Below are 57,671 nucleotides of genomic sequence, written 5' to 3'. Positions count from 1 at the left end.
GGCTTTACCGCCATGTTTTCCATTGCTGCGGGGATTTTTGCCATCAGCCTGACGCTGATTGCCCTGACGCTACCGTCGGTCGCGAGGGTCGAGCAGCCTGCCGATGCGGTACAGAACCAGATTAGCGGCTGGAAAGACAGCAACGTGCGAATGCTGTTTATCGCCTCCACGCTGATGTGGACCTGCAACACCATGTATATCATTGATATGCCGCTGTGGATCAGCAGCGATCTCGGCCTGCCGGATAGCCTGGCGGGGATCCTGATGGGAACGGCGGCGGGGCTGGAAATTCCGGCGATGATCCTCGCGGGTTACTACGTGAAGCGCTTCGGTAAGCGGCAGATGATGGTAACCGCGGTGGCCGCCGGGGTGTTGTTCTACGTCGGCCTGATCTTCTTCCATAGCCACACGTCGTTGCTGGTGCTTCAGCTGTTTAATGCGGTGTTTATCGGTATTGTCGCCGGGATTGGCATGCTGTGGTTCCAGGATCTGATGCCGGGTCGTGCGGGAGCGGCGACCACGCTGTTTACCAACAGCATTTCAACCGGGGTGATTCTGGCGGGGATTATTCAGGGGGCGTTGGCCCAGAGCTTTGGCCACTTCTCGGTGTACTGGGTAATAGCTGGGATTTCGGTGGTAACGCTGGTGATGACCGGACGGGTGAAGGACGTTTAGTCTGGTGCAGTCCCGGCGTCGCTGCGCTCGGCCGGGCTACTAACAGCGGTAGCCCGGACAAGGCGCGAACGCGCCGCCTCCGGGGAGGCAGCGGCGTTACGGATTACTGCATAAACGCCGGCTGCTTGTTTTCGTAAGCAGAAATCGCATCTTCATGCTGCAGCGTCAGGCCGATGCTATCCAGCCCGTTCAGCATGCAGTGGCGACGGAAGTCGTCAATTTTAAAGCTGTAGGATTTCTCACCCGCCTTCACCACCTGCGCTTCCAGATCCACTTCAAACGTAATGCCCGGGTTGGCTTTCACCAATTCAAACATTTCGTCGACCTGCGCGTCGCTCAGAGTGACCGGCAGCAGCTGGTTGTTAAAGCTATTGCCGTAGAAGATATCGGCAAAGCTTGGGGCAATCACCACTTTAAAACCGTAGTCGGTCAGCGCCCACGGTGCGTGTTCGCGTGACGAACCGCAGCCGAAGTTTTCGCGCGCCAACAGAATGGAAGCGCCTTTAAACTCCGGGAAGTTCAGTACGAACTCGGGGTTCGGCTGCTCGCCTTTGTCGTCCAGGAAGCGCCAGTCGTTAAACAGGTGTGCGCCAAAGCCGGTGCGGGTCACTTTCTGCAAAAACTGCTTTGGAATGATGGCATCGGTATCGACGTTCGCGGCATCCAGCGGCACCACCAGTCCCGTATGTTGGGTAAATTTCTCAGCCATGATGGTGTTTCCTTATTTCAAGCTACGAATGTCGGCGAAATGACCGGTTACCGCGGCCGCTGCGGCCATAGCCGGGCTGACCAAATGGGTACGGCCACCGCGGCCCTGACGGCCTTCAAAGTTACGGTTGCTGGTAGAGGCGCAGCGTTCGCCTGGGTTCAGACGATCGTTGTTCATGGCCAGGCACATGGAGCAGCCCGGCAGACGCCATTCAAAGCCCGCTTCGATAAAGATCTTATCCAGACCTTCTGCTTCCGCCTGCGCTTTCACCGGGCCGGAGCCAGGCACAACCAGCGCCTGTACGCCTGGAGCCACTTTACGGCCTTTGGCGATTTCTGCCGCCGCGCGTAAGTCTTCGATACGCGAGTTGGTGCAGGAGCCAATAAATACTTTATCAATCGCGACGTCGGTCAGCGGAATGCCTGGCTTCAGGCCCATATAGGCCAGCGCTTTCTCGGCACTGGCGCGTTCAACTGGATCGTTAAAGGAGGCAGGGTCCGGAATATTGTCATTCACGGATATCACCTGGCCTGGGTTGGTGCCCCAGGTCACCTGCGGCGCAATTTCTTCAGCCTGCAGGGTAACTACGCTGTCGAAGGTGGCACCATCGTCGGTTTTCAGGGTCTGCCAATAGGCGACCGCGTCGTCAAAATCTTTGCCTTTCGGCGCATGCAGACGGCCTTCCACGTAGTTGAAGGTGGTCTGATCCGGTGCCACCAGGCCCGCTTTCGCGCCCAGTTCGATCGCCATGTTGCACAGCGTCATACGGCCTTCCATGCTCAGGTCACGGATGGCCTGACCGCAGAACTCAACCACGTGGCCGGTGCCGCCTGCGCTGCCGGTTTTACCGATAATCGCCAGCACGATGTCTTTGGCAGTGATGCCCGGCGCCGCTTTGCCGTTCACTTCAATCTTCATGGTTTTGGCGCGACCCTGTTTCAGGGTCTGGGTTGCCAGCACATGTTCCACTTCGGAGGTGCCGATACCAAACGCCAGTGCGCCAAATGCGCCGTGCGTCGCGGTATGGGAGTCGCCGCAGACGATGGTCATGCCTGGCAGGGTCACGCCCTGTTCTGGCCCCATCACGTGCACGATACCCTGATACGGGTGGTTCAGGTCATACAGCTCAACGCCAAACTCGTTGCAGTTCTTAATCAACTCCTGCATCTGGATGCGAGCCATCTCGCCGGAGGCATTGATGTCTTTGGTCTGGGTAGAGACGTTGTGATCCATGGTGGCGAAGGTTTTACCCGGCTGGCGCACCGGACGGTTGTGCGCACGCAGGCCGTCAAACGCCTGCGGTGAAGTCACTTCATGCACCAGGTGGCGGTCGATGTACAACAGCGGCGTTTCGCTTGGCGCTTCATAAACCACGTGAGCATCAAACAACTTTTCGTATAAGGTCTTCGCCATGATTACACCCCTTCGGCAACATAGCGGGCGATGATGTCGCCCATTTCATCGGTACTGACTGCCGCGGCGCCGCGAGCTAAATCACTGGTCCGTACGCCTTCTTCCAGCGCACGGTTAATGGCATTTTCAATGGCAGTGGCCGCGTCGTTGGCGTCCAGGCTGTAGCGCAACAGCAGCGCCAGAGAGAGGATTTGCGCAATCGGGTTGGCGATGTTTTTGCCCGCGATATCCGGCGCGGAGCCACCGGCAGGTTCGTACAGGCCAAAACCTTCTTCATTCAGGCTGGCAGACGGCAGCATGCCCATCGAGCCGGTGATCATCGCGCACTCGTCGGAGAGAATGTCGCCGAACAGGTTGGAGCACAGCACCACGTCGAACTGCGACGGATCTTTAATCAGTTGCATGGTGGCGTTGTCGATGTACATGTGTGCCAGCTCAACGTCGGCATACTCTTTGCTGATTTCGCTGACAATTTCGCGCCACAAAATGGAGGACTGCAGCACGTTGGATTTATCGATAGAGGTCACTTTGTGACGGCGTTTGCGTGCAGATTCAAACGCAATACGGGCAATACGTTCAATCTCAAAACGGTGATACACCTCGGTATCAAACGCTTTTTCGTGCTGGCCGCTGCCTTCGCGCCCCTTCGGCTGGCCGAAGTAGATACCGCCGGTCAGTTCACGGACGCACAGAATGTCGAAGCCGTTAGCGGCGATATCGGCGCGCAGCGGGCAGAACTCTTCCAGCCCCTGATACAGCTTTGCCGGACGCAGGTTGCTGAACAGCTTGAAGTGCTTACGCAGCGGCAGCAGCGCGCCGCGCTCTGGCTGCTGGTTCGGCGGCAGGTTTTCCCATTTTGGGCCACCCACAGAGCCAAACAGAATCGCGTCTGCCTGGTCGCAACCGTCAACGGTCGCCTTCGGCAGCGGTTCGCCATGACGATCGATGGCGATACCGCCTACGTCGTAATGGCTAGTGGTGATGCGCATATCAAAACGTTGACGCACGGCTTCCAGTACTTTCAATGCCTGTGTCATGACTTCCGGGCCAATACCGTCACCTGGTAACACAGCAATATGGTAATTCTTCGACATTACACGGTTTCCTTGTTGTTCTCGTTATTCTTAATTTTGCGTTGCAACTCTTTTTCGACTTCTGCGGCGCGCCAGATGTTGTTCAGCACGTGAACCATCGCTTTGGCGGAGGATTCAACGATATCCGTTGCCAGACCGACGCCGTGGAAGCGACGACCGTTATAGTTAACGACGATATCCACCTGACCCAGCGCGTCTTTGCCCTGGCCTTTGGCGTTCAGGTCGTATTTCACCAACTCAATGTCGTAGCCGGTAATACGGTTAATCGCCTGATAAATCGCATCAACAGGGCCATTACCGTTAGCGGCTTCAGCTTTGGTTTCTTCACCGCAGGCCAGCTTCACGGATGCGGTGGCGATGTCGCTGGATCCTGACTGCACGCTGAAGTAATCCAGACGGAAATGCTCTGGCTCTTCCTGCTGTTTGTTGATGAACGCCAGCGCTTCCAGATCGTAATCGAAGACCTGGCCTTTTTTGTCCGCCAGCTTCAGGAAGGCGTCGTACAGGTGGTCCATGTTGTAGTCGGTATCTTTGTAGCCCATCTCTTCCATGCGGTGTTTCACGGCGGCACGGCCAGAGCGGGAGGTCAGGTTCAACTGCACCTGGTTCAGACCGATGGACTCAGGGGTCATGATTTCGTAGTTTTCGCGGTTTTTCAGCACGCCGTCCTGGTGGATACCGGAGGAGTGGGCGAATGCGCCGGTACCGACGATAGCTTTGTTGGCCGGGATCGGCATGTTGCAGATCTGGCTAACGGTCTGGCTGGTACGCCAGATTTCGTTATGGTTGATGGCGGTGTGCACGTTCATAATGTCTTTGCGCACTTTAATCGCCATGATCACTTCTTCCAGCGAGCAGTTACCCGCGCGCTCACCGATGCCATTCATCGCGCCTTCAACCTGACGAGCGCCCGCGTGGACCGCAGCCAGAGAGTTACCGACCGCCATGCCCAAGTCGTCATGGGTGTGAACGGAGATAATCGCTTTATCGATGTTTGGAACGCGTTCGTACAGGCCGGTAATAATGTTGGAGAATTCAAACGGCAGGGTGTAGCCGACGGTGTCTGGAATGTTGATGGTGGTTGCACCCGCGTTAATCGCGGCTTCTACTACGCGCGCCAACTGGTCAATTGGGGTACGACCGGCATCTTCGCAGGAGAATTCGACGTCGTCAGTGTAATTACGTGCCCGCTTAATCATATAGATTGCGCGCTCGATGACTTCGTCCAGCGTGCTGCGCAGCTTGGTGGCGATATGCATCGGCGAGGTGGCAATAAAAGTATGAATACGGAACGCTTCGGCCACTTTTAATGACTCGGCGGCAACGTCAATATCCGCCTCTACGCAGCGAGCCAGCGCACAGACGCGGCTGTTTTTAATGTTGCGCGCGATGGTCTGTACCGATTCAAAATCGCCCGGAGAAGAGACCGGAAACCCGACTTCCATCACGTCAACGCCCATACGCTCGAGGGCAAAGGCAATCTGCAGTTTCTCTTTCACGCTCAGGCTTGCCTGTAATGCCTGTTCACCATCACGTAAGGTCGTATCAAAAATAATGACTTGCTGGCTCATGGTTTAGGTCCTTGGTTAACTTGGGGCGCCTTGCTACGAGCATAAAAAAACCCGCGCAGCGGCGCGGGTTTTTCGTTTAACTGATGATGACTTAACGTTGAACGTCGCACACCAGCCTACCGCGCACAGAAGAGGCGTTTAGTAGTAGTAGGCCGTTGAAGCGAGTGGTACGGAACATGTCATCATTCTCCAGATGAATTCGATATGCTTTTAGTGGTACTGGATATGGTTTCCGATGTCAACCCTGACGTACAAAATGAAGGGGATTTCGATATGGAAACGAAACGGATGAATTAGCTAATTGTGCTGAAAAATACCGTTATCCATAGATGATAGTTTCTTTTGTTAATTCACGAATTACATACTTTGTCGCATCTGAACACGATTCATCGTAAATGCTCATGAGTTTGACATTTCTTAAGTTTGAATCTATCTGCATGATAAATATATGGTTATCTAAAATTGGCTCTTGTTTTGTAAATCGATAAAAGCCATTTTTGATATAAAATGTTAATTTTAAAATCGAGAAAAATAAAACACTTTAATAAAACTTAATTTATTGTTCCGATTTTGGATCGTTGTCTATTCGTACGATCTATGGGTAAACTACATGTCATTCGCTTGGTGATATAGATGAGGTCGATTTTTACTCATCAATAATATCGCTTTGCCTCTTTATATATTCCTATTTTTTATTGAATTCTCTTCTTTGGATCTTATATGCATGGTAAATCATATAGCCTCAATATATTTTTGCTATTTTGCAAAGGGAGTTTTGTATGACATTGGAGTCTGATAGCGTAATTAATGCGCCGGAGCAGCAACGCACATCAACTAATGAAGGAAATAAACCTCAGCTCCGGATGGTTGATTTAAATTTGCTGACCGTATTTGATGCGGTGATGCAGGAACAAAACATTACGCGCGCAGCCCACATGCTAGGCATGTCGCAGCCTGCGGTCAGTAATGCTGTCGCTCGCCTGAAAGTCATGTTCAATGATGAATTATTTGTGCGCTATGGGCGCGGTATTCAGCCGACGGCGCGCGCATTCCAGTTGTTTGGCTCTGTTCGTCAAGCATTGCAGCTGGTGCAAAATGAATTACCCGGCTCAGGTTTTGAACCATTGAGCAGCGAACGCGTATTTAATCTTTGTGTGTGCAGCCCTCTCGATAATTATCTGACTTCCGTCATTCTCAATAAAGTGAATGAAGTTGCGCCGCATATTCATATGGTTTTTAAATCATCATTAAATCAAAACACCGAACATCAGTTGCGTTATCAGGAAATTGAGTTTGTGCTGGGTTATGAAGAGTTCCGCCGCCCGGAGTTTGCCTGCATTCCACTCTTTAACGATGAAATGGTTCTGGTGGCGAGCAACAAGCACCCGCGAGTGCATGGTCCGGTAACGGAAACCGATATTTATAACGAAGAGCATGCCGTTGTGTCTCTCGATCGCTATGCGTCGTTTAGCCAGCCGTGGTATGACACCATTGATAAGCAAAGCCGTGTAGCCTATCAAGGTATGGCGCTGATTAGCGTACTGAATGTGGTTTCCCAGACCCAGATGGTCGCCGTGGCGCCACGTCGGCTGGCCGAAGAGTTTGCTGAACAGCTCCACCTGCAGATTTTACCGCTGCCAATGAAGCTAAACAGCCGTACTTGCTATCTTTCCTGGCATGAAGCGGCCGGTCGCGATAAAGGCCATCAATGGATGGAAGAGTTGCTGATTAACGCCTGCCGTCAGCAGTAATCGACTTCGAAGGCAAACAGGGTGCATTTGCATTCTGTTTGTTTTGTCTATTTGTGACAAATAAGAATTTTATGCTGTTATTGCCGGTTGGTCGTCGGGGCAATAAAGTGAAAAATGCAGGTTTTGCTGTAATGGCTCCATTCGCCCGAGCATCTACGCTATTCTTTTCCTCGCATTGAAGTAATCCTCCATCATTTTCCCTTTTCCCTTTATTTTTCCTCTTTTTAGTACCGCATCTACGTCAGACGTGTGAATTGCCTGCCTTGTGGCGAGCGGTTATGTTAGGTCGTTACCGATAATTTAGTGCCGGTGGACGTACCGCGTACCGCTGGCATATGGCCGTAGAGAAATGAATTCTCGGGCCATTAAGCACAGAAGCCGGGAGGCAAACCATGGAGATGTTGTCTGGAGCCGAGATGGTCGTCCGATCGTTAATCGATCAGGGCGTAAAGCAGGTATTTGGCTACCCTGGAGGCGCCGTCCTCGATATTTATGACGCGCTGCATACGGTAGGGGGGATTGACCATGTGCTGGTGCGCCATGAGCAGGCAGCGGTGCATATGGCCGATGGCCTGGCGCGTGCGACCGGGGAAGTGGGCGTGGTGCTGGTCACCTCCGGCCCTGGGGCGACAAACGCTATCACTGGTATTGCCACGGCTTATATGGACTCGATTCCACTGGTCGTGCTCTCCGGTCAGGTAGCGACGTCGCTGATTGGTTATGACGCCTTCCAGGAGTGCGACATGGTCGGGATCTCGCGCCCGGTGGTGAAGCACAGCTTCCTGGTGAAGCAGACCGAAGATATTCCCGGCGTGCTCAAGAAGGCATTCTGGCTGGCAGCCAGCGGCCGCCCTGGCCCGGTGGTGGTTGACCTGCCAAAAGATATTATGAACCCGGCTAAGAAGCTCCCGTACGTCTGGCCCGATGCGGTCAGCATGCGTTCTTACAACCCAACCACGACCGGCCATAAAGGCCAGATCAAACGTGCGCTGCAGACGCTTATCGCGGCGAAAAAACCGGTGGTATATGTGGGCGGCGGCGTGGTGAACGCCGAATGCCACACGCAACTGCGTACGCTGATTGAAAAACTGAATCTGCCGGTGGCCTCTTCGCTGATGGGGCTCGGCGGTTTCCCGGCAACGCATCGTCAGTCGCTGGGGATGCTGGGCATGCACGGCACCTATGAAGCCAATATGGTGATGCACCACTCCGACGTGATTTTCGCCGTCGGGGTGCGTTTTGACGATCGCACCACCAACAACCTGGCGAAGTACTGTCCGGATGCCACGGTGCTGCATATCGATATCGATCCAACGTCGATCTCTAAAACGGTACCGGCGGATATTCCGATCGTCGGCGATGCGGGGCAGGTGTTGGATCAAATGCTGGAGCTGCTGGATCAGGAAAGCGCCGCGCAGCCGCTGGATGAGATCCGCGACTGGTGGCAGCAAATCGAGCAATGGCGTGCACGTCAGTGCCTGAAATATGACACTCAAAGCGGGCAGATTAAACCGCAGGCGGTAGTGGAAACTATCTGGAAGCTGACCAACGGTGAAGCGTACGTCACCTCAGATGTAGGTCAGCACCAGATGTTCGCCGCGCTGTATTACCCGTTTGATAAACCGCGTCGTTGGATCAACTCCGGCGGCCTCGGCACCATGGGCTTCGGCCTGCCGGCGGCGCTTGGCGTGAAGATGGCGCTGCCGGAAGAGACCGTGGTCTGCGTGACCGGCGACGGCAGCATTCAGATGAACATTCAGGAGCTCTCAACCGCGCTGCAGTACGAGCTGCCGGTGCTGGTGCTAAACCTGAACAACGGTTATCTGGGCATGGTGAAGCAGTGGCAGGATATGATCTATTCTGGCCGTCACTCCCAGTCCTATATGCAGTCGCTGCCGGACTTTGTTCGCCTGGCGGAAGCCTACGGTCATGTTGGTATTCGTATCACCGAGCCCGCTGAGCTTGAGAGCAAGCTTGCACAGGCGCTGGAGCAGGTGCGCAATAACCGCCTGGTATTTGTCGACGTCTGCGTCGATGGCAGCGAGCACGTCTACCCGATGCAGATTCGCGGCGGGGCAATGGACGAGATGTGGCTGAGCAAAACGGAGAGAACCTGATTATGCGCCGGATATTATCTGTATTACTGGAAAACGAGTCCGGCGCGCTGTCGCGCGTGATTGGCCTCTTTTCGCAGCGTGGGTACAACATTGAAAGTCTGACCGTCGCGCCTACCGACGATCCGACGCTATCCCGCATGACTATCCAGACGGTCGGCGATGAAAAGACCATCGAGCAGATCGAAAAGCAGCTGCACAAGCTGGTGGACGTACTGCGAGTGAACGAGCTGGGGCAGGGCGCTCACGTGGAACGTGAAATCATGCTGGTGAAGGTCCAGGCCAGCGGCTATGGCCGTGACGAAGTGAAGCGCAACACGGAAATCTTCCGCGGACAGATCATCGACGTTACGCCATCGCTCTATACCGTGCAGCTGGCGGGGACAAGTGACAAGCTGGATGCATTCCTCGCTTCGCTGCGCGATGTCGCCAGAATTGTTGAAGTGGCGCGCTCCGGCGTGGTTGGTTTGTCGCGCGGCGACAAGATTATGCGCTAATCACCTCTCATCGCTTTATCGTAGCCCGGCCTGGAGTCGGGCTTTTTTTTGCGAAATCAGCAATAAGTGCGAAGAAAAGCTATTGCCGATGAGATCAATCTGCGTTTAGATGTTACGGATTATACTTATAAAGCAAGGGGCAATTGTGAAACTGGATGAAATCGCCCGGCTTGCCGGTGTTTCCCGAACCACCGCCAGCTATGTGATTAACGGCAAAGCTAAGCAGTACCGCGTCAGCGACAAGACTGTCGAAAAAGTGATGGCCGTTGTGCGTGAGCATAACTACCACCCTAACGCGGTAGCCGCCGGTCTGCGTGCAGGACGCACTCGTTCTATTGGGCTGGTGATTCCCGATCTGGAAAACACCAGCTACACGCGCATCGCAAACTATCTTGAGCGTCAGGCCCGCCAGCGCGGCTACCAGTTACTGATTGCCTGCTCGGAAGATCAGCCGGACAACGAAATGCGCTGTATCGAGCACCTGCTGCAACGCCAGGTTGATGCGATTATCGTGTCAACATCGCTGCCGCCGGAGCACCCTTTCTACCAGCGTTGGGCGAACGATTCGTTCCCGATTGTCGCGCTTGACCGTGCGCTCGATCGCGAACACTTCACCAGCGTCGTGGGCGCCGATCAGGACGACGCGGAAATGCTTGCTGCAGAACTGCGTACCTTCCCGGCAGAAACCGTTCTTTATCTTGGCGCGTTGCCGGAGCTGTCGGTAAGTTTCCTGCGCGAACAGGGCTTCCGTACCGCCTGGAAAGATGACCCGCGCGACGTGCACTTCCTGTATGCCAATAGCTACGAACGTGAAGCTGCGGCGCAGCTGTTTGAAAAATGGCTGGAAACGCACCCGATGCCGCAGGCGCTGTTCACCACCTCATTTGCGCTGCTGCAAGGGGTAATGGACGTGACGCTGCGTCGTGAAGGCAAGCTGCCGACCGATCTGGCGATTGCGACCTTTGGTGATAACGAACTGCTCGACTTCCTGCAATGTCCGGTCCTTGCGGTAGCCCAGCGTCACCGTGATGTTGCCGAACGCGTGCTGGAGATTGTGCTGGCAAGCCTCGATGAACCGCGCAAGCCGAAGCCTGGCTTGAGCCGTATTCGTCGTAATCTTTACCGTCGCGGTAGTCTGAGCCGTCGATAAGCTCTCTTAATGAAGGCTACGATCGGTGGCCTTCATTGAACAAAAAAATCATTCAATTCTTAATTCAGATAATTCTTCATTTTGGTTAGCCCTCTATTTAATTCCCCCGCTAAGATCGCGGAATAGTGCTTAATAATGTGAACGCAAAGTAAAATTAAATTATTTGTGTATTATTTTGTTACATTCTCGCGGCGGATTGCCGAAATAACAAACACTTCTCAGCTTACCTACCAGAATGGGCAATCTCTCTACTCCGAATTCCTCGCAGGGGCGCGCCAGAGGGACTGTTAACGAGCATCAGAATGTCCTAAAATGCCGCTCGCGTCGCAAACTGACACTTTATATATTCTTTCGATGATATTAAGTCGCGTTAACGGCTTGTGAATCCGCCTCTATTTTTCTTGCGGGTATTCATGGCGTTAATTTGCCTCGTCTGTTGGATAATTATTAATCAGGGCTATTGTCGGCCGCAAATAGTGGTTTTTTGGACTCTGTTGGCATTCATGCTGGCTTGACAAGCTTTTCCTCTGCTCCGTAAACTCCTTAAAGTGGGAATTTGTGGGGTAAAGTGGTAATCGGGGGTGAAGCTGGCATGTTCCGAGGGGCAACGTTAGTCAATCTCGACAGCAAAGGGCGCTTAGCCGTCCCTGTCCGATATCGGGACCAGCTAGTCGAGAGCGCTACCGGTCAAATGGTTTGTACCATTGACATCCATCACCCCTGCCTGCTGCTTTATCCTCTGCCTGAATGGGAAATTATCGAGCAAAAACTCTCGCGTTTGTCGAGCATGAACCCCGTTGAGCGTCGCGTACAGCGACTGCTGTTAGGGCATGCTAGCGAATGCCAGATGGATAATGCCGGGCGATTATTGATTGCGCCGGTTTTACGGCAACACGCCGGATTGACCAAAGAAGTGATGCTGGTCGGGCAGTTCAACAAATTTGAACTGTGGGATGAAACGGCCTGGTATCAACAGGTCAAGGAAGATATCGACGCTGAACAATCTGCTTCAGGGGCGCTGTCGGAGCGATTGCAGGATTTGTCCTTATAAATATGATGGAAAATTTTAAACACACCACGGTACTGCTGGATGAGGCCGTTAACGGCCTGAATATTCGTCCTGACGGTATCTATATTGATGGTACCTTTGGTCGCGGTGGTCACTCGCGCCTTATCCTGTCGCAGCTTGGCGAGCAGGGGCGTTTGATTGCGATCGACCGCGATCCAGAAGCGATCGCGGTGGCGAAGACCATCGATGACCCACGCTTTTCCATCGTGCACGGCCCTTTCTCTGCGCTGGCGGACTACGTTGCCGAGCGCGATCTTGTCGGCAAGATTGACGGTATCCTTCTCGATCTTGGCGTTTCTTCACCGCAGCTTGATGACGCTGAACGTGGTTTCTCCTTTATGCGCGATGGCCCGCTGGACATGCGCATGGACCCAACCCGCGGTCAGTCAGCAGCAGAATGGCTGCAAACGGCAGAAGAAGCGGACATTGCCTGGGTGATTAAAACCTTCGGCGAAGAACGCTTTGGTAAACGTATCGCTCGCGCCATCGTTGAGCGTAATCGCGAGCAGCCGATGACCCGTACCAAAGAGCTGGCGGAAGTTATCGCGGCTGCCATGCCGGTGAAAGACAAATTCAAACACCCCGCAACCCGTACCTTCCAGGCGGTGCGCATTTGGGTGAATAGTGAGCTGGAGGAGATAGAGCAAGCGCTAAAAAGCTCGCTTGGCGTGCTGGCCCCGGGTGGGCGGCTGTCGATCATCAGCTTCCATTCGCTGGAAGACCGCATCGTGAAACGCTTTATGCGTGAACAGAGCCGTGGTCCACAAGTTCCAGCGGGGATCCCGATGACCGAAGAGCAACTCAGGAAGCTGGGTGGCCGTCATTTACGAGCGCTAGGCAAGTTGATGCCGGGCGAAGATGAAGTGGCAGAGAATCCGCGTGCCCGTAGTTCAGTACTGCGTATTGCAGAAAGGACGAACGCATGATCGGCAGAGTGACAGAAGCCCTAAGCAAAGTAACCGGGTCGTTAGGAAACGGCGAGCGCCATGCCTTGCCTGGCGTTATTCGCGACGACCTTTTGCAATTCGGGAAGCTGCCACTCTGTCTGTTCATTTGCATCATTGTCACGGCGGTAACGGTGGTGACGACCGCCCACCATACCCGCCTGTTAACGGCCCAACGAGAACAGTTGGTGCTGGAGCGCGACGCGTTAGACATTGAGTGGCGAAATCTGATCCTCGAAGAGAATGCTCTTGGCGATCATAGCCGCGTCGAACGTATCGCTACCGAAAAGTTGCAGATGCAACATGTTGATCCATCAAAAGAAAATATTGTTGTGCAGAAATAAGGATTATTGCAACGCATGAAACCAGCGGCAAAAACGCTTAAGCCAAAACGTCAGGAAGAACAGGCCAACTTTATCGGTTGGCGTTTTGCGTTGCTTTGCGGCTGTATTTTTCTGGCGCTTGCGTTCCTGTTGGGACGCGCGGCCTGGCTACAAATTATTGCCCCGGATAAGCTGGTGCGTGAAGGTGACATGCGTTCCCTGCGCGTTCAGCAGGTTTCCACCTCTCGCGGTATGATAACCGACCGCTCAGGCCGCCCGCTGGCGGTGAGCGTGCCGGTAAAAGCGATTTGGGCCGACCCGAAAGAACTGCATGAAGCGGGCGGCGTGATGCTGAACAACCGCTGGAAAGCGCTGGCGGATGCGCTGAACATCCCGCTGGACCAGTTGGCAAACCGCATCAACACCAACCCGCGCATGCGCTTTATCTATCTGGCGCGTCAGGTGAACCCTGACATGGCTGACTACATCAAAAAGCTCAAGTTGCCGGGGATTTATCTGCGCGAAGAGTCGCGCCGTTACTATCCATCCGGAGAAGTAACCGCTCACCTCATCGGCTTCACCAACGTTGACAGCCAGGGGATTGAAGGGGTTGAGAAGAGCTTCGACAAGTGGCTCACCGGCCAACCGGGCGAGCGCATCGTGCGTAAAGACCGCTATGGCCGGGTGATTGAAGATATCTCCTCAACCGACAGCCAGGCCGCGCACAACCTGGCGTTGAGCATTGATGAGCGCCTGCAGGCGCTGGTGTACCGCGAACTGAACAACGCCGTGGCGTTTAACAAAGCGGAATCCGGCAGCGCCGTGCTGGTCGACGTGAGCACGGGTGAAGTGCTGGCGATGGCCAACAGCCCGTCCTATAACCCGAACAACTTTACCGGCACCGCCAAAGACACCATGCGTAACCGGGCCATCACCGACGTGTTTGAACCGGGCTCTACGGTGAAACCGATGGTGGTGATGACCGCGCTACAGCGCGGCGTGGTGCGCGAAAACACCGTGCTGAACACTATTCCTTACCGTATTAACGGCCACGAAATCAAAGACGTGGCGCGCTACAGCGAATTGACCCTGACCGGGGTTCTACAGAAGTCGAGTAACGTCGGTGTTTCCAAGCTGGCGTTAGCGATGCCGTCCTCAGCGTTAGTAGATACTTACTCACGTTTTGGGCTGGGAAAAGCGACCAATTTGGGGTTGGTCGGAGAACGCAGTGGCTTATATCCTCAAAAACAACGGTGGTCTGACATAGAGAGGGCCACCTTCTCTTTCGGCTACGGGCTAATGGTAACGCCGTTACAGTTAGCGCGTGTCTACGCAACGATTGGCAGCTACGGGATCTACCGTCCGCTGTCGATAACCAAAGTTGACCCGCCGGTTCCCGGCGAGCGTATCTTCCCGGAATCTATTGTCCGCACCGTCGTTCATATGATGGAAAGCGTGGCGCTGCCTGGCGGCGGCGGCGTGAAGGCGGCGATTAAAGGCTACCGTATCGCGATTAAAACCGGTACGGCGAAAAAAGTCGGTCCGGACGGGCGCTATATCAACAAATACATTGCTTACACCGCGGGCGTTGCGCCAGCCAGCCAGCCGCGCTTTGCGCTGGTGGTGGTGATCAACGACCCGCAGGCGGGTAAATACTACGGTGGCGCCGTTTCCGCGCCGGTCTTTGGTGCCATCATGGGCGGCGTACTGCGCACGATGAACATTGAGCCGGATGCGCTGGCGACGGGCGGCGATAAAAGTGAATTAGTAACGAATCAAGGCGAGGGTACAGGTGGCAGATCGTAATTTGCGCGACCTTCTCGCTCCGTGGGTGCCAAATGCGCCGGAGCGAGTACTGCGAGAGATGACGCTCGACAGCCGTGTGGCTGCATCGGGCGATCTGTTCGTAGCGGTGGTGGGTCATCAGGCGGACGGGCGTCGTTATATCCCGCAGGCAATTGCGCAAGGTGTCGCTGCTGTTATAGCCGAGGCAAAAGATGAGGCCGCCGACGGTGAAATCCGCGAGATGCACGGCGTGCCGGTTATCTACCTCAGCCAGTTAAACGAGCGCTTATCGGCACTGGCCGGGCGTTTTTACCACGAGCCTTCCGACAGCCTGCGCCTGATTGGCGTGACCGGGACCAACGGTAAAACCACCACCACGCAGCTGATTGCACAATGGTGCCAACTGCTGGGTGAAACCAGCGCGGTGATGGGCACGGTCGGTAACGGCCTGCTGGATAAAGTGATCCCAACGGAAAACACCACCGGCTCGGCGGTCGACGTACAGCACGTGCTGGCTGGTCTGGTTGAGCAGGGGGCGACGGTTGCCGCGATGGAGGTTTCCTCTCACGGCCTGGTGCAACACCGCGTGGCAGCGCTTAAGTTTGCCGCCTCGGTGTTCACTAACCTGAGCCGCGATCATCTTGATTACCATGGTGATATGGAGCACTACGAAGCGGCGAAATGGCTGCTGTACTCCACTCACCACTGCGGCCAGGCCATCGTCAACGCGGACGATGAAGTGGGCCGCCGCTGGTTAGGTCGTCTGCCGGATGCCGTTGCGGTCTCCATGGACGGTCACATTAATCCAGACTGCCACGGCCGCTGGCTGAAAGCCGTGACGGTGAACTACCACGATAGCGGCGCGACCATCCGCTTCGACTCCACCTGGGGCGAAGGCGAAATTGAAAGCCGCCTGATGGGGGCGTTTAACGTCAGTAATCTGCTGCTGGCGCTGGCAACGCTGCTGGCGCTGGGCTACCCGTTGGCTGACTTGCTGAATACCGCAGCGCGTTTACAGCCGGTTTGCGGGCGTATGGAAGTGTTTAGCGCGCCGGGCAAACCGACGGTGGTGGTCGATTACGCCCACACCCCGGATGCGCTGGAAAAAGCGCTGCAGGCCGCGCGCCTGCACTGCTCCGGCAAGCTGTGGTGCGTCTTTGGCTGCGGCGGCGACCGTGACAAAGGCAAACGTCCACTGATGGGAGCGATTGCCGAAGAGTTTTCCGATGTGGTGGTGGTGACCGACGATAATCCACGCACCGAAGAGCCGCGTGACATCATTAACGACATTCTCGCGGGCATGGTTGATGCCGGCCACGTGAAGGTGATGGAAGGCCGCGCTGAAGCGGTGACCAACGCCATCATGCAGGCAAAAGCAGATGACGTCGTGCTGGTGGCTGGTAAAGGCCATGAAGATTATCAGATTGTGGGTAACCGTCGTCTCGATTACTCCGACCGTATTACCGCAGCGCGTCTGCTGGGAGTGGTGGCATGATTGGCGTAACGCTTGGCCAGCTTGCCAACGTTCTGAACGGCGAGCTTTGCGGCAGCGATGCCCTTATTGAAGATGTGACCACCGATACCCGGAAATTAACCCCGGGCTGTCTGTTTGTGGCGCTGAAGGGCGAACGTTTTGACGCGCATGATTTTGCGCAAACGGCCAAAGACGGCGGCGCAGGTGCGCTGTTGGTCAGCCGTAAGCTGGATATCGATCTGCCACAGCTGGTGGTGAGCGATACCCGTCTGGCCTTCGGCGAACTGGCGGCCTGGGTACGTCAGCAGGTGCCTGCTCGCGTAGTCGCCCTGACCGGTTCTTCCGGTAAAACCTCGGTGAAAGAGATGACCGCCGCCATTCTGGGGCAGTGCGGCAACACGCTTTATACCGCGGGCAATCTAAACAATGACATCGGTGTGCCGATGACATTACTGCGCCTGACGCCGGAGCATCAGTTTGCGGTTATTGAACTGGGGGCAAACCACCAGGGCGAAATCGCCTGGACCGTGAGTTTGACCCGCCCGGAAGCCGCGCTGGTGAACAACCTGGCGGCGGCGCATCTGGAAGGTTTTGGCTCTCTGGCGGGCGTTGCGAAAGCGAAGGGTGAAATCTTCACCGGCCTGCCGGATAGCGGCATTGCGATTCTGAACGCTGATAACAATGATTGGGACAACTGGCAGCAGGTCATTGGCGATCGTACCGTCTGGCGTTTCTCACCCAATGCGGCGGGGAGCGATTTCAGCGCTGCTGACGTGCGCATTACCTCGCAGGGTACGGAATTTACGCTGCATACGCCGAACGGCAGCACCGACGTGCTGTTGCCGCTGCCGGGTCGCCATAACATCGCCAATGCGCTGGCTGCAACCGCGCTGGCAACCGCTGTGGGCGCTGACCTGAACGCGGTGAAAGCCGGTCTGGCGCAGCTGAAAGCGGTGCCGGGTCGCCTGTTCCCGATTCACCTGACGGACAGCCAACTGGTACTGGATGACTCCTATAACGCTAACGTTGGTTCGATGACGGCGGCGGTACAGGTGCTGTCTGAAATGCCGGGCTACCGCGTACTGGTGGTCGGCGATATGGCTGAGTTGGGCGCTGAGAGTGAAGCTTGCCACATTCAGGTTGGCGAAGCGGCGAAAGCGGCGGGTATTGATCGCGTGCTGAGCGTCGGTAAGTTAAGCCAGGCGATTAGCGATGCTAGCGGGGCAGGGGAGCACTTAATCGATAAAGCATCGGCAATTGCTCGTCTTAACATGCTGATTAACGAACACAAATCTATCACCATTCTGGTGAAAGGATCACGCAGTGCTGCCATGGAAGAGGTCGTACGCGCATTACAGGAGAATGGGACATGTTAGTGTGGCTGGCCGAACATCTGGTCAAATATTATTCCGGCTTTAACGTCTTTTCCTATCTGACGTTTCGCGCCATCGTCAGCCTGCTGACCGCGCTGTTCATCTCTTTGTGGATGGGCCCGCGCATGATCGCCCGTCTGCAAAAAATGTCGTTTGGTCAGGTTGTTCGTAACGACGGCCCTGAATCTCACTTCAGTAAACGCGGTACCCCAACGATGGGCGGGATCATGATCCTGACCGCGATTACGGTCTCCGTGCTGCTGTGGGCCTACCCGTCAAACCCGTACGTCTGGTGCGTACTGACGGTGCTGATTGGCTACGGCATTATTGGTTTTGTCGATGACTACCGCAAAGTGGTTCGTAAAGACACCAAAGGGCTTATCGCGCGCTGGAAATACTTCTGGATGTCGGTGATTGCGCTGGGCGTCGCCTTCGCGCTGTACCTTGCCGGTAAAGATACGCCGGCTACCGAGCTGGTGGTGCCGTTCTTCAAGGACATCATGCCGCAGCTCGGCCTGCTCTACATCCTACTGGCCTATTTCGTGATCGTGGGTACCGGCAACGCCGTTAACCTGACCGATGGCCTCGACGGCCTGGCCATTATGCCGACCGTCTTTGTGGCGGCGGGCTTTGCGCTGGTGGCGTGGGCGACCGGTAACATGAACTTTGCGAGCTATCTGCACATTCCTTACCTGCGCCACGCCGGTGAGCTGGTGATCGTCTGTACGGCGATTGTCGGTGCGGGCTTAGGTTTCCTGTGGTTCAACACCTATCCAGCGCAGGTCTTTATGGGCGACGTTGGTTCGCTGGCGCTGGGCGGCGCGCTGGGCATTATCGCCGTGCTGCTGCGTCAGGAGTTCCTGCTGGTGATCATGGGCGGCGTCTTCGTGGTGGAAACCCTGTCGGTGATTCTGCAGGTAGGTTCCTTCAAGCTGCGCGGTCAGCGCATCTTCCGTATGGCGCCGATCCACCACCACTATGAACTGAAAGGCTGGCCGGAACCGCGCGTGATCGTGCGCTTCTGGATTATTTCGCTGATGCTGGTCCTGATTGGCCTGGCAACGCTGAAGGTACGTTAATCATGGCAGATTACCAGGGTAAAAACGTCGTCATCATTGGTCTTGGACTGACCGGGCTCTCCTGCGTGGATTTTTTCCTCGCGCAGAACGTTACGCCACGCGTGATGGATACCCGAGCGACGCCACCCGGTCTGGATAAGCTGCCGGAAGCGGTTGAACGCTACGTCGGCGGGCTAAATGAAGACTGGCTGATGGCGGCCGATCTGATCGTTGCCAGCCCCGGTATGGCGCTGGCAAACCCGTCGCTGAGTCTCGCGGCGGATGCCGGTATTGAAATCGTCGGTGATATTGAACTGTTCTGCCGCGAAGCGCAGGCACCGATTGTGGCCATTACCGGCTCCAACGGTAAAAGCACTGTCACCACGCTGATTGGCGAGATGGCTAAAGCGGCGGGCGTAAATGTCGGCGTTGGCGGAAACATTGGCCTGCCTGCGCTGATGCTACTGGACCCGGCCCGCGAACTTTACGTGCTTGAGCTTTCCAGCTTCCAGCTGGAAACCACCTCAAGCCTGCATGCCGCGGCGGCGACCATTCTGAACGTCACCGAAGATCATATGGATCGCTATCCGCTGGGGCTGCAGCAGTACCGTGCGGCGAAACTGCGTATCTATGAAAACGCCAAAGTCTGCGTTGTGAACGCCGATGACGGCCTGACCATGCCAGTGCGTGGTGCGGACGAGCGCTGCGTAAGCTTCGGCGTGGACGTTGGTGACTATCACCTGAATCGCCAGCAGGGGGAAACCTGGCTGCGCGTGAAGGGTGAAAAGGTATTGAACGTTAAAGAGATGCCGCTCACCGGGCAGCATAACTACAGCAACGCCCTGGCGGCGCTGGCGCTGGCGGATGCCGTTGGCCTGCCGCGCGCGACCAGCCTGAAAGCGCTGACCACCTTTACCGGGCTGGCTCACCGTTTCCAGATTGTGCTCGATCACCGTGGTGTGCGCTGGATTAACGACTCTAAAGCGACCAACGTCGGCAGTACCGAAGCGGCCTTAAACGGCCTGCACGTAGCGGGAACGTTGTATCTGCTGCTGGGCGGCGACGGTAAATCGGCCGATTTCGAACCGCTGCGCCGCTACCTGACCGGCGATAACATTCGTCTTTACTGCTTTGGCCGCGACGGCGGTGAACTGGCCGCGCTGCGTCCGGAAATCGCCACCCAAACGGAAACCATGGAAGAGGCAATGCGCCTGATTGCGCCGCAGGTCAAAGCGGGCGATATGGTGCTACTGTCTCCGGCCTGCGCCAGCCTCGATCAGTTTAAAAGCTTTGAACAGCGCGGCGACGTGTTTGCTCGCCTGGCGAAGGAGTTAGGTTGATGCGTTTATCGCTCCCGCGCCTGAGACTGCCTCGACTGAGGCTGCCGCGTCTGCCGGGCATGCGTATTTTCGCATGGCTGTTTGGTTGGATGTTTGCCGCGCTTAAGGGCTGGGTGATGGGCTCTCGGGAGAAAGATACCGATAGCCTGATTATGTACGACCGCACGCTGCTGTGGCTGACGCTTGGCCTGGCGGCGATTGGTTTTATTATGGTGACCTCGGCGTCGATGCCGGTGGGTCAGCGTCTGGCGAACGATCCGTTCCTGTTCGCCAAGCGTGATGGTCTCTATATTTTGCTGGCGTTTGTGCTGGCGCTGGTGACGCTGCGGCTGCCGATGTCGTTCTGGCAGAAGCACAGTACGTTCATGCTGATTGCTTCTATTGGTATGTTGCTGATTGTACTGGTGGTCGGGAGCTCGGTTAACGGGGCATCGCGCTGGATTGCCTTCGGCCCGCTGCGTATCCAGCCTGCCGAGCTGACCAAGCTGTCGCTGTTTTGCTATATCGCCAACTATCTGGTGCGTAAAGCCGACGAGGTGCGCAACAACCTGCGCGGCTTCTTAAAGCCGATGGGCGTGATTTTCGTGCTGGCAATTTTACTGCTGGCGCAGCCGGACCTCGGTACCGTCGTGGTGCTGTTTGTGACCACCCTGGCGATGCTGTTCCTCGCAGGCGCCAAGCTGTGGCAGTTCATCGCCATCATCGGCATGGGTATCTCGGCCGTGGTGCTGCTGATCCTCGCCGAACCGTACCGTATTCGCCGCGTGACCTCGTTCTGGAATCCGTGGGAAGACCCGTTCGGCAGCGGTTACCAGCTGACGCAGTCGCTGATGGCCTTCGGGCGCGGTGAGATGTGGGGCCAGGGGTTAGGCAACTCGGTGCAGAAACTGGAGTACCTGCCGGAGGCACATACCGACTTCATCTTCGCCATCATCGGCGAGGAATTGGGTTATATCGGTGTGGTACTGGCACTTTTAATGGTATTCTTCGTCGCTTTCCGCGCCATGTCCATTGGTCGCAAAGCGCTGGAGATAAACCAACGTTTTTCTGGCTTCCTGGCTTGCGCAATTGGCATATGGTTCAGCTTCCAGGCGTTGGTCAACGTAGGGGCGGCGGCCGGGATGTTACCGACCAAGGGCCTTACCCTACCGTTGATAAGCTACGGTGGCTCCAGTCTTCTGATTATGTCGACAGCCATCATGTTCTTATTACGTATTGATTATGAAACGCGTCTGGAAAAAGCCCAGGCGTTTACCCGAGGTTCTCGATGAGCGGTCAAACAAAGCGGTTAATGGTGATGGCGGGCGGTACCGGTGGGCACGTGTTCCCGGGGCTGGCGGTTGCGCACCATTTAATGGATCAGGGCTGGCAAGTACGCTGGCTGGGAACCGCGGATCGTATGGAAGCCGACCTGGTGCCAAAACATGGCATCGAGATTGATTTTATCCATATTTCCGGCCTGCGCGGCAAAGGTTTGAAGGCGCTACTGCTGGCGCCGATGCGTATTTTTAACGCCTGGCGTCAGGCGCGCGCGATCATGAAACGCTTTAAGCCGGACGTGGTGCTGGGAATGGGCGGGTATGTTTCCGGGCCGGGCGGTCTGGCGGCGTGGTCACTGGGTATTCCGGTTGTCCTGCACGAGCAGAACGGCATTGCTGGCTTGACGAACAAATGGCTGGCGAAGATTGCCACCAAAGTGATGCAGGCCTTCCCGGGCGCGTTCCCGAATGCGGAAGTGGTCGGCAACCCGGTGCGTGTTGATGTGCTGGCGCTGCCGCTGCCGGAACAGCGTCTGGTCGGCCGCGAAGGCCCGATTCGCGTACTGGTCGTTGGCGGCTCTCAGGGGGCGCGTATTCTCAACCAGACTCTGCCTCAGGTGGCGCAACGTTTGGGCGAGGCGGTGACCATCTGGCACCAGAGCGGCAAAGGCGGTCAGCAGACCGTTGAGCAGGCTTATGCCGATGTCGGTCAACCGCAGCATAAAGTAACCGAATTCATTGATGACATGGCCGAAGCGTACGCGTGGGCTGATGTCGTCGTCTGCCGCTCCGGCGCGCTGACGGTCAGTGAGATTGCGGCAGCGGGGCTGCCTGCTATCTTCGTGCCGTTCCAGCATAAGGACCGTCAGCAGTACTGGAATGCGCTGCCGCTGGAGAAAGCCGGCGCGGCGAAGATCTTCGAGCAGCCGCAGTTTACGGCGCAAGCGGTCGCTGACACGCTGGCAAGCTGGGATCGCAACACATTATTAGAGATGGCTGAGCGTGCTCGTGCGACGGCCATCCCGGACGCTACCGAACGGGTAGCAAAAGAAGTAAGCCTGGCTGCAAAGGCTTAATCATCGCGGCGCAGTTGCGTCGCCCGAATTTCAGAAGTGATGGCGTTTAGAGAATGAATACACAACAACTGGCGAAACTGCGTTCTATTGTGCCCGAGATGCGTCGCGTCCGGCACATTCACTTTGTTGGCATCGGCGGCGCCGGTATGGGCGGTATTGCTGAAGTACTGGCCAACGAAGGGTATCAGATCAGCGGTTCCGACCTGGCGCCGAACCCGGTGACGCAGCAGTTGACGAAATTGGGCGCCACCATCTATTTCAATCACCGCCCGGAAAACGTTCGCGATGCGAGCGTGGTGGTGGTCTCTACGGCTATCTCTGCTGATAACCCGGAAATCGTTGCCGCGCATGAGGCGCGTATTCCGGTGATTCGCCGCGCGGAAATGCTGGCGGAGCTGATGCGTTTTCGTCACGGCATCGCCATTGCCGGGACACACGGTAAAACCACGACCACCGCGATGGTCGCAAGCATTTATGCGGAAGCCGGGCTGGACCCGACCTTCGTCAACGGTGGCCTGGTGAAGGCGGCAGGCGTACATGCGCGTCTGGGTCATAGCCGCTACCTGATTGCGGAAGCCGATGAGAGCGACGCGTCGTTCCTGCATCTGCAGCCGATGGTGGCGATTGTCACCAACATCGAAGCCGACCATATGGATACCTACCAGGGCGACTTCGAGAATTTAAAGCAGACGTTTATCAACTTCCTGCACAACCTGCCGTTTTATGGCCGTGCGGTGATGTGCGTTGATGACCCGGTTATTCGCGAGCTGCTGCCGCGCGTAGGCCGTCAGACCACCACTTACGGTTTCAGTGACGATGCAGATGTTCGTGTGGAAAGCTACCAGCAGATTGGCCCGCAGGGACACTTCACGCTGGTGCGTCAGGATAAAGAAGACCTGCGCGTGACGCTGAATGCGCCAGGCCGTCATAACGCGCTGAATGCCGCTGCGGCGGTTGCAGTGGCGACGGAAGAGGGCATTGAAGACGAGGCGATTCTGCGCGCGCTGGAAAGTTTCCAGGGCACCGGTCGTCGTTTTGACTTCCTGGGAGAATTCCCACTGGAAGAGGTGAACGGTAAAGAAGGCACCGCGCTGCTGGTGGACGACTACGGTCACCACCCAACGGAAGTCGATGCGACGATCAAAGCCGCCCGCGCTGGCTGGCCGGACAAAAAGCTGGTGATGGTATTCCAGCCGCACCGTTACACCCGTACGCGCGACCTGTACGATGATTTTGCTCACGTGTTGACTCAGGTCGATGCGCTGCTGATGCTGGATGTGTATCCGGCGGGCGAAGCGCCGATTCCAGGGGCCGATAGCCGTTCACTGTGCCGTACCATTCGTGGACGTGGAAAAGTGGACCCGATTCTGATTTCGGATAGCGCTCAGGTCCCGGAAATGCTGGCATCAGTACTGACGGGTAATGATCTTGTTCTAATTCAAGGCGCGGGAAATATTGGTAAAATCGCGCGTAACTTAGCTGAAATCAAACTGAAGCCGCAAACTCAGGAGGAACCGCGCCATGGCTGATAAGATCGCGGTTCTTTTGGGTGGAACCTCAGCCGAACGCGACGTGTCGTTAAACTCCGGCGCGGCGGTGCTGGCCGGTCTTCGCGAAGCGGGCATTGATGCTCATCCGGTAGACCCAAAAGAGACTGATGTTACCCAACTGAAAAATATGGGTTTTCAGAAAGCGTTTATTGCGCTGCACGGCCGTGGCGGCGAAGATGGCACGCTGCAAGGATTACTGGAACTCTTAAAACTTCCGTATACCGGCAGCGGCGTGATGGCATCGGCCATTTCAATGGATAAACTGCGCAGTAAATTGCTGTGGCAGGGGGCCGGATTACCGGTCGCTCCTTGGGTTGCCGTTGAGCGCGAAGCCTTTAATGCCGGGCTTTCCAGCGAGGTTCAGACGCAGATTGCGGCGCTTGGCCTGCCGCTTATCGTTAAGCCGAGCCGCGAAGGCTCAAGCGTTGGGATGTCGAAAGTCATCGAGAGTGCTGACCTGGCTGAAGCGTTAACGCAGGCGTTTCAACACGATGACGAAGTTCTGGTAGAAAAATGGCTCAGTGGGCCGGAATTTACGGTTGCGGTGCTTGGTGAAGAAATTTTACCGACAGTTCGCATCCAACCTGCCGGAACCTTCTATGATTATGAAGCGAAGTATCTCTCTGATGAGACGAAATATTTCTGCCCAGGCTGTGAAGATTCATCCCAGGAATCGGCAATGCAGTCTTTAGTACTGAAAGCCTGGAAAGTCTTAGGCTGCCGTGGATGGGGTCGCATTGACGTGATGCAGGACAGCGATGGCCAGTATTATCTGCTGGAGGCAAACACCTCTCCGGGGATGACCAGCCACAGTCTGGTGCCGATGGCGGCGCGTCAGGCGGGAATGAGCTTCTCGCAGCTGGTAGTACGAATTCTGGACCTGGCGGGGTGATATGTCGCAGGCTGCGCTGAATACGCGGAACCGTGAAGATGAGGAAGAGTATGCCGCTTCACGGCGCAATAATGGAACGCATCTGGTGGGAATTGTTTTCCTGCTAGCGGTGTTGTGTACCGTGTTTGTTAGCGGCTGGGTCGTGCTGGGCTGGATGGAAGATGCGCAACGATTGCCCATCTCAAAACTGGTGGTGACTGGCGATCGTCATTACACGCGTAACGATGATATTCGGCAGTCCATTCTGGCATTGGGATCGCCGGGAACCTTTATGACCCAGGATGTGAATATCGTCCAGAGTCAGATTGAACGTCTGCCGTGGATTAAACAGGCAAGCGTCAGAAAGCAGTGGCCGGACGAATTGAAGATTCATCTGGTTGAATATGTGCCCATTGCACGTTGGAATGATCAGCACATGGTGGATGCCGAGGGGAATGCCTTCAGCGTTCCCGCCGATCGTACCAGTAAGCAAACTTTACCTATGCTCTATGGCCCTGAAGGCAGCGCAAGCGAAGTATTGCAGGGCTATCACGACATGGGGGCGATGCTCGCGAAAGGGAAGTTCACGTTGAAGGTTGCGGCGATGACCGCGCGCCGTTCGTGGCAGTTGACGCTTGATAACGGTATCAAGCTGAACCTGGGACGGGGCGATACGATGAAGCGGCTGGAACGTTTTTTAGAACTGTACCCGGTTCTACAGCAGCAGGCGCAAACAGACGGTAATCGGATTAGCTATGTTGATTTGCGTTATGACTCGGGGGCGGCAGTAGGCTGGGAACCTGCTCCTGCGGCGGATACTAATCAACAACAGAATCAGGCACAGGCAGAACAACAATGATCAAGGCGACGGACAGAAAACTGGTAGTTGGACTGGAGATTGGCACTGCAAAAGTAGCCGCTTTAGTAGGGGAAGTTCTGCCCGACGGAGTGATTAATATCATTGGGGTTGGCAGTTGCCCATCCCGTGGTATGGATAAAGGCGGGGTTAACGACCTTGAGTCGGTAGTGAAATGCGCACAGCGCGCTATCGACCAGGCGGAGCTGATGGCGGATTGCCAGATCTCTTCGGTATATCTGGCGCTTTCCGGTAAGCACATTAGCTGTCAAAATGAGATAGGTATGGTGCCTATCTCAGAAGAAGAGGTCACGCAGGAAGACGTGGAGAACGTCGTTCACACGGCGAAATCCGTTCGCGTACGTGATGAACATCGTGTTTTGCACGTCATTCCGCAAGAATACGCAATTGATTATCAGGAAGGGATCAAAAACCCGGTAGGCTTATCCGGTGTGCGTATGCAGGCGAAGGTACATCTGATTACCTGTCACAACGACATGGCGAAAAATATCGTCAAAGCGGTAGAGCGTTGTGGCCTGAAGGTCGATCAGCTGATTTTTGCCGGCCTGGCTTCCAGCTATTCCGTGTTAACGGAAGATGAACGTGAGCTGGGTGTCTGCGTTGTGGACATCGGCGGCGGTACAATGGATATCGCGGTCTACACTGGCGGCGCACTGCGTCACACCAAAGTGATTCCTTATGCAGGGAACGTGGTGACCAGTGATATCGCCTATGCCTTCGGCACGCCGCCGAGCGATGCTGAGGCCATTAAAGTGCGCCACGGCTGCGCGCTGGGCTCCATTGTGGGCAAAGATGAGAGCGTTGAAGTGCCAAGCGTGGGCGGTCGTCCGCCGCGTAGCCTGCAGCGCCAGACATTGGCAGAGGTCATTGAGCCGCGTTATACCGAGCTGCTGAACCTCGTCAATGAAGAGATTTTACAGTTACAGGAACAGCTTCGTCAGCAGGGTGTCAAACACCACCTCGCGGCGGGGATTGTATTGACCGGCGGCGCAGCGCAAATTGAAGGGTTGGCGGCTTGCGCGCAGCGGGTGTTCCATACGCAGGTTCGTATCGGTGCGCCGCTGAATATTACTGGTCTGACGGACTATGCCCAGGAGCCGTATTATTCAACGGCGGTGGGCCTGCTGCACTACGGGAAAGAGTCCCACTTAAGTGGTGAAGCAGAGGTAGAAAAGCGCGTCACCGCATCGGTCGGATCGTGGATCAAACGACTGAATAGCTGGTTACGCAAAGAGTTTTAATTTTTAAAGAGACCCATGCACAATTCAGGGTCTCGGGCGACAGGCACAAAACGGAGAGAAACTATGTTTGAACCTATGGAACTGACCAACGACGCGGTGATTAAAGTCATCGGCGTCGGTGGCGGCGGCGGTAATGCCGTTGAACACATGGTGCGCGAACGCATCGAAGGTGTTGAGTTTTTTGCTGTTAACACCGATGCGCAGGCACTGCGTAAAACGGCGGTTGGCCAGACTATCCAGATTGGTAGCGGTATTACCAAAGGTCTGGGCGCTGGGGCAAACCCAGAAGTCGGTCGCAACGCGGCTGATGAAGACCGTGAAGCACTGCGCGCTGCGTTAGATGGTGCAGACATGGTGTTCATCGCAGCAGGCATGGGCGGCGGTACCGGTACCGGTGCAGCGCCAGTGGTTGCTGAAGTGGCTAAAGATTTAGGTATCCTGACCGTCGCTGTCGTGACTAAGCCTTTCAACTTTGAAGGCAAGAAGCGTATGGCGTTTGCGGAGCAGGGTATTACCGAACTGTCCAAGCACGTGGACTCCCTGATCACCATCCCGAACGACAAGCTGCTGAAAGTTCTGGGTCGCGGTATCTCCCTGCTTGACGCGTTTGGCGCGGCGAACGACGTGCTGAAAGGCGCGGTACAGGGTATCGCTGAGCTGATCACCCGTCCTGGCCTGATGAACGTCGACTTCGCGGACGTCCGTACTGTAATGTCCGAAATGGGCTATGCAATGATGGGCTCCGGTGTGGCAAGCGGTGAAGACCGTGCGGAAGAAGCGGCTGAAATGGCTATCTCTTCTCCGCTGCTGGAAGACATCGACCTGTCCGGCGCACGTGGCGTTCTGGTCAACATCACCGCGGGCTTCGACCTGCGTCTGGATGAGTTCGAAACCGTAGGTAATACTATCCGTGCGTTCGCGTCGGACAATGCAACTGTGGTTATCGGTACGTCCCTTGACCCGGATATGAACGACGAACTGCGTGTAACCGTTGTTGCCACCGGTATTGGCATGGACAAGCGTCCTGAGATCACCCTGGTGACCAACAAGCAGACGCAGCAGCCTGCGCTGGATCGCTATCAGCAGCACGGTATGGCGCCGCTGACGCAAGAACAGAAACCGGCAGCTAAAGTGGTTAACGACAATACGCCGCAGACCACTAAAGAACCGGATTACCTGGATATCCCGGCATTCCTGCGCAAGCAAGCTGATTAAGAATTAGCTGGAAGTTGGGAATCTGCGCTCTTTGTGCTAAACTGGCCCACCGAATGTGTTATACACTTCGGTTGGATAGTTAATTTGGCGAGATTATACGATGATCAAACAAAGGACTCTTAAACGTATCGTTCAGGCGACTGGCGTCGGTTTACACACCGGCAAAAAGGTCACACTGACGTTACGCCCTGCGCCGGCAAATACCGGGGTCATCTATCGTCGCACCGACTTGAATCCTCCGGTAGATTTCCCGGCCGATGCCAAATCTGTGCGTGATACTATGCTCTGTACTTGCCTGGTCAACGAGCATGACGTGCGGATTTCTACCGTAGAGCACCTCAACGCCGCGCTGGCGGGCCTGGGTATCGACAACATCGTTGTTGAAGTCGATGCACCAGAAATCCCGATTATGGACGGTAGTGCTGCGCCATTCGTTTATCTGTTGCTGGATGCTGGCATCGATGAACTGAACTGCGCGAAGAAATTCGTCCGTATTAAAGACACCGTTCGCGTTGAAGATGGCGATAAGTGGGCTGAATTCAAACCGTACAATGGTTTCTCGTTGGACTTTACCATCGACTTTAACCACCCGGCGATTGATTCCAGCACGCAGCGTTATGCGATGAACTTCTCCGCAGATGCGTTCATGCGCCAGATCAGCCGTGCCCGTACTTTCGGTTTCATGCGTGATATCGAATATCTGCAGTCCCGCGGCCTGTGCCTGGGCGGCAGCTTCGATTGTGCCATCGTTGTTGACGATTATCGCGTATTGAACGAAGACGGCCTGCGTTTTGAAGATGAATTCGTTCGTCACAAAATGCTGGATGCTATCGGTGACTTGTTCATGTGTGGTCACAACATTATTGGTGCATTTACCGCGTACAAATCCGGTCATGCGCTCAATAACAAACTTCTGCAAGCGGTCCTGGCAAAACAGGAAGCTTGGGAATTCGTGACCTTCCAGGACGACGCAGAACTGCCGCTGGCGTTCAAAGCACCATCAATGGTTCTGGCGTAAGCCTGACCATCGCGTAAATTCGACTGGCAACCTGGCACTCTCTCCGGTCAGGGAACCAGTCGTTTTTTCTTTTTAGCGCTCGAAATTTCTCTTTCCCGCCGTCAGTGTCTTTGTAAAGATCACACACTTGTGCAACCGCTGCTTTCTTAACCCGTTTTTCGGTGATGATTTCGTCATTCCTGCTGTCGCAGCGCTGCATTAATGATAATATCTTGGCGCGAAAATAGAATAACGGTACTTAAACCGAAGGTGGAACATTACGTGAGTGGAATGCTGACGCGTTGGCGACAGTTTGGCAGACGCTACTTCTGGCCGCATCTCCTGTTGGGGATGGTTGCTGCCAGCTTTGGCTTGCCTGCACTTGCGAGTAATACCGAGCCAGCGTCGCCTGCCCGCGAGACCACCAGTAACCATCATCCGTCGCAGAAAATCGATTTCACGCAGCTGGCGCGCCTTGAGAACAACCGCCGCCCATCCTTTAGCGTGGACTACTGGCATCAGCATGCCATTCGCACGGTTATTCGCCACCTCTCTTTTGCCATGGCGCCTACCGCGTCACCGGTTGCCGAGCCCGCGTCGCCGCTTCAGGCTGCACAGCATCTGGCTCTGCTCGACACGCTCAACGCGTTACTCAATGTTGAACGTCAGCCGCCGGCGGTGATCGCCCAGGCTGTCATTTTACCTGCTTTACCCCCTCACGCTTTTAGCATCCCGACCTGGATAAGCCAGGTGCAGGGCATCCGCGCCGGGCCGCAGCGCCTCGTCTGAAAATAACCGCTTTATATCCTTTATTTTTCTGACTCCGAAATGTCGGGGCGTTTGAGATTTTATTATGTTAATCAAATTATTGACCAAAGTTTTTGGTAGTCGTAACGACCGTACCCTGCGCCGCATGCGTAAAGCTGTAGGCATCATCAATGCGATGGAACCGGAGATGGAAAAACTCTCCGACGACGAGCTGAAAGCGAAAACCAACGAATTCCGTGCGCGCATTGAGAAAGGCGAATCCGTTGAGAGCCTGATCCCAGAAGCGTTTGCTGTGGTTCGTGAAGCGAGTAAGCGTGTGTTTGGCATGCGTCACTTCGACGTACAGCTGCTCGGCGGTATGGTTCTGAATGACCGCTGCATCGCGGAAATGCGTACCGGTGAAGGTAAAACCCTGACCGCAACGCTGCCGGCTTACCTGAACGCACTGTCCGGCAAAGGCGTGCACGTGGTGACCGTCAACGACTATCTGGCGCAGCGTGACGCCGAAAACAACCGTCCACTGTTCGAATTCCTCGGCATGACCGTCGGTATCAACATGTCCGGCCTGCCAGCTCCTGCTAAGCGTGAAGCCTACAACGCGGACATCACCTACGGTACCAACAACGAATACGGTTTTGACTACCTGCGCGACAACATGGCATTCAGCCCGGAAGAGCGCGTACAGCGTAAACTGCACTATGCGCTGGTCGATGAAGTTGACTCCATCCTGATCGATGAAGCGCGTACGCCGCTTATCATCTCCGGTCCGGCGGAAGACAGCTCCGAAATGTACAAGAAAGTGAACAAAATCATTCCTCACCTGGTGCGCCAGGAGAAGGAAGATTCCGACACCTTCCAGGGTGAAGGTCACTTCTCTGTAGATGAAAAATCTCGCCAGGTAAACCTGACCGAACGCGGTCTGGTGCTGATTGAAGAGCTGCTGGTGAACGAAGGCATTATGGAAGAAGGCGAGTCCCTGTACTCTCCAGCTAACATCATGCTGATGCACCACGTTACCGCTGCGCTGCGCGCCCACGTGCTGTTCACCCGCGACGTTGACTACATCGTCAAAGATGGCGAAGTTATCATCGTCGATGAACACACCGGTCGTACCATGCAGGGCCGTCGCTGGTCCGATGGTCTGCATCAGGCGGTGGAAGCGAAAGAAGGCGTTGAGATCCAGAACGAAAACCAGACTCTGGCGTCCATCACCTTCCAGAACTACTTCCGTCTGTACGAAAAGCTGGCCGGTATGACCGGTACGGCGGACACCGAAGCCTTCGAATTCAGCTCTATCTACAAGCTGGATACCGTCGTGGTGCCAACTAACCGCCCAATGATCCGTAAGGATATGCCGGATCTGGTCTACATGACCGAAGCGGAAAAAATTCAGGCGATCATCGAAGATATTAAAGAGCGTACTGCCGCGGGCCAACCGGTGCTGGTCGGTACTATCTCTATCGAAAAATCTGAAGTGGTTTCCCATGAGCTGACCAAAGCGGGCATCAAGCACAACGTACTGAACGCCAAATTCCACGCCAGCGAAGCAGATATCGTTGCTCAGGCGGGTTATCCTGCGGCCGTGACCATCGCTACCAACATGGCGGGTCGTGGTACCGATATTATGCTGGGTGGTAGCTGGCAGGCAGAAGTCGCGCAGCTGGAAGATCCAACGCCAGAACAGATTGCTCAGATCAAAGCCGATTGGCAGGTTCGTCACGACGCCGTTCTGGCGGCAGGTGGTCTGCACATCATTGGTACCGAACGTCACGAATCTCGTCGTATCGATAACCAGCTTCGTGGTCGTTCCGGCCGTCAGGGTGATGCGGGTTCTTCCCGTTTCTACCTGTCTATGGAAGATGCCCTGATGCGTATCTTTGCCTCTGACCGCGTGTCCGGCATGATGCGTAAACTGGGGATGAAGCCGGGGGAAGCTATCGAGCACCCATGGGTGACGAAAGCGATTGCCAACGCACAGCGTAAAGTAGAAAGCCGTAACTTCGATATTCGTAAGCAGCTGCTGGAATATGATGACGTTGCCAACGACCAGCGTCGCGCTATCTACACCCAGCGTAACGAACTGCTGGACGTGTCTGACGTGAGCGAAACCATCAACAGCATCCGCGAAGATGTCTTCAAAGCGACCATTGATGCGCACATTCCGCCGCAGTCTCTGGAAGAGATGTGGGATATCCCTGGCCTGCAGGAACGTCTGAAAAACGACTTCGACCTCGAACTGCCTATCTCTGAGTGGCTGGACAAAGAGCCTGAGCTGCACGAAGAGACGCTGCGCGAGCGTATTCTGGCCAGCGCCGTTGAGGTTTATCAGCGTAAAGAAGAAGTGGTTGGCACCGAAATGATGCGTCACTTCGAAAAAGGCGTGATGCTGCAGACCCTCGACTCCCTGTGGAAAGAGCACCTGGCGGCGATGGACTACCTCCGTCAGGGTATCCACCTGCGTGGCTATGCGCAGAAAGATCCAAAGCAGGAATACAAGCGTGAATCCTTCGCCATGTTCGCCGCGATGCTGGAGTCACTGAAATATGAAGTGATCAGCACCCTGAGCAAGGTTCAGGTGCGTATGCCGGAAGAAGTGGAGGAGATGGAGCAGCAGCGTCGTCTGGAAGCTGAACGTCTGGCGCAGATGCAGCAGCTGAGCCATAAGAGCGATGACGAAGCCGTTGCAGAGGATCTGGCTGCACAAACTGGCGATCGTAAAGTGGGCCGTAACGATCCGTGCCCTTGTGGTTCCGGCAAAAAATTCAAACAGTGCCACGGCCGTCTGAGCTAAGGTCACGATAACAAGACAAAAGGCGCAGATTACTGCGCCTTTTTTATGGATAAGACAAAATGAAAATACTGCAAATATCCGTTGGCATCATTCGCAATACTGCTGGTGAGATCTACATAACCCAGCGCGCTGCCGACGCACATATGGCCCATAAATGGGAGTTTCCCGGCGGGAAAATTGAAGCCGGCGAAACGCCTCAGGATGCGGTTGTCCGTGAACTGCAGGAGGAGGTAGGTATCTCTGCCACGTCGCTGCATCAGTTTGATAAGCTGGAATATCAGTTCCCGGACCGCCACATTACGCTGTGGTTCTGGCTGGTTGACGGTTGGGAAGGTGAGCCGTGGGGTAAAGAAGGGCAGCCGGGACGCTGGGTAGCGCAGCAGAAACTGGTCGCGGAGGAGTTTCCGCCAGCGAACGCACCGGTGATTGAAAAGCTGATCGCAGAGTAAGATTTGTAGTCCGGACGAGGTGCGTTAGCGCCGACTCCGGGAAGTCCCCGGCGTCACTACGCTCGGCCGGGCTACCTTGGGTTTACTGCTGGTCTTCGCTCCAGTCGTCGCTCTCGGAGAGATCGCCGCTGCTGGGAATACGCTTCTCTTCAGCCGCCCATTCGCCGAGATCGATCAGCTGGCAGCGTTTGGAGCAGAACGGGCGATAGGGGCTCTGTTCGCCCCAGATAACCGGTTTGTTGCAGGTTGGGCAGTTTACCGTGGTGACGTCAGACATGGTCTCTCCTTAGCAGCAGGCCAGTTCAAAATCCAGACGCTCTGGCACCAGGCCATGCTCGCTATCCAACGGCATAAAGCGGATGGCAAAGCGGCTCTTGTGCCCGGAGATCTGCGGATACAGCTGCGAGGTAATTTCCAGCTTCAGGCGCAGCAGATCGGCATCTTCACCGTTGTCCTGGTAGAAACCGTTAAGACTGGTCTGTTTGCGGAACTGTGCTGAGTTGCGCACCAGATCGAGAATCAGCGACAGCGCTTGATTCAGCGGCGCCAGGCTTTCCAGCCAGGTATCAACCTGCGCATCGCGTTGATGCTGCTTTGAGTGCAGCCAGATATGCAGCGTTGGCAAATCGAAGCTGCAGCAGCCGCCTGGAATGCTCAGACGTTGGCGAACCAGCGCAATCAACCGGTCTTCACGCAGAAATTGCCCTACGCGCGGCGCGGCCATCAGGATACTGCTGCTGTTCTTTAACTGCTGGCGCAGAGCATCAATACGGGTTAAGTCCACGCCTTCAACTTCGCTCCAGGCGTTCAGTTTGCGCTGCTGGCGCTCTAGTTCTTTGAGCAGTTCGGTGCGGATATCACCGCGCTCGAACACATCCAGTAAATCCCCTACATTGCGAAAAAAATGCAGTGCGCTGGCGTGATCCCTGATGGGTAAATTGGCGTTCAATTGTTCCGTCAGAAATTCAATACGCAGCCAGGTACGCATTTTTTCGTTCAGGGGATGCTCAAAAAGGATGTGGGTGTGCATTACGATTTTTCCTGTGATACAGCCTGTGCCGCGAGCTCAAGATAGAGGGCGTGAAGGCGAGCGACATCCGATGCAATCGCATCTGGTGTGCCGTTGTTATTAATGACGTCATCAGCTACCGCCAGACGCGCTTCGCGAGTGGCCTGGGCAGCAAGGATATTTTCCGCATGCTCTCGCGACACCTGGTCACGCTGCATGGTTCTAAGAAGCTGGGTTTCGCGTGACACATCGACGACCAGTACGCGATCGGCCCGCTCGTAGAGTTTGTTTTCCACCAGCAGAGGAACAACCCACAGTACATAAGGCGAGGTCGCCTGCTGTAGTTGGCGCTGTGTTTCTTGCTGGATGAGGGGATGCAGTAGGGCGTTTAGCCAGGCTTTTTCATCGGGGTGGGCGAAAATATGTTCGCGTAGTACACGACGGTTTAGCGCGCCTTCCTCGGTCAGAATAGATGCGCCGAAATGTTCGGCAATGGCCGCTAGCGCCGGTGTACCCGTTTCGACAACCTGACGGGCGATAATATCGGCGTCAATAACGTAAATACCCAGGCGAAAAAATGCATCAGCGACCGTACTTTTGCCGCTTCCGATGCCGCCTGTTAACGCTACTGTGTAAGTCATACCGCTTAGCCCTGGATTTTTAGTATTAAAATCATTTGGTTAAAAAACTGACGGACCAAGTGAGTGGATCAACGATACACGGCACTAATCGCCAGGTAAATTTATGGGATTGTAGCGTAAAAAAAGTGAAATTCGCAGTCTTGCGAAGCCCTGATTAGTGCGTATGATTGCATTACTGGAGTTGTGCTCTCAATTTAATTGCCATTAACCCCAGGAATTCGCACATGCGTATCGAAGAAGATCTGAAATTAGGTTTCAAAGACGTTCTTATCCGCCCTAAACGCTCTACTCTTAAAAGCCGTTCCGATGTTGAACTGGAACGCGAATTCACCTTTAAACATTCAGGACAACGCTGGTCTGGCGTGCCGATCATTGCTGCGAATATGGACTCCGTGGGTACCTTCGGGATGGCAAAAGCACTGGCCTCTTTCGATATCCTCACCGCCGTACACAAGCACTACACCGTTGAACAGTGGAGCGCGTTTGTTCAGGCTGAGTCTGAAGACGTCCTGCGTCACGTGATGGTATCGACCGGCACCTCCGATGCTGATTTCGAAAAAACGCAGCAGATCCTGAAACTGCACCCGTCGCTGAATTTCGTCTGCATTGACGTGGCGAACGGTTACTCCGAGCACTTCGTTCAGTTCGTGGCAAAAGCACGTGCAGCCTGGCCGACCAAAACCATCTGCGCAGGCAACGTGGTGACGGGTGAAATGTGCGAAGAGCTGATTCTGTCCGGCGCTGATATCGTGAAAGTAGGTATTGGCCCTGGTTCCGTGTGCACCACCCGCGTGAAAACCGGCGTGGGCTATCCGCAACTGTCTGCGGTTATCGAATGTGCCGACGCCGCGCACGGCCTCGGCGGTCAAATCGTCAGTGATGGCGGTTGCACCATGCCGGGCGATGTGGCTAAGGCATTCGGCGGCGGCGCAGACTTCGTAATGCTTGGCGGTATGCTGGCCGGTCACGATGAGAGCGGCGGCACCGTAGTGGAAGAAAACGGCGAAAAATTCATGCTGTTCTACGGCATGAGCTCTGAGTCAGCGATGAAGCGTCACGTTGGTGGCGTTGCGCAGTACCGCGCGGCCGAAGGCAAAACCGTTAAACTGCCGCTGCGCGGACCGGTTGATAACACCGCGCGTGACATCCTGGGCGGCCTGCGTTCTGCCTGTACCTACGTTGGGGCATCGCGCTTAAAAGAGCTGACCAAACGCACCACCTTTATCCGCGTACAGGAACAAGAGAACCGCGTGTTCAATAGCCTGTAATTCGCTCACGCTGGCGCACCCTGCGCCAGCGTTATCCCATTCCGCCACTGATGGCATCGCCCAGATGAAAAATGGGCAGATACATCGCCACCACCAGCGTCCCGATAATTACCCCGGTCACAATCAATAGCGCAGGCTCTAGCAGCGCGGTTAAATTCTCGGCTAAATTTTGCGTGTGTTCATGATGATGACGGGCAAGGTTCTCCAGCATGTCATCCAGCGCACCAGACGTCTCGCCGATTCTCACCAACTGTAAGCATAAGGGCGTAAAGGCGCGGCTGTTTTCCATCGCCTGCCAGATAGCGCTGCCTTGCGCTATCTCCTGGCGTAACGTTGTCACGACGTCTCGCCACCACGGGCAGTTCAGCGTCTCTTCAACGGTTTCCAGCCCCTGTAAAAATGCGATCCCTGCGTGCTGTGTCAGCGCCAGCACGGTAAATATCTGGCTAAGCCTCTGGCGATGGATAAGCGTTCCCATTACCGGTAGTGACAAGAGCACCCGCTGGCGGAGGCGCAGCCAGGGTGGATGGTGGCGTAGTGCGGCGTTGATTCCTGGCGGTAAAAGCAGTATCCCAATGATTAACGCAAGCCACTGCTCAATGAATGCCGCTGTTGCCATCACCGCGAGGGTCAGCGCGGGAAGCGGGGTATTAAAGGTGCGGTAAATGGCGGTGAATTCTGGCAGCACAAACCCGACCATGGCCATGACTACCAGCACGGCGAGCGACAGAATAATCAGCGGGTAGCGCAGGGCTTTTTTTACTTTGGCTTTTAACAGCAGTTCGGTCTTCTGCTGATGGGCGAGCGCCAGACAGCAGTGCTCTAATTTACCGGTGATTTCGCCGGTGCGAATCATCGACAGATAGATCGGGGGAAATGCCTGCGGCCACTGCTGAAGGCCCTCAGAGAGCGAGATGCCCTGTGCCAGTCGTTCGGCAAGCGTGCTGAGCAGCGCCCGCCACTGCGGCGCAGGGTGCTGCTCAGCAAGAAGCGCTAGCCCGTCGGAGAGCGTGAGACCGGCCTGTAGCAGCGTGGTGAGCTGGCTGATAACCGCGCTGCTATGCTGCGCTCGCCATAAGGCGCCGTTGACCGTCCGGCGTTTCAGTTTTGTCACGGTGATGTGCTGGCGCTGTAAGGCCAACAGTGCCGCCGGCCGATGGGCCGCCCACAGGGTACCGCTTTGTGCGTCGCCGTCGGCCGTTAATCCCCGCCAGTACCATAGCTGTTCACTCATCTTTCGGCATTCCGAGAACGCGGAATAGCTCTTCCTGCGTTGTCAGCCCTTGTTCGACAGCCAGGCAGCCGCTTTCAAATAGCGTACTCATACCCGCCAGCCGGGCGTGGTTCATTAGTTCAGCAGGCGTTGCGCCATTGGCAATACCCTGGCGTATGGGCGCGGTGACGGGGAGAACCTCAAACAGCGCCAGGCGCCCCTGATAGCCGCCGTAGCAGTGGCGGCAACCGGGAGCCGCCCAGTGCGGCAGCGGGCGTTGCCATAGGGCGTGTGGGAACCTGTGCTCACCGCTGGTTTTCTGGCGGCAGTGCGGGCACAGCTTGCGCACCAGACGCTGTGCGACAACCATCACCAGCGCCGATGACACCATCCAGCGCGCTACCCCCATTTGTTCTAAGCGGATTAAGGTTTCGACCGTTGAGTTGGTATGCAGCGTTGAGAGCACCAGATGCCCGGTTTGCGCCGCTTTGATGGCTATCTCCGCCGTTTCACCGTCGCGGATTTCGCCGACCATCACAATATCCGGGTCCTGACGTAGCAGGGATCGCAGGACGCTTTGAAAGGTCAGCCCGCTTTTCACGCTCACCTGAGTCTGATTAAGACCATCCAGCGGAATTTCGATCGGGTCTTCCACGCTGCAAATATTCACCTCAGTATGGTTCAGGCTTTGCAGTGCGCTATAGAGCGTGACCGTTTTCCCACTGCCGGTAGGGCCGGTCACCAGGATAAGCCCTTGCGGCTGACTCAGTGCGGCCTGAAATAGTTCTAAAGCCGTGGGTGACATGCCGAGGCGCTGTAGATCCAACGCCTGTTCGACCTTATGTAGCAGACGCAGCACCACCTTTTCGCCGTAGCGGCAGGGCAGAGTCGAGATGCGAAAGGAGAGCGGCTTCCCAGCGATATCCAGCGTAAATTGACCATCCTGCGGCAATCGACGTTCAGCAATATCCAGGTTGCCGAGCACCTTGAGGCGGGCAATCAGTGGCGTCATCAGCGGCAGTGGTACCGTGGGTAGCGCATGCAGCACACCGTCTACCCGTAACCGGATGCGCAGGTAGTGTTCTGAAGGTTCAAAATGGATATCGGATGCCCGCTGCGATAGCGCCTGCTTGAGGAGACGATCGAGTCTGACTACCACGTTGTCACTCTCTTCGGGAACGGTTGATGTCGCCTTCTGAGCATTTTGCTCCAGGTATTTCTCCATTCGCTCCTGGTCCCAGCACTCAATATCGACCCGCTTTTGGGTTGCGAAGCGCAAGGCCTCCAGCAGTTCCCCTGGCGGCGCGCCGACGACGGCAATATTCAACTCCCCTTCGTCGTTATTCAGCAGCACCGCGTGATGGCGCTGGCACAGCGTTAACAGCTGTTCGTGTTTCATGGTGAAAGCCCAGGTTTATTGTGCGTCAAAGCGGAAGACATCCTCACAGGCTTGCTGCAAGGCGCTGTCGCTCTGAATAGCGCAGGTACGCTGCCAGCCGGTAATGCCATTGGCGTTATCCCAACCGGGGACCAGCGTAACGCTCAAGCCGTTCAGACTCTCTTGCCCGGTGAGCGTGACTGTGCCTTTGGCAATGCTCATGCCTGAGACGTAGCGCGTGGTGGTCGGTGAAGGAATACCGTTACTGCCCGCATCGCAGTTATCCACGCCGCCGCGATCGAGCGCGCAGAGTTCGACCGCCGTACGATAGGGGACGAAGGTTTGTAGCATGTCGGTGAGTGCGGCTTTGCGCAGGTAGTTCTGATAGGCCGGAATGCCGATGGCGCTGAGAATGGCGATAATGCCGATAACCACCATCAGTTCGATAAGAGTGAAGCCCTTTTGATTGTCCATGATCTGCTCCTTGCTGAATCTGGTGCCACTGTGTCAGAGCGGTACCGGCATCGCGAGGGACAAAAACGCAGACAGGAAACGGCCTTCCAGATTTTTTACAGCAGTTGCAGCGTTGCAGCGTTGCAGGGGATAGGGGAATCAGGTTCGAAAAAAATGCCCTCGCGCAGGAGGGCATCGGGTGATGATTTAGCGGAAACGCATGGAGAGGTCGAGGGCGCGGACGTGCTTGGTCAACGCGCCGACGGAGATGTAGTCCACGCCGGTTTCGGCAAATTCACGGAGGGTGTCGAAGGTGACGTTGCCGGAGACTTCCAGCTGTGCCTGGCCTTGGGTGATGTTCACCGCTTCACGCATCTGCTCGGTATTGAAGTTATCGAGCATGATGATATCGGCCCCGGCCTTCAGCGCTTCGGTTAGCTCCTGCAGGCTTTCCACTTCGACTTCCACCGGAACGTCCGGGTGTAGCCAGAAGGCTTTTTCTACCGCCTGACGCACGGAGCCGGAGGCAATAATGTGGTTCTCTTTAATCAGAAACGCGTCGGAAAGCCCCAGACGATGGTTTGCGCCGCCGCCACACAGTACGGCATATTTCAGCGCAGTGCGCAGGCCCGGCAGCGTTTTGCGGGTATCCAGCAGTTGGGTGTGGGTGCCTTCCAGCAGTTCGACATATTTGCGGACTTCGCTGGCCACGCCGGAGAGCGTTTGCACGAAGTTCAGCGCGGTGCGTTCACCGGTCAGCAGCACACGGGAAGGGCCATCGATTTCAAACAGTGGCTGGTCGGCTTTCACCGCGTCGCCGTCGGCTACATGCCAGGTGAGCGTGACGTCGTCGCCGGCGAGCTGAATAAAGACCTCTTCAACCCAGCGTTTGCCGCAAAATACGCCGTCTTCACGGGTGATGACGACAGCATGTGAGTGGCTGTTTTCCGGCAGCAGTTGTGCGGTAATATCGTTGTGGGCATCAACTTCTCCTCCCAGATCTTCACGCAGCGCTTGGGCAACCGCGTTAGGGATATCGAGGTTGATACGTTCAAGTAGCGCGTCACGTCGATGGTCTGAGTTATAACGGCGAGGCGGCATAATAAAGCTCCAAATTGGTAACGATGCGAAAGTTTGAAACATGCTACTCTGAACCGACTGGCATAACCATATATACTCGTCGTACTTCAAGCCGCAGCTGCGTTAGCTTTCCTCGCTCACCCCAGTCACGTACTTATGTACGCACCCGGGGATTCGCTGCGTCGCTGCCTTGCTGCAACTTGAATTACTTAGAGTATAAAGGTCGTATACAAGGAGATCCTGAATGCAGTTAGATAAGGGCTGGCTGGTGGGCGTACGGCACGTGCCGTCTCCGCACCATGATGGTCGCCCGGAGGATGAAGCGCCTTCACTATTGGTTGTGCATAATATTAGTCTGCCGCCAGGCCAGTTTGGCGGTCCGTGGATTGATGCGCTGTTTACCGGCACGATCGACCCCGATGCCGATCCGTTCTTTGCGGAAATCGCCCATTTGCGTGTTTCTGCCCATTGCCTGATTCGCCGGGATGGCGAAATTGTGCAGTACGTTCCTTTTGATAAACGCGCCTGGCATGCCGGAGTCTCCTCCTATCATGGCCGTGAGCGCTGCAATGATTTTTCTATCGGCATTGAGCTTGAAGGCACCGATACGCTGGCCTATACCGATGAGCAGTACCAGCAGCTGGCGGCGTTAACCCAGTTGCTTATTCGCGAGTACCCCGCGATCGCCGACAATATGACCGGCCACTGTGATATTGCGCCCGTGCGTAAAACTGACCCCGGTCCAGCGTTTGATTGGGCCCGTTTTCGTGCACTGGTCACCCCCGTCGAATAAGGAGATGACATGACGCTGTTTACCACGCTTCTGGTTCTGTTTGCGGAGCGACTGTTTAAGCTCGGCGAGCACTGGCAGCTCGATCACCGCCTCGAGACGCTGTTCCGGCGAGTGAAGCACTATTCCATGGCGGCAACGCTGGTGATGACCATCGTGGCGATGGTCATTGTGGGTATTATCCAGCGTGCGCTGGACGGGCTGCTGTTTAACGTTCCGGAACTGCTGTTCTGGATCCTACTAGGCCTGCTGTGTATCGGCGCGGGCCGCGTGCGTATGCATTATCATGCCTATCTTAAAGCGGCATCCCGCGATGATGCCCATGCGCGTGAGGCGATGGCCAGCGAGCTGACGATGATCCACGGCGTACCGGCGGGCTGCGATGAGCGCGAATTCCTGCGGGAGCTGCAAAACGCGCTGCTGTGGATTAACTACCGCTTCTATCTGGCGCCGCTGTTCTGGTTCGTGGTGGGCGGTACGTGGGGGCCAGTGGCGCTGATGGGGTATGCGTTTTTACGCGCCTGGCAGTCCTGGCTGGCGCGCTACCAGACGCCGCATCATCGTCTGCAGTCGGGTATTGATGCGATTTTACACGTGGTGGATTGGGTTCCAGTACGCCTGGTCGGCGTGGTGTACGCGCTGGTTGGACACGGTGAGAAAGCGCTTCCGGCGTGGTTTGCGTCACTGGGCGACCGTCACTCTTCGCAGTATCAGGTGCTGACCCATCTGGCGCAGTATTCGCTCGCTCGTGAGCCGCACGTGGATAAGGTGGCGACGCCAAAAGCCGCGGTGTCGATGGCGAAGAAGACCTCGTACGCGGTAGTGGTAGTGATGGCGCTGCTGACGATTTATGGAACGTTGGTGTAGTTGAGCGCCTCCCCGGAGTTGACGTGAACGTCTCGTCCGGGCGACAAACAAACGCCCGCAGGTCGCTGCGGGCGGGATAGGTTTACAACGTATCTTCCGGTGGAATACCGAAGTCGGGCATGCCATCCTCCTTCCAGCGTACCGTTTTCAGGCGCGTATGGCGATTCGGGTCATACAGCGGGTCGCCTTCAATTTCCGTGTAGTTCCTCGCGTGATAGACCAGCACATCTTCGCCCTCAGGGGTCTGCGTAAAGCTGTTATGCCCCGGCCCATACTGACGATTTTCATCGCTGGTGGTAAACACCGGCTGCGGTGATTTGTGCCAGTTGGCGGGCTGCGTCATATCAGCGTCTTTATCAATCCACAGCAGCCCCATGCAGTAGTTTTCGTCGGTGGCGCTGGCGGAGTAGCTGATAAACAGACGGTTAGCGTGCGTCACCACGGCGGGCCCTTCATTGACCAGAAAACCTCGACACTCCCAGTCGAACTCCGGTTTGCTGAGCAGCACTGGCTCGCCCTTAATCGTCCACGGGTTTTCCAGCTCGGCCAGATACAGGTTGGAGTTACCGGCAATATCCGGCGATTTCTGCGCCCAGAGATACCACCGTTTTCCCTGATGCTGGAAGGTGGTGGCGTCCAGACAGAAGGTATCGAACGGCGTTTTGACCTGGCCTTTCTCTACCCACGTGCCGGTTAACGGGTCGGCATCGCGACATTCCAGTGCAAACATACGATGCTGGAACATTCCCAGCGCATCCAGCGCCTGTGTGTGGGCCGCCGCAAAGTAGATGTACCATTTACCGTCGATAGCATGCAGTTCGGGAGCCCAGATGAGATTGCTCATCGGGCCGCTTTCCGGTTTACGCCAGACCACAACCGGCGCTGCGGTTCTCAGGCCGTCCAGGCTATTGGCGCGACGGATCTCCAGCCGGTCATACTCTGGCACCGAGGCGATAAAGTAGTACGCCCCCTGGTGATGCAGAATAAACGGGTCGGCGCGTTGTTCAATAAAGGGGTTCGGCCAGTTCTTCATCAGGCTTTCCTTGCGTGTTCAGTGGATTGCAACTCTTGCTGGTATTCATTCAGCTCGCGGTAGTTGGTGCGACGCTTTTCCAGATCTTCCTGGATCTGTTTCATCAGGCTACGGTCTACTTTCAGCAGACGGACGACGCCCGCGGTAATCAGATAGCCTACGCCCGGAATGACGGTGAACAGCAGCATAATGCCGTTGATAGTGGTATCGCTTTGCGCTTTGGCGCCGGCATCGTAGCCGTACCAGGAGAGCAGGAAACCCACCATTGCCCCTGCTACTGCCAGGCCGACTTTCAGGAAGAACAGGTTACCGGAGAAGCTGATGCCGGTAATGCGTTTACCGGTTTTCCATTCGCCGTAGTCATCCACGTCAGCCATCAGAGACCAGTGCAGCGGGGAAGGGATCTGGTGCAGCACGTTCAACAGGAAGTAGAGCACCACAATCAGCGTGGTAGCGTGTGGGTCGAAGAAATAGAAGGCCACGGAGAAAATCGCTAGCGCAATGTTGGTCCAGAAGAAGACCTGCAGTTTGCACCAGCGGTCGGTCAACACTTTCGCCAGCATACTGCCGATCATCATACCGACCACGCCGAGGCTGATGAAAATAGTTGCGAAGTGGGTGCTTTCCCCCATAACCCAGGTGACGTAATACATGGTCGCCGCCATGCGGATAAAGCCGGGGCAGACGTTACACAGCGTCAGCAGCAGAATTCGTACCCACTGGTCGTTTTTCCAGACGTCTTTTAAATCCTGCTTCAGTTCGTCGTTGGTTTGCACCGCAGGGCGTACGCGTTCGCGTACGGTGGCAAAGCAGAACAGGAACATGCACATGCCGATAAACGCCAGCACGGTCATTGCCATCTGGTAGCCTTTGGCTTTATCCGCGCCGCCGAACCAATCAGCCATTGGCAGCAGGGTCAGCGACAGCAGCAGCGTGGCGATGCCGACCAGAACAAAGCGATAGGACTGGCAGGCCACGCGCTCTTTCGGATCGTTGGTAATAACGCTTCCCAGAGAGCAGTAAGGAATGTTGATCGCGGTGTAGGTGATGGAAAGCAGGAAGTAGGTGACAAAAGCATAGATAACTTTGCTGCTATAGCTCCATTCCGGCGTAGTGAACATCAGCACGCTGAAGAGGGCATAGGGGAAGGCTATCCACAGCAGCCAGGGACGAAAGCGGCCATATTTACTGCGAGTGCGGTCGGCCATGGCACCCATGATGGGGTCAGTGACCGCGTCAATCACGCGAATGGACAGCAGCAACACGCCCACCAGCGCCGGGGCTAAACCAAAAATATCGGTATAAAAGTAGTTAACGAACAACATGATGGCGCCGAAGATGATGTTGCATCCCGCGTCGCCCATACCATAGCCAATCTTCTCTTTTACTGACAGTTTACTTGTGTTCATCGCCAGGTCTCTCATGGGGAGTATAGAGACGATTATTGGCCGCAGAATGGGTAAACGCTTAGCAGGATAACGTTGTTGATATGGATAATATTGCTGCTATGGGGAAAGTGTGAAGCAGGTAACAGGCCGTGGTAGCGGTTTGCAGCCGCTACCACATGTGGATAATCAGCGAAGATCGGCGGCTGGAACCAGCACGCGGGTTTTGCCGTAGATGATAGTGAGGATCATCGGGACGCTAAAGGCGACGATAATCGCAAACACTTCATAAATGGCTTTCGACTCTGGCCCGCTAAACAGCCCCAGCTCGAAGACGTTGAGCACCGGCAGGAAGCTGTAGGTTTTGACCTCCAGCAGCCCGGTGATTGCCCCGCCCAGCGCCGCGCCGATACAACCGAAGATAAACAGCATCCGGTACTTCAGGTTCACGCCGTACAGCGCCGGTTCAGTGATACCGAAGAAGGCCGAGATAGAGGCGGAGATAGCCAGCTGCTTGTCCTTGAGGTTACGGGCAATAAAGATAGCGCCAAACGCTGCGCCGAACTGCCCCATCACTGCGGACATAAACATCGCCATCACCGTATCGTAGCCGTTAACCTGCATGTTAATCAGGGCAATCGGGATGATCCCCCAGTGCACGCCGAAGACCACAAACAGCTGACCAATTCCCGCCAGTAGCGCACCGGACAGCATCGGACTCAGGTTATAGAGCCAGGTGTAGCTGTTAGCGATACCAATACCGACATAGTCAGCAATGGGGCCAATCACGGTGAAGACCACGAAGCCACTGATAATCAACGACAGGCACGGCACGAACACCAGCGCGGCGATTTCCGGCACCCACTTTTTACACCAGCGCTCGACATAGCTGAGGAACCAGACCGCAAAAATCGCCGGGATCACCGCACCGCCGTAGATTTTCAGCGGGAAGGCGAGGTTGAAGATCTCAACGTGGTCCGGCGTGGCGGCGTCGGTCAGCGGGAAGACCATCGCAGCGGTTAGCGCCAGCGCGGTGAAGCGGTTGGTTTTGAACTTATCCGATGCGGTGACGGCAATAAACAGCGGTAGCATCACGAACACGCCGCTGGAAAGGGCGTTAAAGACCACGAACAGCCAGGATTTGGTCGAAATAAGTTCCAGCGTTTGCAGCAGCACGACCAGACCTTTTACCACCCCAACGCCTGCCAGGACGCCGATGTAAGGGGTAAAAATCGCTGAAAGCGTGCTCAGCAGGCGGTTAAATGCGGACGCCTTTTGCTCTTGCTCCTGCTTATGCACCGGGGCGGCACCCTGCGCGCCGGGCATCAGCTCGCTCAGAGCCGCAAAGATCTTCTCCACCTTAGGACCGATCACAATCTGGAACTGACTGCCGTTATTGACCAGCTTCACGACCTCGGAAAGCTCATACAGGCTTTTCTCATCGACCTGTGAGTCGTCTTTCAGATTCAGACGCAGGCGGGTCGCGCAGTGGTTTGCGTGTTCGATATTCTCCTGACCGCCTACGGCGGTCAGGATCTGTTGTGCAACGGCTAAATATTGAGTCGCCATAACGAGGCACCTTTATCGGTAGGTAGGGTACAGGCTGTTGTTAGGCGTAGTCGCCTGGTTTGGTTTTACTTTTTACCGCCACGCCGAAGTCGGTGAAGATGCGCTGCGGCAGGTTATTGCCTTTTGCCTCGGCGATGTGATGCGCGAGGATCTGGAACGGAATCACCATCACCAGCGGCAGTGCGGTTTCCGGCAGCGCGACGTTGAGCGCCAGGGTATGCGGGTCATCGCTTGCCTGCGGGGTGACGGTATAGACGTAGTCGGTATGACGCTGTTCATACTGGCGCAGCAGCACCAGGCGCTCGCGGGCCACGCTCGGCACGTCGAGGAAGAACAGGCGGTGCTGTGGATTAATCTCGAAGTACGGGCCATGCATAAAGACTTCCATCTCAATTCCCTGAGAAGGGACGCGCACCGTTTCGGTAAATTTGGTCGCCATCTCCATGCACACGCCGACCGCCGGGCCGTAGCCAATGCTGGTGAAGCGCGGGGAGGCAGTCAGCTCTGGCTGCCAGCGGGTAAAGAACGTTTCGGTCGCATCAATGATTGATGGGATAGCGTTGACCGCCTCGCGCAGCATCGCCAGCTCCTGCTGCTCACGCGCGTCGTCGATAGCGTCAACGGCGCGAGCGTGGCGCAGCCCCAGCAGCATCAGCGTCAGGATGGTGGCCACGTAGCCTTTGGTCACGTAGCCCACGCGTTCTTCACCGATATCAAGCAGGACAAAGCGGTCTGCCGTTTTTGCCAGCTCGCTATGGGGCTTGCTGGTCAGGCCGACGGTTTGCACGGCGTACTGCTTTTTCAGCGTTTCCAGCGCGTGCAGCGTTGAGGTGCTTTCACCGCTTTGTGAGACGGCGACAACCGTGCCAATCGCCGGGTTATGTTTTTCAAAATGCTGATAGTGGAACGGTTCTGCGATGGTCAGACGAACCGCGGAGAGGCTTTCCACATAGTATTTTGCACTGACCGCCGCGTTTGCGCTGGAGCCGGTTGCCAGCACCAGCCACTCGCGAGCATCGGTAATGGCCGGAACGTTGTGCGGGTAGTTATCCAGGATATGGGCAAGCGTCGCCTGCTCTTCGTGGATATAGGTCATCATGGTGGGTTTCATTGCGGCCTCTCTTGACTGAAAACTGAAAACGTTTTCAGTAAAATATTATGAGAGAAAATGTATCGTCAATTTTACGTATGTTGATTTGTGATGCGGATCTGAATATTTAGTGTTCAGCTGGCCCGCAGGCCAGCCGGGGAACTACGCGGATTCACCGGCGACCAGCACCGGCGTGATGGTGTGGGCTTCTGGCAGCATATCCTGCAGCAGGGTCATCATCTGGCGGATAACCTGTTGACCAATCTCGTCATTTTTATGGTTAACGGTGGTAATGCGCGGAATGAAATATTCACTGCCGGGGAAATACTCGCAGCTGGCAATGGCCACGTCGTCGGGAACGGACAGGCCGTGATCTTTCAGCGCCCGCATCGCGCCCATGGCGACGCGATCGTTAATCGCCAGAATCGCCTGAGGCAGGGGACGTTCAGATTTAATCAGCCGTAGCGCGGCCTCATAGCCATGCTCCGGGTAGAAGTTGGTTTCGATAATCACCGCGCTGTCGCTGGCAATACCGGCGGCATTGAGCGTGTTCAGGAAGGCGTTGACGCGCTGCCCGGTCATGTAGACGTTGGATGAACCGCCGATAAACGCCATCTCGCGATAGCCTTTGTCGAGCAGATGACGGGTGACCATTTGCACGCAGTTGATCTGGTCACGTTCGAGGCAGGTGTAGTCGTAGCGCGCCAGCTTGCGCCCAACCACCAGTACCGGCAGCGAGGCGATAAGCTTCTGTAACCCTTCAAGATAGCTCTCAGGGATTTTCAAATAGTCGATGTTGCCGCCGAGGATAATCACGCCGTCGAGCTGGCTATCGATGATGGTGCTGAAGATCTGATCTTCGGCAATCACCTGCGAGGAGCTGGAGCGTTTGTTTGCCGATTGGGTATCGAAGAGGATGATTTTGTACCCGGCCTGCAGGCAGGCTTTTTCGATTTGCTCAACCAGGGTGGCGAAGTAGGGGTTGGTGATGTCCGAGACGACAACGGCCAGCGTCATGCTTTTGCGCGAAATCATGCTGCGCGCCATCAGATTGGGGCTGAACTGGTGTTCGTCGATGACCTGCTGCACTTTGGCGCGGGTCTTGTCGGATACCCAACTGTTGTTGTTGAGCACGCGGGACACGGTGGCAATAGAGACGTTTGCCAGCTCGGCAATGTCTTTGATCGTGAGGTTTTTTTTCATTAGCCACCCAGGTCCTTTTGTCGACGGTAACGCTGGAATGGTACATCACTTTTGCGCAGGGGAGAACGCTCTGCACCCAATGGGTACAGAGCGTGGACAGGATTAATGTGCTTTCGCGGTTTTGGCGCTTTTCTGTTTGAACATAAAGCCAATACCCAGAATGGCGATCCACACCGGAATCAGCCATACCGAGATAGCCATGCCCGGCGTCATCACCATGATGACCAGAACGGCCGCCATGAAGATCAGGCAAATCCAGTTCCCTAACGGGTAGAACAGTGCCGGGAAGCGAGTGGTAACGCCCTGCTGCTGTTTGGCTTTACGGAATTTCATGTGTGCCAGGCTAATCATCGCCCAGTTAATCACCAGCGCGGAGACCACCAGGGCCATCAGCAGGCCGAACGCGGATTCTGGTGCCAGGTAGTTGATCAGCACGCACAGTGCGGTAACCACGGCGGAAACCAGAATGGTGTTCACCGGCACACCGCGTCTATCAACGCTCAGCAGCGCTTTCGGGGCGTTGCCCTGCTGCGCCAGGCCGAAGAGCATGCGGCTGTTGCAGTAAACGCAGCTGTTGTACACGGAGAGCGCCGCGGTCAGCACGACGATGTTCAGGGCATTCGCCACGAACGAGTCGCCCAGTTCATGGAAGATAAGCACGAACGGGCTGACGTCTGCGGTGACGCGGGTCCACGGCATCAGAGAGAGCAGTACCGCCAGCGAGCCCACATAGAAAATCAGGATACGGTAGATAACCTGGTTGGTGGCTTTTGGAATGCTCTGCTCTGGGTTATCCGCTTCTGCTGCGGTGATCCCCACCAGCTCAAGGCCGCCGAAGGAGAACATGATAATCGCCATCATCATCACCAGCCCCATCCAGCCGTGAGGCAGGAAGCCGCCCTGTTCCCACAGGTTGCGTACGGTAGCCTGCGGGCCAGCGGTGCCGCTAAACAGCAGCCACGCGCCGAACAGGATCATGGCGATAACGGCAACGACTTTAATGATCGCAAACCAGAACTCCATCTCACCGAACACTTTTACGTTGGTCAGGTTGATGGCGTTAATGGCGATAAAGAAGACGGCCGCTGATACCCAGGTAGGGATCTCAGGCCACCAGAACTGGATGTATTTACCGACGGCGGTCAGTTCCGCCATGGCAACCAGTACGTACAGCACCCAGTAGTTCCAGCCCGATGCGAAGCCTGCGAAGTTGCCCCAGTATTTATAGGCAAAGTGGCTAAAGGAGCCTGCAACCGGCTCTTCAACCACCATTTCGCCGAGCTGGCGCATGATCATAAAGGCAATAAAGCCCGCGATAGCGTAACCCAGAATGATACCCGGACCGGCAGACTGGATAACGGAGGCGCTGCCGAGAAACAGGCCTGTGCCGATAGCGCCGCCCAGAGCGATCAGCTGTATATGGCGGTTCTTAAGGCCGCGCTTAAGCTGTGCGCCTTGTTGTTGACCTTCCATTGTGAAACCTCGTGTGTGGTTATTATTGTCACGCTGTCTGCGTATGTACTTAGAAAATTCCGTTTTCTGTATTGTTATGTTTACGAATCGCTTTTCTGAAATAGAGGTAAGGCTCTTTCGTCATGTGCAGAATAGTGGTAAGTGCGCCGGAATGCACCTGCTTTATGAAGGGATGATGACGACCTGGGTAAAAAGCCGACAGCTGTCACGAGAGCGTGCAAATATTACATTGCCCACTATATGGGTATTTATCGCATTAAAGTGAATTTATATTCATTTTATTGGTAATTGAAACGGTTCAGTTTGCGTAATATTGTTTTTATTTAGTTAATTGTACTTCTTTATAGGTAAAGCTGTTTTTTGTGCAAAGTTACATTTCTGAAACATCATTTCTGTAATGTTGTTAAAAAGTGCCGGGTTTACTGATTTCAATCAAAACCTGTATGGACATAAGGTGAATACTTTGTTACTTTAGCGCTACGAACTTGAAATTGGTAAGACCAATTGACTCCGGGCTAATGGCAGAGACAGGGAACAATGGCCTACAGCAAAATCCGCCAACCAAAATTATCCGATGTGATTGAGCAGCAGTTGGAGTTTTTGATTCTTGAGGGGACGTTACGCCCCGGCGAAAAACTTCCACCTGAACGCGAACTGGCAAAACAGTTCGACGTTTCTCGCCCTTCGCTGCGTGAGGCTATCCAGCGCCTCGAAGCCAAAGGGCTCCTGCTTCGTCGCCAGGGCGGCGGGACTTTTGTTCAAAGCAGCCTATGGCAGAGCTTCAGCGACCCGCTGGTTGAGCTTCTGTCCGATCACCCTGAATCCCAATTTGATCTGCTTGAGACCCGTCACGCGCTTGAAGGTATCGCGGCTTATTACGCGGCACTGCGCAGCACTGATGAAGATCGCGTACGCATTCGTGAGCTGCATCAGGCCATCGAACGGGCTCAGCAGTCGGGCGACCTCGACGCTGAATCTGACGCCGTCGTCCAGTATCAAATTGCGGTCACCGAAGCCGCCCACAACGTAGTACTGCTTCATCTGCTACGGTGTATGGAGCCTATGCTGGCGCAAAACGTTCGCCAAAACTTTGAGTTGCTGTATGCCCGCCGGGAGATGCTCCCGCAGGTCAGTAACCACCGTACAAGCATCTTTGATGCGATTATGGCCGGCGAGCCCGAGCAGGCGCGTGAAGCGTCGCACCGCCACCTGGCCTTCATCGAAGAGATTTTGCTGGACAGAAGCCGTGAACAGAGCCGCCGTGAGCGCTCGTTACGCCGTCTCCAGCAGCGAAAGGATTAATATTTTTTCCGGCAGTCGTTTGACCGGGAAATGTGGAAAATGCGCCATTAGCGCGCGGCAACTAAACGCAGAACCTGTCTTATTGTGCTTTCCCACGAAAACACAATGGGACAGGTTCCAGACAAATCAACGTACTAGATAGATAAGGAATAACCCATGTCAGAACGTTTACTCAATGACGTGGATCCGATCGAAACTCGCGACTGGCAACAGGCGATCGAATCGGTCATCCGTGAAGAAGGTGTTGAGCGCGCTCAGTATCTTATCGACCAACTGCTTTCTGAAGCCCGCAAAGGCGGCGTTCAGGTAGCTGCGGGTGCAGGTGCTAGCGGTTACGTCAACACTATTGCCGTTGAAGATGAACCGGAATACCCGGGTAATCTGGAGCTGGAGCGTCGTATTCGTTCTGCTATCCGCTGGAACGCCATCATGACCGTGCTGCGTGCGTCTAAAAAAGACCTCGAGCTGGGCGGCCACATGGCTTCCTTCCAGTCTTCAGCGACCTTCTACGAAGTGTGCTTCAACCACTTCTTCCGTGCGCGCAACGAGCAGGATGGCGGCGACCTGGTTTATTTCCAGGGTCACATCTCTCCGGGCGTATATGCACGTGCGTTCCTGGAAGGTCGTCTGACCGAAGAGCAGATGAACAACTTCCGTCAGGAAGTTCACGGTAAAGGTCTGTCTTCTTACCCGCACCCGAAACTGATGCCAACCTTCTGGCAGTTCCCGACCGTATCTATGGGTCTGGGTCCAATCGGTGCTATCTATCAGGCTAAATTCCTGAAATACCTGGAACACCGTGGTCTGAAAGATACTTCCAAGCAAACCGTTTATGCCTTCCTGGGCGACGGCGAGATGGATGAGCCAGAATCTAAAGGTGCGATCACCATCGCGACCCGTGAAAAACTGGACAACCTGGTCTTCGTTATCAACTGTAACCTGCAGCGCCTTGATGGCCCGGTTACCGGTAATGGCAAGATCATTAACGAACTGGAAGGTATCTTCGCGGGTGCTGGCTGGAACGTTATCAAGGTTATCTGGGGCGGTCGTTGGGATGAACTGCTGCGTAAAGATACCAGCGGTAAACTGATCCAACTGATGAACGAAACCGTTGACGGCGACTACCAGACCTTCAAATCCAAAGACGGCGCTTACGTACGTGAGCACTTCTTCGGTAAATATCCAGAAACCGCAGCGCTGGTTGCCGATTGGACTGACGAGCAGATCTGGGCCCTGAACCGTGGTGGTCACGATCCGAAGAAAGTCTTCGCTGCACTGAAAAAAGCGCAGGAAACCAAAGGCAAAGCAACCGTAATCCTCGCCCATACCATTAAAGGTTACGGCATGGGTGACACCGCTGAAGGTAAAAACATCGCTCACCAGGTGAAGAAAATGAACATGGACGGCGTGCGCTATATCCGCGACCGTTTCAACGTTCCTGTCACCGACGAGCAGGTTGAAAAACTGTCTTACATTACCTTCCCGGAAGGTTCTGAAGAGCACACCTATCTGCACGCCCAGCGTGAAAAACTGCACGGCTACCTGCCAAGCCGTCAGCCTAACTTCGATGAGAAGCTGGAGCTGCCGACCCTGGAAGATTTCGGCCCGCTGCTGGAAGAGCAGAACAAAGAGATCTCTACCACTATCGCGTTCGTACGTGCCCTGAACGTGATGCTGAAGAACAAATCCATCAAAGACCGCCTCGTGCCGATCATCGCCGATGAAGCGCGTACCTTTGGTATGGAAGGTCTGTTCCGTCAGATTGGTATCTACAGCCCGAACGGTCAGCAGTATACCCCGCAGGACCGCGAGCAGGTTGCTTACTACAAAGAAGACGAGAAAGGCCAGATTCTGCAGGAAGGTATCAACGAACTGGGTGCTGGCGCATCCTGGCTGGCTGCTGCGACCTCTTACAGCACCAACAACCTGCCGATGATTCCGTTCTACATCTACTACTCCATGTTCGGTTTCCAGCGTATCGGTGACCTGTGCTGGCAGGCAGGCGACCAGCAGGCTCGCGGCTTCCTGGTAGGGGGGACTTCCGGTCGTACGACGCTGAACGGCGAAGGTCTGCAGCACGAAGATGGTCACAGCCATATTCAGTCTCTGACTATCCCGAACTGTATCTCTTACGATCCATCTTACGCGTACGAAGTTGCGGTCATCATGCACGATGGTCTGGAGCGTATGTACGGTGAGAAACAAGAGAACGTTTACTACTACATCACCACGCTGAACGAAAACTACCACATGCCGGCTATGCCAGCAGGTGCCGAGGAAGGTATCCGTAAAGGTATCTACAAACTCGAAACCATCGAAGGTAGCAAAGGTAAAGTTCAGCTGCTGGGCTCCGGTTCTATCCTGCGTCACGTACGTGAAGCAGCGCAGATCCTGGCGAACGACTACGGCGTTGGCTCCGATGTGTACAGCGTAACTTCCTTCACTGAACTGGCACGTGATGGCCAGGATTGTGAGCGTTGGAACATGCTGCACCCAATGGAAACTCCACGCGTGCCTTACATCGCTCAGGTGATGAACGACGCGCCAGCTGTAGCCTCTACCGACTATATGAAACTGTTTGCTGAGCAGGTTCGTACTTATGTACCGGCTGATGATTACCGCGTACTGGGTACCGACGGCTTTGGCCGCTCTGACAGCCGTGAAAACCTGCGTCACCACTTCGAAGTTGATGCTTCCTACGTGGTAGTAGCGGCACTGGGCGAACTGGCTAAACGTGGCGAAATCGATAAGAAAGTGGTTGCGGAAGCAATTACCAAATTCAACATCGATGCAGAAAAAGTTAACCCGCGTCTGGCGTAAGAGGTAAAAGAACAATGGCTATCGAAATCAATGTACCGGACATCGGGGCTGATGAAGTTGAAATCACCGAGATCCTGGTCAAAGTAGGCGACAAAGTTGAAGCTGAACAGTCGCTGATCACCGTAGAAGGCGACAAAGCCTCTATGGAAGTTCCGTCTCCTCAGGCTGGTATCGTTAAAGAGATCAAAGTCTCTGTTGGCGATAAAACTGAGACCGGCAAACTGATCATGATTTTCGATTCCGCCGACGGTGCAGCAGCTGCTGCACCTGCTAAGGCAGAAGAGAAGAAAGAAGCAGCGCCAGCGGCAGCACCTGCTGCTGCAGCGGCAAAAGACGTACACGTTCCAGATATCGGCGGTGACGAAGTTGAAGTCACTGAGATTCTGGTCAAAGTGGGCGACACCGTAACCGCTGAGCAGTCACTGATCACCGTAGAAGGCGATAAAGCCTCTATGGAAGTTCCGGCACCGTTCGCGGGCACCGTGAAAGAGATCAAAGTGAACACCGGCGACAAAGTGTCTACCGGCTCCCTGATTATGGTCTTCGAAGTGGCGGGCGCAGCGCCAGCAGCCGCTCCGGCACAGGCTGCAGCTCCAGCAGCGGCGGCTCCGGCAGCAGCAGCGGGTGCGAAAGACGTTCACGTTCCGGATATCGGCGGTGACGAAGTTGAAGTGACCGAAGTGATGGTGAAAGTGGGCGACAAAGTTGCCGCTGAGCAGTCACTGATCACCGTAGAAGGCGACAAAGCCTCTATGGAAGTTCCGGCTCCGTTCGCGGGTACCGTGAAAGAAATCAAAATCAGCACCGGTGACAAAGTGTCTACTGGTTCCCTTATTATGGTCTTCGAAGTGGAAGGCGCAGCACCAGCTGCCGCTCCAGCAGCTGCGGCTCCAGCCCCTGCAGCTGCACCGGCTCAGGCTGCTAAACCAGCTGCGGCACCGGCTGCGAAGGCTGAAGGTAAAACCGAGTTCGCTGAGAATGACGCTTACGTTCACGCGACTCCGCTGATTCGTCGCCTGGCGCGCGAATTTGGCGTTAACCTGGCGAAAGTGAAGGGCACGGGTCGTAAAGGCCGTATCCTGCGCGAAGACGTTCAGGCTTACGTGAAAGAAGCCGTTAAACGCGCTGAAGCGGCTCCGGCTGCAGCAGCGGCTGGCGGCGGTATCCCGGGCATGCTGCCTTGGCCGAAAGTCGACTTCAGCAAGTTTGGTGAAATCGAAGAAGTGGAACTGGGTCGTATCCAGAAAATCTCTGGTGCTAACCTGAGCCGTAACTGGGTGATGATCCCGCACGTTACTCACTTCGATAAGACCGATATCACCGATCTGGAAGCGTTCCGTAAACAGCAGAACGCCGAAGCTGAAAAACGTAAACTGGACGTGAAATTCACCCCAGTGGTCTTCATCATGAAAGCCGTTGCTGCCGCTCTGGAACAGATGCCGCGCTTCAACAGCTCTCTGTCTGAAGATGGTCAGCGCCTGACCCTGAAGAAATACATCAACATCGGTGTTGCGGTTGATACGCCAAATGGTCTGGTTGTTCCAGTCTTCAAAGACGTGAACAAGAAGAGCATTACCGAGCTGTCCCGTGAACTGACTGTGATCTCTAAGAAAGCGCGTGACGGTAAGCTGACTGCTGGCGAAATGCAGGGCGGTTGCTTCACCATCTCCAGCATCGGCGGCCTGGGTACTACCCACTTCGCGCCGATTGTTAACGCGCCGGAAGTGGCGATCCTCGGTGTCTCCAAGTCCTCTATGGAGCCAGTGTGGAACGGTAAAGAGTTTATGCCGCGTCTGATGATGCCAATTTCTCTTTCCTTCGACCACCGCGTGATCGACGGTGCGGATGGTGCGCGCTTTATCACCATCATTAACAATATGCTGTCCGACATTCGCCGTCTGGTGATGTAATAAAAAAGCCGGCCTGACGGCCGGCTTTTTTCTGGTAACCTCAGGGTGATTTGGGGTTATCAGCAACAAAGGACAAAATCGTTTGCCGTTTGTTGTTTAAAAATTGTTAACAATTTTGTAAAATACACGCGGATAGAACGTCCCGGTGGATGATGGGCGTAATAACTATAACGTCAGACCGCCGGATACAAATGATAGAGGTCATGATGAGTACTGAAATTAAAACTCAGGTCGTGGTACTTGGGGCGGGCCCAGCGGGCTACTCTGCTGCATTCCGTTGCGCTGATTTAGGTCTGGAAACCGTAATCGTAGAACGTTACAGCACCCTCGGTGGTGTTTGTCTGAACGTTGGCTGTATCCCTTCTAAAGCACTGCTGCACGTTGCAAAAGTTATCGAAGAAGCCAAATCACTGGCTGAACACGGTATCGTCTTCGGCGAGCCGAAAACCGATATCGACAAAATTCGTACCTGGAAAGAGAAAGTTATCACTCAGCTGACCGGTGGTCTGGCTGGTATGGCCAAAGGCCGTAAAGTTAAAGTGGTAAACGGTCTGGGTAAATTCACCGGGGCAAACACCCTGGAAGTGGAAGGCGAGAACGGCAAAACCGTTATCAACTTCGACAACGCTATCATCGCGGCGGGTTCCCGTCCGATCGAACTGCCATTCATTCCACATGAAGACCCACGCGTTTGGGACTCCACAGACGCACTGGAACTGAAAGAAGTGCCAAAACGCCTGCTGGTTATGGGCGGCGGTATCATCGGTCTGGAAATGGGTACCGTATACCATGCGCTGGGTTCAGAGATTGACGTGGTTGAAATGTTCGACCAGGTTATCCCGGCTGCAGACAAAGACATCGTTAAAGTCTTCACCAAACGCATCAGCAAGAAATTCAACCTGATGCTGGAAACCAAAGTGACCGCCGTTGAAGCGAAAGAAGACGGTATCTACGTTTCCATGGAAGGCAAAAAAGCCCCTGCAGAAGCACAGCGTTATGACGCCGTGCTGGTGGCTATCGGTCGCGTACCGAACGGTAAAAACCTCGACGCGGGCAAAGCTGGCGTAGAAGTTGACGAGCGTGGCTTCATCCACGTCGACAAACAGCTGCGCACCAACGTGCCGCACATCTTTGCTATCGGCGATATCGTCGGTCAGCCAATGCTGGCGCACAAAGGTGTTCACGAAGGTCACGTTGCCGCAGAAGTTATCGCAGGCCAGAAACACTACTTCGATCCGAAAGTGATTCCATCCATCGCGTATACCGATCCGGAAGTTGCCTGGGTTGGTCTGACCGAGAAAGAAGCGAAAGAGAAAGGCATCAGCTATGAAACCGCCACCTTCCCGTGGGCTGCTTCTGGCCGTGCTATCGCTTCCGACTGCGCAGACGGTATGACCAAACTGATCTTCGACAAAGAATCTCACCGTGTTATCGGTGGTGCGATTGTCGGCACCAACGGCGGTGAGCTGCTGGGTGAAATCGGTCTGGCTATCGAAATGGGCTGTGATGCTGAAGATATCGCGCTGACCATCCACGCTCACCCGACTCTGCATGAGTCTGTTGGCCTGGCGGCAGAAATCTTTGAAGGTAGCATTACCGACCTGCCGAACGCGAAAGCGAAGAAGAAGTAATTTTCTGACCGTAGCCCGGCCGAGCGTAGGTACAAACCGGAAACATAGGTAACACTTTAGACCGGATACATGGGTAACAGTTATAACTGGCATAGAAGAGGAGACTCGCTATGCCCTGGACT

Annotated in this window: 48 protein-coding genes and 1 pseudogene (1 of these 49 running past the window's edge); 31 read left to right on the top strand and 18 right to left on the bottom strand. The window is 55.3% G+C overall.

Going from position 1 to position 57,671, the window contains the following annotated elements:
- Positions 1-675, top strand: partial view of a sugar efflux transporter gene (locus HII27_RS14570; protein ID WP_185668576.1) — the 3' portion only. 504 nt of this gene lie to the left of the window's left edge; only the last 675 of its 1,179 coding nucleotides appear in the window; the start codon falls outside the window, past its left edge; its stop codon occupies positions 673-675.
- A 103-nt stretch (positions 676-778) separates the two neighbouring features.
- Here the strand turns inward: HII27_RS14570 and leuD are convergent, their stop codons facing one another.
- The 5 genes from leuD to leuL all read right to left on the bottom strand — a co-directional run bounded on the left by leuD (position 779) and on the right by leuL (position 5,640).
- The gene (gene leuD / locus HII27_RS14565; RefSeq protein ID WP_185668575.1) at positions 779-1,384 is read right to left on the bottom strand and encodes a 3-isopropylmalate dehydratase small subunit; all 606 of its coding nucleotides are present in this window, start codon (positions 1,382-1,384) and stop codon (positions 779-781) included.
- Between the two features lie 12 nt (positions 1,385-1,396).
- Positions 1,397-2,797, bottom strand: coding sequence for a 3-isopropylmalate dehydratase large subunit (gene leuC, locus HII27_RS14560; protein WP_185668574.1), 1,401 nt, complete (start codon positions 2,795-2,797; stop codon positions 1,397-1,399).
- Positions 2,798-2,799: 2 nt separating this feature from the next.
- Positions 2,800-3,891 (bottom strand): 3-isopropylmalate dehydrogenase, encoded by a 1,092-nt coding sequence (gene leuB / locus HII27_RS14555; protein ID WP_185668571.1) that lies wholly within the window; start codon positions 3,889-3,891, stop codon positions 2,800-2,802.
- Positions 3,891-5,462 (bottom strand): 2-isopropylmalate synthase, encoded by a 1,572-nt coding sequence (gene leuA / locus HII27_RS14550; protein WP_185668569.1) that lies wholly within the window; start codon positions 5,460-5,462, stop codon positions 3,891-3,893. Before leuA ends, leuB begins: the two co-directional genes overlap by 1 nt.
- A 91-nt stretch (positions 5,463-5,553) precedes the next feature.
- Complete coding sequence (gene leuL / locus HII27_RS27540) at positions 5,554-5,640, bottom strand: leu operon leader peptide (protein WP_100249930.1); 87 nt, start codon at positions 5,638-5,640, stop codon at positions 5,554-5,556.
- 601 nt (positions 5,641-6,241) lie between these two features.
- Here leuL and leuO point away from each other — a divergent pair.
- From leuO to mutT, 23 genes are all read left to right on the top strand, one after another.
- Positions 6,242-7,213 carry a transcriptional regulator LeuO gene (leuO, locus tag HII27_RS14540; protein ID WP_185668567.1) on the top strand — a complete coding sequence of 324 codons (972 nt, stop codon included), beginning with the start codon at positions 6,242-6,244 and terminating at the stop codon, positions 7,211-7,213.
- 392 nt (positions 7,214-7,605) lie between these two features.
- Positions 7,606-9,330, top strand: coding sequence for an acetolactate synthase 3 large subunit (ilvI, locus tag HII27_RS14535; protein WP_185668565.1), 1,725 nt, complete (start codon positions 7,606-7,608; stop codon positions 9,328-9,330).
- A gap of 2 nt (positions 9,331-9,332) precedes the next feature.
- Positions 9,333-9,824 carry an acetolactate synthase small subunit gene (gene ilvN / locus HII27_RS14530; RefSeq protein WP_035893016.1) on the top strand — a complete coding sequence of 164 codons (492 nt, stop codon included), beginning with the start codon at positions 9,333-9,335 and terminating at the stop codon, positions 9,822-9,824.
- A 145-nt stretch (positions 9,825-9,969) separates the two neighbouring features.
- Positions 9,970-10,974: a catabolite repressor/activator gene (gene cra, locus HII27_RS14525; RefSeq protein WP_185668563.1), complete on the top strand. Its 1,005-nt coding sequence runs from the start codon at positions 9,970-9,972 to the stop codon at positions 10,972-10,974.
- A gap of 592 nt (positions 10,975-11,566) precedes the next feature.
- The gene (gene mraZ, locus HII27_RS14520; protein ID WP_185668561.1) at positions 11,567-12,025 is read left to right on the top strand and encodes a division/cell wall cluster transcriptional repressor MraZ; all 459 of its coding nucleotides are present in this window, start codon (positions 11,567-11,569) and stop codon (positions 12,023-12,025) included.
- 2 nt (positions 12,026-12,027) lie between these two features.
- Entirely contained in the window at positions 12,028-12,969 is a 942-nt protein-coding gene (gene rsmH / locus HII27_RS14515) for a 16S rRNA (cytosine(1402)-N(4))-methyltransferase RsmH (protein ID WP_185668559.1), read from the top strand.
- Positions 12,966-13,331: a cell division protein FtsL gene (gene ftsL / locus HII27_RS14510; RefSeq protein WP_035893020.1), complete on the top strand. Its 366-nt coding sequence runs from the start codon at positions 12,966-12,968 to the stop codon at positions 13,329-13,331. Before rsmH ends, ftsL begins: the two co-directional genes overlap by 4 nt.
- A gap of 15 nt (positions 13,332-13,346) precedes the next feature.
- Positions 13,347-15,116 carry a peptidoglycan glycosyltransferase FtsI gene (locus HII27_RS14505; RefSeq protein WP_185668557.1) on the top strand — a complete coding sequence of 590 codons (1,770 nt, stop codon included), beginning with the start codon at positions 13,347-13,349 and terminating at the stop codon, positions 15,114-15,116.
- The gene (murE, locus tag HII27_RS14500) at positions 15,103-16,590 is read left to right on the top strand and encodes a UDP-N-acetylmuramoyl-L-alanyl-D-glutamate--2,6-diaminopimelate ligase (RefSeq protein ID WP_185668555.1); all 1,488 of its coding nucleotides are present in this window, start codon (positions 15,103-15,105) and stop codon (positions 16,588-16,590) included. The genes HII27_RS14505 and murE overlap by 14 nt, the downstream gene beginning before the upstream one ends.
- A complete protein-coding gene (gene murF / locus HII27_RS14495; RefSeq protein ID WP_185668553.1) occupies positions 16,587-17,945 on the top strand; it encodes a UDP-N-acetylmuramoyl-tripeptide--D-alanyl-D-alanine ligase in 1,359 nt (452 codons plus the stop codon). Before murE ends, murF begins: the two co-directional genes overlap by 4 nt.
- The gene (mraY, locus tag HII27_RS14490; protein ID WP_035893027.1) at positions 17,939-19,021 is read left to right on the top strand and encodes a phospho-N-acetylmuramoyl-pentapeptide-transferase; all 1,083 of its coding nucleotides are present in this window, start codon (positions 17,939-17,941) and stop codon (positions 19,019-19,021) included. The genes murF and mraY overlap by 7 nt, the downstream gene beginning before the upstream one ends.
- A gap of 2 nt (positions 19,022-19,023) precedes the next feature.
- Entirely contained in the window at positions 19,024-20,340 is a 1,317-nt protein-coding gene (murD, locus tag HII27_RS14485; protein ID WP_185668551.1) for a UDP-N-acetylmuramoyl-L-alanine--D-glutamate ligase, read from the top strand.
- Positions 20,340-21,611, top strand: coding sequence for a cell division protein FtsW (ftsW, locus tag HII27_RS14480; RefSeq protein WP_185668550.1), 1,272 nt, complete (start codon positions 20,340-20,342; stop codon positions 21,609-21,611). The genes murD and ftsW overlap by 1 nt, the downstream gene beginning before the upstream one ends.
- Positions 21,608-22,675: an undecaprenyldiphospho-muramoylpentapeptide beta-N-acetylglucosaminyltransferase gene (gene murG, locus HII27_RS14475; RefSeq protein WP_185668548.1), complete on the top strand. Its 1,068-nt coding sequence runs from the start codon at positions 21,608-21,610 to the stop codon at positions 22,673-22,675. The genes ftsW and murG overlap by 4 nt, the downstream gene beginning before the upstream one ends.
- Positions 22,676-22,728: 53 nt before the next feature.
- A complete protein-coding gene (gene murC / locus HII27_RS14470) occupies positions 22,729-24,204 on the top strand; it encodes a UDP-N-acetylmuramate--L-alanine ligase (protein WP_185668546.1) in 1,476 nt (491 codons plus the stop codon).
- On the top strand, positions 24,197-25,117 hold the full coding sequence (locus HII27_RS14465; RefSeq protein WP_185668545.1) for a D-alanine--D-alanine ligase: 921 nt from the start codon (positions 24,197-24,199) through the stop codon (positions 25,115-25,117). Before murC ends, HII27_RS14465 begins: the two co-directional genes overlap by 8 nt.
- 1 nt (position 25,118) lies before the next feature.
- Positions 25,119-25,955: a cell division protein FtsQ gene (gene ftsQ / locus HII27_RS14460; protein WP_185668544.1), complete on the top strand. Its 837-nt coding sequence runs from the start codon at positions 25,119-25,121 to the stop codon at positions 25,953-25,955.
- Positions 25,952-27,214 carry a cell division protein FtsA gene (gene ftsA, locus HII27_RS14455; RefSeq protein WP_185668543.1) on the top strand — a complete coding sequence of 421 codons (1,263 nt, stop codon included), beginning with the start codon at positions 25,952-25,954 and terminating at the stop codon, positions 27,212-27,214. Before ftsQ ends, ftsA begins: the two co-directional genes overlap by 4 nt.
- Before the next feature lie 63 nt (positions 27,215-27,277).
- The gene (gene ftsZ, locus HII27_RS14450; protein WP_035893043.1) at positions 27,278-28,429 is read left to right on the top strand and encodes a cell division protein FtsZ; all 1,152 of its coding nucleotides are present in this window, start codon (positions 27,278-27,280) and stop codon (positions 28,427-28,429) included.
- A gap of 100 nt (positions 28,430-28,529) precedes the next feature.
- Positions 28,530-29,447, top strand: coding sequence for a UDP-3-O-acyl-N-acetylglucosamine deacetylase (gene lpxC, locus HII27_RS14445; RefSeq protein ID WP_185668542.1), 918 nt, complete (start codon positions 28,530-28,532; stop codon positions 29,445-29,447).
- Between the two features lie 261 nt (positions 29,448-29,708).
- Entirely contained in the window at positions 29,709-30,215 is a 507-nt protein-coding gene (gene secM, locus HII27_RS14440; RefSeq protein WP_317983854.1) for a secA translation cis-regulator SecM, read from the top strand.
- Positions 30,216-30,279: 64 nt separating this feature from the next.
- Complete coding sequence (gene secA, locus HII27_RS14435) at positions 30,280-32,985, top strand: preprotein translocase subunit SecA (RefSeq protein WP_185668540.1); 2,706 nt, start codon at positions 30,280-30,282, stop codon at positions 32,983-32,985.
- A 59-nt stretch (positions 32,986-33,044) separates the two neighbouring features.
- Positions 33,045-33,434 (top strand): 8-oxo-dGTP diphosphatase MutT, encoded by a 390-nt coding sequence (gene mutT / locus HII27_RS14430; protein ID WP_185668538.1) that lies wholly within the window; start codon positions 33,045-33,047, stop codon positions 33,432-33,434.
- Positions 33,435-33,516: 82 nt separating this feature from the next.
- Here mutT and yacG read toward each other — a convergent pair whose 3' ends face one another.
- The 3 genes from yacG to coaE are packed head-to-tail and all read right to left on the bottom strand — an operon-like array spanning position 33,517 to position 35,084.
- Positions 33,517-33,711: a DNA gyrase inhibitor YacG gene (gene yacG / locus HII27_RS14425; RefSeq protein WP_185668536.1), complete on the bottom strand. Its 195-nt coding sequence runs from the start codon at positions 33,709-33,711 to the stop codon at positions 33,517-33,519.
- Between the two features lie 9 nt (positions 33,712-33,720).
- Positions 33,721-34,464: a cell division protein ZapD gene (gene zapD / locus HII27_RS14420; protein ID WP_185668535.1), complete on the bottom strand. Its 744-nt coding sequence runs from the start codon at positions 34,462-34,464 to the stop codon at positions 33,721-33,723.
- Positions 34,464-35,084 carry a dephospho-CoA kinase gene (gene coaE / locus HII27_RS14415; protein WP_185668534.1) on the bottom strand — a complete coding sequence of 207 codons (621 nt, stop codon included), beginning with the start codon at positions 35,082-35,084 and terminating at the stop codon, positions 34,464-34,466. Before coaE ends, zapD begins: the two co-directional genes overlap by 1 nt.
- A gap of 224 nt (positions 35,085-35,308) precedes the next feature.
- Between coaE and HII27_RS14410 the strand changes: the two genes are divergently transcribed.
- Complete coding sequence (locus HII27_RS14410) at positions 35,309-36,352, top strand: GMP reductase (RefSeq protein WP_185668533.1); 1,044 nt, start codon at positions 35,309-35,311, stop codon at positions 36,350-36,352.
- A 31-nt stretch (positions 36,353-36,383) separates the two neighbouring features.
- Here the strand turns inward: HII27_RS14410 and hofC are convergent, their stop codons facing one another.
- The 4 genes from hofC to nadC all read right to left on the bottom strand — a co-directional run bounded on the left by hofC (position 36,384) and on the right by nadC (position 40,497).
- Positions 36,384-37,586 (bottom strand): protein transport protein HofC, encoded by a 1,203-nt coding sequence (hofC, locus tag HII27_RS14405; protein ID WP_185668531.1) that lies wholly within the window; start codon positions 37,584-37,586, stop codon positions 36,384-36,386.
- Positions 37,579-38,964: a type II secretion system protein GspE gene (gene gspE / locus HII27_RS14400; protein ID WP_185668529.1), complete on the bottom strand. Its 1,386-nt coding sequence runs from the start codon at positions 38,962-38,964 to the stop codon at positions 37,579-37,581. The genes hofC and gspE overlap by 8 nt, the downstream gene beginning before the upstream one ends.
- 15 nt (positions 38,965-38,979) lie before the next feature.
- Complete coding sequence (gene ppdD / locus HII27_RS14395) at positions 38,980-39,417, bottom strand: prepilin peptidase-dependent pilin (protein ID WP_185668528.1); 438 nt, start codon at positions 39,415-39,417, stop codon at positions 38,980-38,982.
- 186 nt (positions 39,418-39,603) lie between these two features.
- The gene (gene nadC, locus HII27_RS14390) at positions 39,604-40,497 is read right to left on the bottom strand and encodes a carboxylating nicotinate-nucleotide diphosphorylase (RefSeq protein ID WP_185668527.1); all 894 of its coding nucleotides are present in this window, start codon (positions 40,495-40,497) and stop codon (positions 39,604-39,606) included.
- A gap of 223 nt (positions 40,498-40,720) precedes the next feature.
- Here nadC and ampD point away from each other — a divergent pair.
- Together ampD and ampE are read left to right on the top strand one after the other, a co-directional pair.
- Positions 40,721-41,282 (top strand): annotated as a pseudogene (gene ampD / locus HII27_RS14385) (1,6-anhydro-N-acetylmuramyl-L-alanine amidase AmpD).
- Positions 41,279-42,133, top strand: a complete 855-nt coding sequence (gene ampE, locus HII27_RS14380; protein WP_185668523.1) for a beta-lactamase regulator AmpE — start codon at positions 41,279-41,281, stop codon at positions 42,131-42,133. The pseudogene ampD and the gene ampE overlap by 4 nt, the downstream one beginning before the upstream one ends.
- An 82-nt stretch (positions 42,134-42,215) precedes the next feature.
- Here the strand turns inward: ampE and HII27_RS14375 are convergent, their stop codons facing one another.
- The 6 genes from HII27_RS14375 to aroP all read right to left on the bottom strand — a co-directional run bounded on the left by HII27_RS14375 (position 42,216) and on the right by aroP (position 49,886).
- Entirely contained in the window at positions 42,216-43,166 is a 951-nt protein-coding gene (locus HII27_RS14375; RefSeq protein WP_185668522.1) for a glycoside hydrolase family 43 protein, read from the bottom strand.
- Positions 43,166-44,575 (bottom strand): glycoside-pentoside-hexuronide (GPH):cation symporter, encoded by a 1,410-nt coding sequence (locus HII27_RS14370; RefSeq protein WP_370631780.1) that lies wholly within the window; start codon positions 44,573-44,575, stop codon positions 43,166-43,168. The genes HII27_RS14375 and HII27_RS14370 overlap by 1 nt, the downstream gene beginning before the upstream one ends.
- A 165-nt stretch (positions 44,576-44,740) precedes the next feature.
- Positions 44,741-46,120 (bottom strand): PTS transporter subunit EIIC, encoded by a 1,380-nt coding sequence (locus tag HII27_RS14365; protein ID WP_185668521.1) that lies wholly within the window; start codon positions 46,118-46,120, stop codon positions 44,741-44,743.
- A gap of 40 nt (positions 46,121-46,160) precedes the next feature.
- The gene (locus HII27_RS14360; RefSeq protein ID WP_185668519.1) at positions 46,161-47,231 is read right to left on the bottom strand and encodes an SIS domain-containing protein; all 1,071 of its coding nucleotides are present in this window, start codon (positions 47,229-47,231) and stop codon (positions 46,161-46,163) included.
- Between the two features lie 141 nt (positions 47,232-47,372).
- Entirely contained in the window at positions 47,373-48,413 is a 1,041-nt protein-coding gene (locus HII27_RS14355) for a LacI family DNA-binding transcriptional regulator (RefSeq protein WP_185668517.1), read from the bottom strand.
- Positions 48,414-48,515: 102 nt separating this feature from the next.
- Entirely contained in the window at positions 48,516-49,886 is a 1,371-nt protein-coding gene (gene aroP, locus HII27_RS14350; protein ID WP_185668516.1) for an aromatic amino acid transporter AroP, read from the bottom strand.
- Between the two features lie 537 nt (positions 49,887-50,423).
- Between aroP and pdhR the strand changes: the two genes are divergently transcribed.
- The 4 genes from pdhR to lpdA all read left to right on the top strand — a co-directional run bounded on the left by pdhR (position 50,424) and on the right by lpdA (position 57,549).
- The gene (pdhR, locus tag HII27_RS14345; RefSeq protein WP_185668515.1) at positions 50,424-51,188 is read left to right on the top strand and encodes a pyruvate dehydrogenase complex transcriptional repressor PdhR; all 765 of its coding nucleotides are present in this window, start codon (positions 50,424-50,426) and stop codon (positions 51,186-51,188) included.
- Positions 51,189-51,344: 156 nt separating this feature from the next.
- A complete protein-coding gene (aceE, locus tag HII27_RS14340) occupies positions 51,345-54,008 on the top strand; it encodes a pyruvate dehydrogenase (acetyl-transferring), homodimeric type (RefSeq protein WP_185668513.1) in 2,664 nt (887 codons plus the stop codon).
- A gap of 14 nt (positions 54,009-54,022) precedes the next feature.
- On the top strand, positions 54,023-55,918 hold the full coding sequence (gene aceF, locus HII27_RS14335; RefSeq protein WP_185668512.1) for a pyruvate dehydrogenase complex dihydrolipoyllysine-residue acetyltransferase: 1,896 nt from the start codon (positions 54,023-54,025) through the stop codon (positions 55,916-55,918).
- Between the two features lie 206 nt (positions 55,919-56,124).
- Positions 56,125-57,549, top strand: a complete 1,425-nt coding sequence (gene lpdA, locus HII27_RS14330; protein WP_185668615.1) for a dihydrolipoyl dehydrogenase — start codon at positions 56,125-56,127, stop codon at positions 57,547-57,549.
- Positions 57,550-57,671: the final 122 nt, after the last annotated feature.

Source organism: Kluyvera sichuanensis, from assembly GCF_014218705.1.
GTDB classification, from domain to species: Bacteria; Pseudomonadota; Gammaproteobacteria; order Enterobacterales; family Enterobacteriaceae; genus Kluyvera; species Kluyvera sichuanensis.
This window is presented reverse-complemented; position numbering and strand designations above follow the sequence as displayed.

Excerpts from the sequence above, each read along its gene's own strand:
- ilvI (WP_185668565.1), top strand. The coding sequence starts at position 7,606 with ATGGAGATGTTGTCTGGAGCCGAGATGGTCGTCCGATCGTTAATCGAT.
- lpdA (WP_185668615.1), top strand. The coding sequence starts at position 56,125 with ATGAGTACTGAAATTAAAACTCAGGTCGTGGTACTTGGGGCGGGCCCA.
- ftsQ (WP_185668544.1), top strand. The coding sequence starts at position 25,119 with ATGTCGCAGGCTGCGCTGAATACGCGGAACCGTGAAGATGAGGAAGAG.
- murD (WP_185668551.1), top strand. The coding sequence starts at position 19,024 with ATGGCAGATTACCAGGGTAAAAACGTCGTCATCATTGGTCTTGGACTG.
- HII27_RS14370 (WP_370631780.1), bottom strand. The coding sequence starts at position 44,575 with ATGAACACAAGTAAACTGTCAGTAAAAGAGAAGATTGGCTATGGTATG.
- leuC (WP_185668574.1), bottom strand. The coding sequence starts at position 2,797 with ATGGCGAAGACCTTATACGAAAAGTTGTTTGATGCTCACGTGGTTTAT.
- coaE (WP_185668534.1), bottom strand. The coding sequence starts at position 35,084 with ATGACTTACACAGTAGCGTTAACAGGCGGCATCGGAAGCGGCAAAAGT.
- leuL (WP_100249930.1), bottom strand. The coding sequence starts at position 5,640 with ATGTTCCGTACCACTCGCTTCAACGGCCTACTACTACTAAACGCCTCT.
- zapD (WP_185668535.1), bottom strand. The coding sequence starts at position 34,464 with ATGCACACCCACATCCTTTTTGAGCATCCCCTGAACGAAAAAATGCGT.
- secA (WP_185668540.1), top strand. The coding sequence starts at position 30,280 with ATGTTAATCAAATTATTGACCAAAGTTTTTGGTAGTCGTAACGACCGT.
- mutT (WP_185668538.1), top strand. The coding sequence starts at position 33,045 with ATGAAAATACTGCAAATATCCGTTGGCATCATTCGCAATACTGCTGGT.
- aroP (WP_185668516.1), bottom strand. The coding sequence starts at position 49,886 with ATGGAAGGTCAACAACAAGGCGCACAGCTTAAGCGCGGCCTTAAGAAC.
- HII27_RS14365 (WP_185668521.1), bottom strand. The coding sequence starts at position 46,120 with ATGGCGACTCAATATTTAGCCGTTGCACAACAGATCCTGACCGCCGTA.
- murG (WP_185668548.1), top strand. The coding sequence starts at position 21,608 with ATGAGCGGTCAAACAAAGCGGTTAATGGTGATGGCGGGCGGTACCGGT.
- ilvN (WP_035893016.1), top strand. The coding sequence starts at position 9,333 with ATGCGCCGGATATTATCTGTATTACTGGAAAACGAGTCCGGCGCGCTG.
- ppdD (WP_185668528.1), bottom strand. The coding sequence starts at position 39,417 with ATGGACAATCAAAAGGGCTTCACTCTTATCGAACTGATGGTGGTTATC.
- murF (WP_185668553.1), top strand. The coding sequence starts at position 16,587 with ATGATTGGCGTAACGCTTGGCCAGCTTGCCAACGTTCTGAACGGCGAG.
- HII27_RS14355 (WP_185668517.1), bottom strand. The coding sequence starts at position 48,413 with ATGAAAAAAAACCTCACGATCAAAGACATTGCCGAGCTGGCAAACGTC.
- HII27_RS14465 (WP_185668545.1), top strand. The coding sequence starts at position 24,197 with ATGGCTGATAAGATCGCGGTTCTTTTGGGTGGAACCTCAGCCGAACGC.
- ftsA (WP_185668543.1), top strand. The coding sequence starts at position 25,952 with ATGATCAAGGCGACGGACAGAAAACTGGTAGTTGGACTGGAGATTGGC.
- rsmH (WP_185668559.1), top strand. The coding sequence starts at position 12,028 with ATGATGGAAAATTTTAAACACACCACGGTACTGCTGGATGAGGCCGTT.
- ftsZ (WP_035893043.1), top strand. The coding sequence starts at position 27,278 with ATGTTTGAACCTATGGAACTGACCAACGACGCGGTGATTAAAGTCATC.
- HII27_RS14375 (WP_185668522.1), bottom strand. The coding sequence starts at position 43,166 with ATGAAGAACTGGCCGAACCCCTTTATTGAACAACGCGCCGACCCGTTT.
- pdhR (WP_185668515.1), top strand. The coding sequence starts at position 50,424 with ATGGCCTACAGCAAAATCCGCCAACCAAAATTATCCGATGTGATTGAG.
- HII27_RS14410 (WP_185668533.1), top strand. The coding sequence starts at position 35,309 with ATGCGTATCGAAGAAGATCTGAAATTAGGTTTCAAAGACGTTCTTATC.
- aceF (WP_185668512.1), top strand. The coding sequence starts at position 54,023 with ATGGCTATCGAAATCAATGTACCGGACATCGGGGCTGATGAAGTTGAA.
- HII27_RS14505 (WP_185668557.1), top strand. The coding sequence starts at position 13,347 with ATGAAACCAGCGGCAAAAACGCTTAAGCCAAAACGTCAGGAAGAACAG.
- mraZ (WP_185668561.1), top strand. The coding sequence starts at position 11,567 with ATGTTCCGAGGGGCAACGTTAGTCAATCTCGACAGCAAAGGGCGCTTA.
- leuA (WP_185668569.1), bottom strand. The coding sequence starts at position 5,462 with ATGAGCCAGCAAGTCATTATTTTTGATACGACCTTACGTGATGGTGAA.
- ftsW (WP_185668550.1), top strand. The coding sequence starts at position 20,340 with ATGCGTTTATCGCTCCCGCGCCTGAGACTGCCTCGACTGAGGCTGCCG.
- aceE (WP_185668513.1), top strand. The coding sequence starts at position 51,345 with ATGTCAGAACGTTTACTCAATGACGTGGATCCGATCGAAACTCGCGAC.
- leuO (WP_185668567.1), top strand. The coding sequence starts at position 6,242 with ATGACATTGGAGTCTGATAGCGTAATTAATGCGCCGGAGCAGCAACGC.
- nadC (WP_185668527.1), bottom strand. The coding sequence starts at position 40,497 with ATGCCGCCTCGCCGTTATAACTCAGACCATCGACGTGACGCGCTACTT.
- murC (WP_185668546.1), top strand. The coding sequence starts at position 22,729 with ATGAATACACAACAACTGGCGAAACTGCGTTCTATTGTGCCCGAGATG.
- ftsL (WP_035893020.1), top strand. The coding sequence starts at position 12,966 with ATGATCGGCAGAGTGACAGAAGCCCTAAGCAAAGTAACCGGGTCGTTA.
- hofC (WP_185668531.1), bottom strand. The coding sequence starts at position 37,586 with ATGAGTGAACAGCTATGGTACTGGCGGGGATTAACGGCCGACGGCGAC.
- mraY (WP_035893027.1), top strand. The coding sequence starts at position 17,939 with ATGTTAGTGTGGCTGGCCGAACATCTGGTCAAATATTATTCCGGCTTT.
- yacG (WP_185668536.1), bottom strand. The coding sequence starts at position 33,711 with ATGTCTGACGTCACCACGGTAAACTGCCCAACCTGCAACAAACCGGTT.
- ampE (WP_185668523.1), top strand. The coding sequence starts at position 41,279 with ATGACGCTGTTTACCACGCTTCTGGTTCTGTTTGCGGAGCGACTGTTT.
- HII27_RS14360 (WP_185668519.1), bottom strand. The coding sequence starts at position 47,231 with ATGAAACCCACCATGATGACCTATATCCACGAAGAGCAGGCGACGCTT.
- gspE (WP_185668529.1), bottom strand. The coding sequence starts at position 38,964 with ATGAAACACGAACAGCTGTTAACGCTGTGCCAGCGCCATCACGCGGTG.
- lpxC (WP_185668542.1), top strand. The coding sequence starts at position 28,530 with ATGATCAAACAAAGGACTCTTAAACGTATCGTTCAGGCGACTGGCGTC.
- leuB (WP_185668571.1), bottom strand. The coding sequence starts at position 3,891 with ATGTCGAAGAATTACCATATTGCTGTGTTACCAGGTGACGGTATTGGC.
- leuD (WP_185668575.1), bottom strand. The coding sequence starts at position 1,384 with ATGGCTGAGAAATTTACCCAACATACGGGACTGGTGGTGCCGCTGGAT.